This is a genomic window from Streptomyces sp. NPDC096012 (assembly GCF_040426375.1).
In the GTDB taxonomy this organism is placed as follows: domain Bacteria; phylum Actinomycetota; class Actinomycetes; order Streptomycetales; family Streptomycetaceae; genus Streptomyces.
The window spans coordinates 57,672-98,611 of sequence record NZ_JBEOTD010000016.1; the positions used below are offsets into that span (position 1 = coordinate 57,672).

The 40,940-nt window shown below is 72.3% G+C and carries 41 protein-coding genes and 3 pseudogenes; 26 read left to right on the top strand and 18 right to left on the bottom strand.

Annotation, left to right across the window (positions count from 1 at the left end; translation table 11 throughout):
* The first annotated feature begins 109 nt into the window (after window positions 1–109).
* Together fdxA and ABVB68_RS17795 are read left to right on the top strand one after the other, a co-directional pair.
* The gene (gene fdxA, locus ABVB68_RS17790) at window positions 110–430 is read left to right on the top strand and encodes a ferredoxin (protein ID WP_030746389.1); all 321 of its coding nucleotides are present in this window, start codon (window positions 110–112) and stop codon (window positions 428–430) included.
* Window positions 431–588: 158 nt separating this feature from the next.
* A complete protein-coding gene (locus ABVB68_RS17795) occupies window positions 589–1,686 on the top strand; it encodes a bifunctional succinyldiaminopimelate transaminase/glutamate-prephenate aminotransferase (RefSeq protein WP_353602021.1) in 1,098 nt (365 codons plus the stop codon).
* A gap of 129 nt (window positions 1,687–1,815) precedes the next feature.
* Here the strand turns inward: ABVB68_RS17795 and ABVB68_RS17800 are convergent, their stop codons facing one another.
* Window positions 1,816–2,298, bottom strand: coding sequence for an ATP-binding protein (locus ABVB68_RS17800; protein ID WP_353602022.1), 483 nt, complete (start codon window positions 2,296–2,298; stop codon window positions 1,816–1,818).
* A gap of 285 nt (window positions 2,299–2,583) precedes the next feature.
* The gene (locus ABVB68_RS17805) at window positions 2,584–3,576 is read right to left on the bottom strand and encodes a VldE C-terminal domain-containing protein (RefSeq protein WP_353602023.1); all 993 of its coding nucleotides are present in this window, start codon (window positions 3,574–3,576) and stop codon (window positions 2,584–2,586) included.
* Between the two features lie 95 nt (window positions 3,577–3,671).
* Between ABVB68_RS17805 and dapE the strand changes: the two genes are divergently transcribed.
* Both dapE and ABVB68_RS17815 read left to right on the top strand, forming a co-directional pair.
* Entirely contained in the window at window positions 3,672–4,751 is a 1,080-nt protein-coding gene (gene dapE / locus ABVB68_RS17810; protein WP_353602024.1) for a succinyl-diaminopimelate desuccinylase, read from the top strand.
* A gap of 171 nt (window positions 4,752–4,922) precedes the next feature.
* Window positions 4,923–5,681, top strand: a complete 759-nt coding sequence (locus ABVB68_RS17815; RefSeq protein ID WP_353602025.1) for an LOG family protein — start codon at window positions 4,923–4,925, stop codon at window positions 5,679–5,681.
* 301 nt (window positions 5,682–5,982) lie between these two features.
* Here the strand turns inward: ABVB68_RS17815 and folP are convergent, their stop codons facing one another.
* A complete protein-coding gene (gene folP / locus ABVB68_RS17820; RefSeq protein WP_353602026.1) occupies window positions 5,983–6,843 on the bottom strand; it encodes a dihydropteroate synthase in 861 nt (286 codons plus the stop codon).
* Between the two features lie 138 nt (window positions 6,844–6,981).
* Between folP and ABVB68_RS17825 the strand changes: the two genes are divergently transcribed.
* Together ABVB68_RS17825 and ABVB68_RS17830 are read left to right on the top strand one after the other, a co-directional pair.
* Complete coding sequence (locus ABVB68_RS17825; protein WP_353602027.1) at window positions 6,982–7,338, top strand: DivIVA domain-containing protein; 357 nt, start codon at window positions 6,982–6,984, stop codon at window positions 7,336–7,338.
* On the top strand, window positions 7,335–7,922 hold the full coding sequence (locus ABVB68_RS17830) for a DNA-3-methyladenine glycosylase I (protein ID WP_353602028.1): 588 nt from the start codon (window positions 7,335–7,337) through the stop codon (window positions 7,920–7,922). Before ABVB68_RS17825 ends, ABVB68_RS17830 begins: the two co-directional genes overlap by 4 nt.
* Window positions 7,923–8,110: 188 nt before the next feature.
* Here ABVB68_RS17830 and chcB read toward each other — a convergent pair whose 3' ends face one another.
* A complete protein-coding gene (gene chcB / locus ABVB68_RS17835; protein WP_353602029.1) occupies window positions 8,111–8,914 on the bottom strand; it encodes a 2-cyclohexenylcarbonyl CoA isomerase in 804 nt (267 codons plus the stop codon).
* 372 nt (window positions 8,915–9,286) lie between these two features.
* Here chcB and ABVB68_RS17840 point away from each other — a divergent pair, with 372 nt between their 5' ends.
* Complete coding sequence (locus ABVB68_RS17840; RefSeq protein WP_018544333.1) at window positions 9,287–9,454, top strand: DUF3117 domain-containing protein; 168 nt, start codon at window positions 9,287–9,289, stop codon at window positions 9,452–9,454.
* 174 nt (window positions 9,455–9,628) lie between these two features.
* On the opposite strand, the gene ABVB68_RS17845 is transcribed toward ABVB68_RS17840, so the two are convergent.
* The gene (locus ABVB68_RS17845; RefSeq protein WP_353602030.1) at window positions 9,629–10,435 is read right to left on the bottom strand and encodes an O-methyltransferase; all 807 of its coding nucleotides are present in this window, start codon (window positions 10,433–10,435) and stop codon (window positions 9,629–9,631) included.
* Window positions 10,436–10,561: 126 nt separating this feature from the next.
* On the opposite strand from ABVB68_RS17845, the gene sigE reads away from it, so the two are divergent.
* From sigE to ABVB68_RS17875, 6 genes are all read left to right on the top strand, one after another.
* Window positions 10,562–11,269, top strand: a complete 708-nt coding sequence (sigE, locus tag ABVB68_RS17850; RefSeq protein WP_353602031.1) for an RNA polymerase sigma factor SigE — start codon at window positions 10,562–10,564, stop codon at window positions 11,267–11,269.
* Complete coding sequence (locus ABVB68_RS17855; RefSeq protein ID WP_353602032.1) at window positions 11,266–12,297, top strand: anti-sigma factor family protein; 1,032 nt, start codon at window positions 11,266–11,268, stop codon at window positions 12,295–12,297. The genes sigE and ABVB68_RS17855 overlap by 4 nt, the downstream gene beginning before the upstream one ends.
* A 134-nt stretch (window positions 12,298–12,431) precedes the next feature.
* Window positions 12,432–14,168 (top strand): S1C family serine protease, encoded by a 1,737-nt coding sequence (locus ABVB68_RS17860; protein ID WP_353602033.1) that lies wholly within the window; start codon window positions 12,432–12,434, stop codon window positions 14,166–14,168.
* Between the two features lie 83 nt (window positions 14,169–14,251).
* A complete protein-coding gene (locus ABVB68_RS17865; RefSeq protein WP_353602034.1) occupies window positions 14,252–14,689 on the top strand; it encodes a sec-independent translocase in 438 nt (145 codons plus the stop codon).
* Between the two features lie 237 nt (window positions 14,690–14,926).
* Window positions 14,927–15,592, top strand: coding sequence for a hypothetical protein (locus ABVB68_RS17870; RefSeq protein WP_353602035.1), 666 nt, complete (start codon window positions 14,927–14,929; stop codon window positions 15,590–15,592).
* Window positions 15,593–16,102: 510 nt separating this feature from the next.
* Window positions 16,103–16,315 (top strand): hypothetical protein, encoded by a 213-nt coding sequence (locus tag ABVB68_RS17875; protein WP_353602036.1) that lies wholly within the window; start codon window positions 16,103–16,105, stop codon window positions 16,313–16,315.
* A gap of 739 nt (window positions 16,316–17,054) precedes the next feature.
* Here the strand turns inward: ABVB68_RS17875 and ABVB68_RS17880 are convergent.
* From ABVB68_RS17880 to ABVB68_RS17890, 3 genes are read right to left on the bottom strand one after another with little or no spacing between them, the layout of a single operon-like run.
* The gene (locus tag ABVB68_RS17880; protein ID WP_353602037.1) at window positions 17,055–18,188 is read right to left on the bottom strand and encodes an Mrp/NBP35 family ATP-binding protein; all 1,134 of its coding nucleotides are present in this window, start codon (window positions 18,186–18,188) and stop codon (window positions 17,055–17,057) included.
* Between the two features lie 43 nt (window positions 18,189–18,231).
* Complete coding sequence (locus ABVB68_RS17885; RefSeq protein ID WP_353602038.1) at window positions 18,232–18,831, bottom strand: DUF1003 domain-containing protein; 600 nt, start codon at window positions 18,829–18,831, stop codon at window positions 18,232–18,234.
* Window positions 18,821–20,116, bottom strand: coding sequence for a magnesium transporter MgtE N-terminal domain-containing protein (locus ABVB68_RS17890; protein WP_353602039.1), 1,296 nt, complete (start codon window positions 20,114–20,116; stop codon window positions 18,821–18,823). Before ABVB68_RS17890 ends, ABVB68_RS17885 begins: the two co-directional genes overlap by 11 nt.
* Window positions 20,117–20,329: 213 nt before the next feature.
* On the opposite strand from ABVB68_RS17890, the gene ABVB68_RS17895 reads away from it, so the two are divergent.
* Window positions 20,330–21,073, top strand: a complete 744-nt coding sequence (locus ABVB68_RS17895) for a hypothetical protein (protein ID WP_353602040.1) — start codon at window positions 20,330–20,332, stop codon at window positions 21,071–21,073.
* A 103-nt stretch (window positions 21,074–21,176) separates the two neighbouring features.
* Here the strand turns inward: ABVB68_RS17895 and ABVB68_RS17900 are convergent, their stop codons facing one another.
* The gene (locus ABVB68_RS17900; protein ID WP_353602041.1) at window positions 21,177–21,689 is read right to left on the bottom strand and encodes a hypothetical protein; all 513 of its coding nucleotides are present in this window, start codon (window positions 21,687–21,689) and stop codon (window positions 21,177–21,179) included.
* 23 nt (window positions 21,690–21,712) lie between these two features.
* Window positions 21,713–22,837, bottom strand: coding sequence for a magnesium and cobalt transport protein CorA (locus ABVB68_RS17905; protein WP_353602042.1), 1,125 nt, complete (start codon window positions 22,835–22,837; stop codon window positions 21,713–21,715).
* Window positions 22,838–23,295: 458 nt separating this feature from the next.
* Here ABVB68_RS17905 and ABVB68_RS17910 point away from each other — a divergent pair, with 458 nt between their 5' ends.
* On the top strand, window positions 23,296–23,880 hold the full coding sequence (locus tag ABVB68_RS17910) for a suppressor of fused domain protein (RefSeq protein ID WP_353602043.1): 585 nt from the start codon (window positions 23,296–23,298) through the stop codon (window positions 23,878–23,880).
* Window positions 23,881–23,939: 59 nt separating this feature from the next.
* Here ABVB68_RS17910 and ABVB68_RS17915 read toward each other — a convergent pair whose 3' ends face one another.
* Entirely contained in the window at window positions 23,940–25,163 is a 1,224-nt protein-coding gene (locus ABVB68_RS17915) for an MFS transporter (RefSeq protein WP_353602044.1), read from the bottom strand.
* A gap of 158 nt (window positions 25,164–25,321) precedes the next feature.
* Here ABVB68_RS17915 and ABVB68_RS17920 point away from each other — a divergent pair, with 158 nt between their 5' ends.
* The 3 genes from ABVB68_RS17920 (at window position 25,322) to ABVB68_RS17930 (ending at window position 27,873) form a co-directional block, all read left to right on the top strand.
* The gene (locus tag ABVB68_RS17920; protein WP_353602045.1) at window positions 25,322–25,963 is read left to right on the top strand and encodes a DUF6758 family protein; all 642 of its coding nucleotides are present in this window, start codon (window positions 25,322–25,324) and stop codon (window positions 25,961–25,963) included.
* A gap of 307 nt (window positions 25,964–26,270) precedes the next feature.
* On the top strand, window positions 26,271–27,128 hold the full coding sequence (locus ABVB68_RS17925) for a PHP domain-containing protein (protein WP_353602046.1): 858 nt from the start codon (window positions 26,271–26,273) through the stop codon (window positions 27,126–27,128).
* A gap of 139 nt (window positions 27,129–27,267) precedes the next feature.
* Complete coding sequence (locus tag ABVB68_RS17930) at window positions 27,268–27,873, top strand: MarC family protein (protein WP_353602047.1); 606 nt, start codon at window positions 27,268–27,270, stop codon at window positions 27,871–27,873.
* A 45-nt stretch (window positions 27,874–27,918) separates the two neighbouring features.
* Here the strand turns inward: ABVB68_RS17930 and ABVB68_RS17935 are convergent, their stop codons facing one another.
* Window positions 27,919–28,071 (bottom strand): DUF8834 family protein, encoded by a 153-nt coding sequence (locus tag ABVB68_RS17935; RefSeq protein ID WP_330337947.1) that lies wholly within the window; start codon window positions 28,069–28,071, stop codon window positions 27,919–27,921.
* A 209-nt stretch (window positions 28,072–28,280) separates the two neighbouring features.
* Between ABVB68_RS17935 and ABVB68_RS17940 the strand changes: the two genes are divergently transcribed.
* Window positions 28,281–29,186: an NYN domain-containing protein gene (locus ABVB68_RS17940; RefSeq protein ID WP_353602099.1), complete on the top strand. Its 906-nt coding sequence runs from the start codon at window positions 28,281–28,283 to the stop codon at window positions 29,184–29,186.
* A gap of 273 nt (window positions 29,187–29,459) precedes the next feature.
* Here ABVB68_RS17940 and ABVB68_RS17945 read toward each other — a convergent pair whose 3' ends face one another.
* On the bottom strand, window positions 29,460–30,341 hold the full coding sequence (locus tag ABVB68_RS17945) for an alpha/beta fold hydrolase (RefSeq protein WP_353602048.1): 882 nt from the start codon (window positions 30,339–30,341) through the stop codon (window positions 29,460–29,462).
* Between the two features lie 437 nt (window positions 30,342–30,778).
* Complete coding sequence (locus ABVB68_RS17950) at window positions 30,779–33,247, bottom strand: DEAD/DEAH box helicase (RefSeq protein WP_353602049.1); 2,469 nt, start codon at window positions 33,245–33,247, stop codon at window positions 30,779–30,781.
* 504 nt (window positions 33,248–33,751) lie between these two features.
* Between ABVB68_RS17950 and ABVB68_RS17955 the strand changes: the two genes are divergently transcribed.
* Window positions 33,752–34,498, top strand: a complete 747-nt coding sequence (locus ABVB68_RS17955) for a ferritin-like fold-containing protein (RefSeq protein WP_353602050.1) — start codon at window positions 33,752–33,754, stop codon at window positions 34,496–34,498.
* Between the two features lie 339 nt (window positions 34,499–34,837).
* Here ABVB68_RS17955 and ABVB68_RS17960 read toward each other — a convergent pair whose 3' ends face one another.
* From ABVB68_RS17960 to ABVB68_RS17975, 4 genes are all read right to left on the bottom strand, one after another.
* Entirely contained in the window at window positions 34,838–35,107 is a 270-nt protein-coding gene (locus ABVB68_RS17960; protein WP_353602051.1) for a hypothetical protein, read from the bottom strand.
* A 173-nt stretch (window positions 35,108–35,280) separates the two neighbouring features.
* Window positions 35,281–35,508, bottom strand: coding sequence for a DUF3107 domain-containing protein (locus tag ABVB68_RS17965; RefSeq protein WP_353602052.1), 228 nt, complete (start codon window positions 35,506–35,508; stop codon window positions 35,281–35,283).
* A gap of 134 nt (window positions 35,509–35,642) precedes the next feature.
* Window positions 35,643–36,284, bottom strand: a complete 642-nt coding sequence (locus ABVB68_RS17970; protein ID WP_353602053.1) for a TetR/AcrR family transcriptional regulator — start codon at window positions 36,282–36,284, stop codon at window positions 35,643–35,645.
* Between the two features lie 166 nt (window positions 36,285–36,450).
* Complete coding sequence (locus ABVB68_RS17975) at window positions 36,451–36,696, bottom strand: hypothetical protein (RefSeq protein ID WP_353602054.1); 246 nt, start codon at window positions 36,694–36,696, stop codon at window positions 36,451–36,453.
* A gap of 386 nt (window positions 36,697–37,082) precedes the next feature.
* On the opposite strand from ABVB68_RS17975, the gene ABVB68_RS17980 reads away from it, so the two are divergent.
* The 6 genes and pseudogenes from ABVB68_RS17980 to ABVB68_RS36950 all read left to right on the top strand — a co-directional run.
* Complete coding sequence (locus ABVB68_RS17980; RefSeq protein WP_353602055.1) at window positions 37,083–38,138, top strand: alpha/beta fold hydrolase; 1,056 nt, start codon at window positions 37,083–37,085, stop codon at window positions 38,136–38,138.
* Window positions 38,139–38,145: 7 nt separating this feature from the next.
* Window positions 38,146–39,690 carry a DUF3152 domain-containing protein gene (locus ABVB68_RS17985; RefSeq protein WP_353602056.1) on the top strand — a complete coding sequence of 515 codons (1,545 nt, stop codon included), beginning with the start codon at window positions 38,146–38,148 and terminating at the stop codon, window positions 39,688–39,690.
* 49 nt (window positions 39,691–39,739) lie between these two features.
* A complete protein-coding gene (locus ABVB68_RS17990) occupies window positions 39,740–39,835 on the top strand; it encodes an Ms4533A family Cys-rich leader peptide (RefSeq protein ID WP_353602057.1) in 96 nt (31 codons plus the stop codon).
* A gap of 177 nt (window positions 39,836–40,012) precedes the next feature.
* Window positions 40,013–40,295: pseudogene (locus ABVB68_RS17995) on the top strand (ABC transporter substrate-binding protein); the annotation flags it as partial.
* Window positions 40,276–40,350 (top strand): annotated as a pseudogene (locus ABVB68_RS36945) (hypothetical protein); the annotation flags it as partial. The pseudogenes ABVB68_RS17995 and ABVB68_RS36945, both read left to right, overlap by 20 nt.
* Window positions 40,351–40,436: 86 nt before the next feature.
* Window positions 40,437–40,754 (top strand): annotated as a pseudogene (locus ABVB68_RS36950) (ABC transporter ATP-binding protein); the annotation flags it as partial.
* Between the last annotated feature and the right edge of the window lie 186 nt (window positions 40,755–40,940).

Below are 40,940 nucleotides of genomic sequence, written 5' to 3' on the forward strand. Positions count from 1 at the left end.
CTCCGGAACGGAGATACTAGGGGCGGGCATCGACGACGCCGCGCTCCCGCGCGCCAGGCGGCGGAGCCTGAGGAGGCCCGCCGGCGCCCTATCGAGGAGGAACGACAGCGTGACCTACGTCATCGCGCAGCCTTGTGTCGACGTCAAGGACAAGGCGTGCATCGAGGAGTGCCCGGTCGACTGCATCTACGAGGGCCAGCGGTCCTTGTACATCCACCCGGACGAATGCGTCGACTGTGGTGCCTGTGAGCCGGTCTGCCCGGTCGAGGCGATCTTCTACGAGGACGACACTCCGGAGGAGTGGAAGGACTACTACAAGGCGAACGTCGAGTTCTTCGACGAGCTGGGCTCTCCCGGCGGCGCCAGCAAGCTGGGGCTGATCGAGCGCGACCACCCCTTCGTCGCCGCGCTGCCGCCGCAGGGCGAGTGACCGTTTAAGCGCCAAGCGGCCCGCTTCCCCCGGTCACCGGCTCGACCCCGGACCGGGGGGACGCCACCGCCGCCTCGGTCCCGTACGGCCTGATCGCCCGATCGCCGCCGTACGGGACCGAGGCGTTTGCCGCATCAGACGAAAGTGAGCCACAGACCGTGTCCACAGTCTCGAACCGCCTGCCCGCCTTCCCCTGGGACAAGCTGGACCCGTACAAGAAGACCGCCGCGGCCCACCCCGACGGCATCGTCGACCTCTCCGTCGGCACCCCGGTCGACCCGGTCCCCGAGCTGATCCAGAAGGCCCTCGTCGACGCGGCCGACTCCCCGGGCTATCCGACCGTGTGGGGTACGCCGGCCCTGCGTGACGCGATCACCGGCTGGCTGGAGCGCCGTCTGGGCGCCCGGGACGTCACCCACCGCCATGTCCTGCCGGTCGTCGGCTCCAAGGAACTGGTGGCCTGGCTGCCGACCCAGCTCGGCCTCGGCCCGGGCGACAAGGTGGCCTACCCGCGCCTGGCCTACCCGACCTACGAGGTCGGCGCCCGCCTGGCCCGGGCGGAGTACGAGGTCTACGACGACCCGCGCGACCTGGACCCGGCCGGTCTGAAGCTCCTGTGGCTCAACTCCCCGTCCAACCCCACCGGACAGGTCCTGTCCAAGGAGGACCTGACCGCGATCGTCGCCTGGGCCCGCGAGCACGGCGTGCTGCTCGTCTCCGACGAGTGCTACCTCGAACTGGGCTGGGAGGCCGACCCGGTCTCGGTCCTGCACCCGGACGTCAACGGCGGCTCCTACGACGGCATCGTCGCCGTCCACTCGCTCTCCAAGCGCTCCAACCTGGCGGGCTACCGCGCGGCCTTCGTCGCCGGTGACCCGGCCGTCCTGGGCCCCCTGCTGGAGATCCGCAAGCACGGCGGCATGATGACCTCCGCGCCGACGCAGGCGGCCGTCGTGGCGGCCCTCGGCGACGACGAGCACGTCCACGTCCAGCGGGAGCGCTACGCGGCCCGCCGCGACCTGCTCCGGACGGCCCTGCTCGGCCACGGCTTCCGCATCGAGCACAGCGAGGCCAGCCTCTACCTGTGGGCCACCCGCGGCGAGTCCTGCTGGGACACGGTCGGCCACCTGGCCGGCCTCGGCATCCTGGTGGCTCCCGGGGACTTCTACGGCGAGGCGGGCGAGCGGTTCGTACGCGTGGCGCTGACGGCCACGGACGAACGGATCCGGGCGGCGGTGGCCCGCCTGTCGGCCTGAACCGTCGACGGCCGCGGTGACGGCCGTGGAGGCAGTGGTGGTCGTGGCCGGCGGCACGGCGGCGGTCGCGCAGGCGAACGGGGCCCGGGGAAGTCCCCGGGCCCCGTTCGCCGTCAGGCCGAGCCGGCCTCAGCCGCCCAGCGGAAGACCCTGCGTGGGCAGGGACGAGGTGGGCAGGGACGAGGTGGGCAGGGACGAGGTGGGCAGTCCGCCCTTGGTGAGGGCGTCCGTCGGCAGGCCGCCCTTCGTCGCGGTCGACGCGGTGTCCCCCAGAACACCGCCGGCGGCCCCGGCCGCGTCCCCTGCGGCCTTCTGCGCCACGGGCGCCGTCTTCTTCACGGCACCGCCGCCGGTCTTGCCGGCGGCCGGCACCGCCTGCTTGACCGCCTTGCTGCCCGCGTCACCCGCGAGCGAGGTGGTGTGCTGCGCGGCACCGTCGACGGTGTTGCCGACGTTGGCTCCGTCCAGGGCGGTCAGACCGCCCAGCTCGGGGGTGGCCGCCGGCAGATTCGTGGCCGCACCGGCGGAGCCGGCCGCACCGACCCCGGCTGCCGCTCCCGCTGCGACGAGCAGCGCGGCACGGGCGATCCGGCGGGTCAGGGGGAGGGACATGATGCTCCATTCGACGGGAGAAAACGATGTGTGTCCGGGCTCGTGTCCGGGCTCGGACGCCGTGACTACCGCTCGAAGCCCGCGAAGGTTGCGGACGCCTCAGGTAAAGAATGGATAACGCATCGCATTATCAGGTGTGGATAAAAACGGGCAAAGAACGTCCGCGGGTCGCCCCGCAGAATCCTTACGGCCCTTGATTTCCAAGGGATCCCGGAACCGGCGGGCGGTTCGCCCGGACGAGCGGGCGAACTCCGGCCGCACAACCCGTCGGAGTGAGGGCCCGTACTACTGTCCGGTCACGATCCGGACGGCCTGTGCGGAGCTCTGCGCACCGCCGGCCCCGTCGGAACGCACCGTCCGCCACTGGTCGCTCGTACCGCCGACGCTCCACTCCCGGCCCGCGTACGACACCCGCTCGATGTGCAGCGCCGAGGAGTTGGCCACCGCCCACTGCGCCAGCTGCCAGCCCCGCTCCCGTTCCGGACGCCCGGCCGCGTCCGGCTTCGCGCTCCCGGACACCGCAACGGTCACCGTCCGCCCGTGCGCGGTCGCGGTCACGCTCGGCGAGGGAGACGGCGACGGCACGGGCGCACCGCCCACCTCCGCACCGGTCTCCTGCAGCGCGTCCCGCCCGAAGTCGCGCACCAGCGCGTCCCGTACCGCCTGCGGACCGGTCGCCGGGGCGGCGTGCCGCGGACGTCCGTCACAGGTCAGCGTGGCCGCCGCGTACCCGGTCAGGGCCGCCGCCAGCAGCGTGGCGTCCGGCTCGTGCTTGGCGTACGCCTCCGGGTAGCCGCTGCGCTGCACCCGCTGCGCGGCCACCGTGAGCGGCAGGTCCGGGTAGTCCGGCACCTTGGCCAGGTGCGCGTAGAACATGCCCGCCGCGTACGCCGGGTCCATGATCTGCCGCTCGGTGCCCCAGCCCTGCGAGGGCCGCTGCTGGAACAGGCCCAGCGAGTCCCGGTCGCCGTGCTCGATGTTGAGCAGGCCCGACTCCTGCAGGGAGGTGGCGAGCGCGATGGCGACGGCCCGCCGGGGCATCCCGCGTCCCGTGCCGACGGCGGCGATCGTCGCCGCGTTCTCCGCCTGCTCCGGCGTGAACTCGTACGACGATCCGTGGCCCGAGGCCGGGACCACCTTGCAGCCGCGCGCTCCGCCGCCTCCGGTGACGTACTGCACCACGAGGTAGGCGGCCACGCCGCACAGGACCAACAGGGCCGCGGCGAAACGGATGAGGCGGCCGCGGCGCTTGGGACGGGTGGGGGACGGCTCTGACACGCGTACAAGGTACTGGAGCCGGCCGCGGGGCTCACGAGGGGTACGCGCAGCGCCGCGGCCATGGCCCCGCCGGGGGCCGCGCTAGGGTCGTGAGCATGGCCGACACCTCGCTTGACCTCACGCTCGACGCCGCCGCGCTCACCGCGCGGCTCGTGGACTTCCCCTCCGAGAGCGGCACCGAGAAGCCGCTCGCGGACGCGATCGAGACCGCCCTGCGCGCCCTGCCGCACCTGACGGTCGACCGCCACGGCAACAACGTGATCGCCCGCACCAACCTGGGCCGCTCCGAGCGTGTGATCCTGGCCGGCCACATCGACACCGTCCCGATCGCCGGCAACGTGCCCTCCCGCCTCGACGAGGACGGCGTGCTGTGGGGCTGCGGCACCTGCGACATGAAGTCCGGCGTGGCGGTGCAGCTGCGCATCGCGGCCACGGTCCCGGCCCCCAACCGCGACCTGACGTTCGTCTTCTACGACAACGAGGAGGTCGCCGCCGAGCTGAACGGCCTCAAGCACGTCGCCGAGACGCACCCGGACTGGCTGGCGGGCGACTTCGCGATCCTGCTGGAGCCGTCCGACGGCGAGGTCGAGGGCGGCTGCCAGGGCACCCTGCGGGTGCTGCTGCGGACCAAGGGGGAGCGGGCGCACTCCGCACGCGGCTGGATGGGCTCCAACGCCATCCACGCGGCGGCCCCCGTGCTGGCCCGGCTGGCCTCCTACGAACCCCGCTACCCGGTGATCGACGGCCTGGAGTACCGCGAGGGACTGAACGCGGTGCGCATCGGGGGCGGGGTCGCGGGCAACGTCATCCCCGACGAGTGCGTGGTCACGGTCAATTTCCGCTACGCCCCCGACCGCACGGAGGAGGAGGCGATCGCGCACGTCCGCGAGGTGTTCGCGGACTGCGGGGTCGAGGAGTTCGTCATCGACGACCACAGCGGCGCCGCGCTGCCCGGCCTCTCCCACCCGGCCGCGGCGGCCTTCATCGAGGCGGTGGGCGGCACCCCGCGGCCCAAGTTCGGCTGGACCGACGTCTCCCGCTTCTCCGCGCTCGGCATTCCGGCGGTCAACTACGGCCCGGGCAACCCGCACTTGGCGCACAAGCGGGACGAGCGCGTGGCGACCGGGAAGATCCTCACCGGCGAGGAGCGGCTGCGCGACTGGCTCACCGCCTAGGTCCGGTCTGACAATGCGCGTCGTCGCCCGAAGCGCGGCAGACGCGAAGTGTCAGACCGGGCCCAGGGCTGTGCCGGGCGCCGCTGCGCGCCGGACATGCCGACGTCCCCCCTCCGTAACCCGCGTAGATCTAGGCTGAGGTGGAACTACCGGCAAGCGGAGGGAGCGCACATGGCTACCGGAAACCCCGAGGGGAAGAAGCAGCCGCCGGACGAGCAGCGGCTCGGGCCGGTCCTCCGGCGGCGGTCCCAGGTGACGCCCAGCACGACCGACCAGCGGCTGCTGGACGAGCGGGCGCCCTCGGACTGGGTCCACACCGACCCCTGGCGGGTCCTGCGCATCCAGTCCGAGTTCATCGAGGGCTTCGGCACGCTCGCCGAACTCCCGCCCGCGATCAGCGTGTTCGGTTCGGCGCGTACGCCGGTGGACTCGCCCGAGTACGAGGCGGGCGTGCGGCTCGGCCGGGGGCTGGTGGAGGCCGGCTTCGCGGTGATCACCGGTGGCGGCCCGGGCGCGATGGAGGCGGCCAACAAGGGTGCGTCCGAGGCGGGCGGCACCTCGGTGGGGCTCGGCATCGAACTGCCCTTCGAGCAGGGGCTGAACCCGTACGTCGACATCGGGCTGAACTTCCGCTACTTCTTCGTCCGCAAGATGATGTTCGTGAAGTACGCGCAGGGATTCGTGGTCCTGCCGGGCGGCCTCGGCACCCTCGACGAATTCTTCGAGGCGCTGACCCTGGTCCAGACCCAGAAGGTCACCCGCTTCCCGATCGTCCTCTTCGGCACCGAGTACTGGGGCGGTCTGGTGGACTGGATCAAGAACACCCTGATCGCGCAGGGCAAGGCGGCGGAGAAGGACCTGCTGCTCTTCCACCTGACGGACGAGGTGGAGGAAGCGGTGGCCCTGGTCTCCAAGGAGGCGGGCCGCTGACGCGCGGCCGCTGAGCGCCTCGGCCGGGCTGCCCGCGGCCTCCGGGGGCCTCGGCCGAGCTGCCCGCGGCCCCCGGAGCCGCCCGCAGCCCCTTGCGGGCTCCGCCCCGACCCCCGGCCCCTCGCGGGCTCCGCCCCGACCCCCGGCCCCTCACGGGCTCCGCCCCGACCCCCGGCCCCTCACGGGCTCCGCCCCGACCCCCGGCCCCTCACGGGCTCCGCCCCGACCCCCGGCCCTCTCGGCCGAGGGAGACGGGTGGGTGCCGTGGGCGAGGACGGGGGTGCGGGCAGAGCCCCCTGGGTCAGGCCAGGCCGCGGCGGGCCACCGCGGGGGCCCGGTGCCCGGCGATCGACGCCACCATCTCCAGGACCTGCCGGGTCTCGGCCACCTCGTGGACCCGGTACACCTGCGCCCCGAGCCACGCCGACACCGCCGTCGTCGCGAGCGTGCCGATCAGCCGCTCCTTCACCGGCCGGTCCAGGGATTCGCCGACGAAGTCCTTGTTGGACAGGGACACCAGCACCGGCCAGCCCGTGGCGACCATCTCGTCCAGGCGCCGTGTCGCCTCCAGACTGTGCCGCGTGTTCTTCCCGAAGTCGTGCCCGGGATCGATCAGCACGGACCGGCGCGGCACGCCCAGCGCCACCGCCCGCTCGGCCAGTCCCACGGTCACGTCCAGGATGTCGGCCACCACGTCGTCGTAGGTGATCCGGTGCGGCCGGGTCCGCGGCCGTACGCCACCCGCGTGCGTGCAGACCAGCCCCACCCCGTAGCGCGCCGCGACCTCGGCGAGACCCGGATCGACCCCGCCCCAGGCGTCGTTCAGCAGATCCGCGCCCGCCTCGCACACCGCCTCGCCGACCTCGGCCCGCCAGGTGTCCACGCTGATGACCACATCGGGGAAGCGGCGCCGTACCTCGGCCACGAAGCCGACCGTGCGCCGCGCCTCCTCCTCGGCCGTGACCTCCTCGCCGGGGCCGGCCTTCACCCCGCCGATGTCGATGATCGCGGCGCCCTCGGCCACCGCCTGCTCCACGCGCGCGAGGGCCGGCTCGTCGCGGAAGGTGGCCCCCTGGTCGTAGAAGGAGTCCGGCGTCCGGTTCACGATCGCCATGATCACCGGCTCGTGGGGCCCGAATTCCCGCCTGCCCAGCCTGAGCATCCGCTGTGACCTCTCGTAGTACGTCCCGCAGTGCAGCCGCCTGTGACCCTAACTGTCAGATTCGCATGGCACGATCGGACCCTGACAGATTCAGCGTCCGGGCGCAGCGTCCGGTACCGAGCGTGGGGACCCCTGGCGATGGTGATGTTCTTGTTCCTTGTCGTCGCGCTGGCCGTCGTGGTCGCCGCGGTGACACTCGCCGTGGTCGGCGGCGGTGAGAGCGGCCCGCTGCCCGAGGTGGCGCCGGAGCGGCTGCGGGACCCGCTGCCCGAGGACCGGCCGGTGGACCGGGCGGACCTCGAGAGCCTGCGCTTCCCGGTCGCCCCGCGCGGCTACCGCATGGCGGACGTCGACGACGCGCTCGGCCGGGTCGCCGCCGAACTCGCCGAGCGCGACGCACGGATCGCCGACCTGGAGTCCGCGCTGGCCGGGGCCAGGGCCGCCGCCGCCGCACCCGCCCGCCAGGAGAAGCCCGGCCCGGAGGACCAGCGATGACCACCGGGACCGCGCTCGCCGGACCGGACGGCGCCCTGCGCTGCCCCTGGGCCCTGTCGACCGACGACTACGTGTCGTACCACGACGAGGAGTGGGGGCGCCCGATCCACGGCGACGACGCCCTCTTCGAGCGGATCAGCCTGGAGGCCTTCCAGTCGGGTCTGTCCTGGATCACGATCCTGCGCCGCCGCCCGGGTTTCCGCGCGGCCTTCGCCGGCTTCCGCATCGAGAAGGTCGCCGCCTTCACCGACGAGGACCGCGAGCGCCTGCTGGCCGACCCCGGGATCATCCGCAACCGCGCCAAGATCGACGCCACCCTGGCCAACGCGCGGGTGCTCGCCGGCTGGCCGGAGGGCGAGCTGGACGGGCTGATCTGGTCCCACGCCCCCGATCCGGCGCGCCGGGCCGCCCCGAAGACCCTCGCGGACGTCCCGGCCGTCACCCCGGAGTCGACGGCCCTGTCCAAGGACCTGAAGAAGCACGGCCTGAGATTCGTGGGCCCGACGACGGCGTACGCCCTGATGCAGGCGTGCGGACTGGTGGACGACCACCTGGAGACCTGCATGGCGAGAGGCGCCCGGTAGGAGGGCGCACCGGGCGGCGCCGGATGCGACGCGTCCGCTCCCGCCGGCCCTCGCGGGTCGCCTCGGTCGTCCGCTCCCGGCCGCCCTGCCCTCGCGGGGTCGCCTCGGTCGCCCGTTCTCGCCTGTCCGCTCCCGCCGGTCCGCCCTCGCGGGGTCGCCTCGCCCGTCCGCTCGCCCCGCGGGTGCCGCTACCGGCCCAGGTACCTCGGCTTCTCCTTGTTCACGAACGCCTGCACCGCGATCGCATGGTCCTCGGACCGCCCCGCCCGCGTCTGCAGCTCGTCCTCCTTCTCCAGCGTCTCGTCGAGGGAGTGCGACAGGCCGTAGGCCACCGCCTCCTTGATCGCCGCGTACGCCACCGTCGGCCCCTCGGCCAGTGCCCGGGCCACCTTCTCGGCCTCGGCCCGCAGCTCGGCCGCCGGCACGACCCGGTTGGCGATGCCCAGCTCCAGCGCGTCCTGGGCGCTGATGGTGCGCGGGAACAGCAGCAGGTCGGCGGCGCGGCTCGGGCCGATCACCCGGGGCAGGGTCCAGGAGATGCCGGAGTCGGCGGTCAGGGCCACGCCCGCGAACGACGTGTTGAAGGAGGCGCTGTCGGCCACGATGCGGTGATCGGCGGCGAGCGCGAAGCCGAGGCCGGCACCGGCCGCGACCCCGTTCACCGCGGCGACCACCGGCTTCGGCGCCCCGGCGAGGGCCCGCACGATCGGGTTGTAGTGCTCCTTGACCGTGCTCATGGTCTGCCCGGACCCGGTCTCCCGGTCACTGGCGAGCAGCCCGATGTGCTCCTTGAGGTCCTGGCCCACGCAGAAGGCCCGGTCCCCGGCGGCGGTCAGCAGGATCGCCCGTACGGCCGTGTCCGCGGCAGCGGATTCCGCCGCCTCCCGGAGGGCGACCTTGGTCGCGATGTTCAGCGCGTTCATCGCCTCGGGGCGGTTCAGCGTGATCGTCGCGAGCCCGTCGCTCACCTCGTAGAGCACGGTGTCGGCCATGGCGCATCCCCTCCGGTGTCACGGCTGGTGACGTACCGGTCGGTACGCCCCTGTCAGGGGACAGCATGGCGGAGATCGACGCCCAGGGGCCGGACCGGACGTGTGACCTGCGTCAAAGAAAACGGGAGCGGAGTCGGGCGGTGGAGGTCCGTGTGGTGGCGCAGTATCGCAGCCGGCTCCCCGAATTGAGTGGTTTTGCTCGGGTGCGTTGCCCAAGCGATGCCGACTGATGTTGGTCATCGGGTCCCGCGATGCGGGATAATGGCTTGGAAGCAATGTGTTCGATGCCGGTGACGTGTGTCCGCTCCGGGCGGCGAGGCCCTCCCTGGGCCGTCGGCAGACGATGAGCTGGTTTCAGGAAGGGGAACGAGCATGGCGGCCATGAAGCCGCGGACGGGTGATGGCCCGCTCGAGGTGACCAAGGAGGGGCGGGGCATCGTCATGCGCGTTCCGCTCGAAGGCGGCGGTCGACTCGTCGTCGAGCTGACCCCTGACGAGGCCGAGGCGCTTGGCGACGCCCTGAAGAAGGTCGTCGTCTGATCGTCCCAACGATCCCGTCCTCGTGACTGCCCCGGCACCGCACGCGGTGCCGGGGCAGTCACGTCGGAAGCCGCGTGCGGCCGCGGCGAAGGGCTCGTGCGGCCGCGTTCGATGGCTTGCGTGGCCGCGTTCGAGGGCTCGGCGGCCGTGCCGGAAGGTTCGCCGGGGCCGCGGTCACCGTTTGACGGCGCACAGCAGGCCGTCGCCCACCGGCAGCAGCGACGGCACCAGCTCCTGGCTCTCGCGCACCGTGCGCAGCAGCTCCCGCAGCCGCAGCACCTCCGTGGGCTGCGGACCGGAGTCGACCGTACGGCCGCCCGCCAGGACCCCCTCGAAGACCACCAGGCCGCCCGGCCGCAGCAGGCGCAACGATTCGGCGAGGTAGTCGAGGTACTCCAGCCGGTCCCCGTCGCAGAACACCAGGTCGTAGCCCGCGTCCGCGAGCCGGGGCAGCACGTCCAGGGCGCCGCCGGGGATGAACCGGGCCCGGTTGCTGGCGAAACCGCAGGCGCGGAAGGCCTGCCGGGCGAACTGCTGGTGCTCCGGCTCCGGGTCGACCGTGGTCAGCACGCCGTCCGGGCGCATGCCGTGCAGCAGATGGATTCCGGACACTCCGCAGCCGGTACCGATCTCGGCGACCGCCTTCGCGTCCACGGAGGCGGCGAGCAGTCGCAGCGCGGCGCCCGTGCCGGGCGACACCGAGCGCAGCCCTGCGTCGCGGGCCCGGTCACGGGCCCAGCGCAGCGCTTCGTCCTCGGCGACAAAGGCGTCGGCGAACGCCCAGCTCGTCTGCCGGTTGGCGGTAATGACCCTCTCCTGTCCCCGTGGTTGCCTGGGCGTGACTGTATCCGTTGCCGTCGGGAACCCGCAGATGAGCCCGGGCGTTAAAAGGGGTGAGCGGGTGGCCCGGGACGCGACGGGGGGTAAGAGGTGCATGACGACGCCGAGCAACTGCTGACGCAGCCGTATGAGCCGTATCACCGTGTATCAAATTCTCGTAAAACCGCTTATCCGGAGCTAACGGGCGGGATGGCTATGGTAGGGGCTCCACTGGACACCACCAGAGCCGACAGGGGAGGTGCGGCCGCACCCGAGGATCGGGGTGGAGTGCTGCGGCGCTTCCTCGGATCGGCGGGCAGGCCGAAATCCGTGACCGACACCGCTGCTGACAGCCACGCCGCCGCCGCAGGCGCCGCCCAGACCGCGACCTTCTCCACCGACGCGGACGGGCAGGCGTGGACTCCGCCCACGTGGGACGAGATCGTCAGCACACACAGCGCCCGGGTCTACCGCCTGGCGTACCGCCTGACGGGCAACCAGCACGACGCCGAGGACCTCACCCAGGAGGTGTTCGTCCGTGTCTTCCGCTCCCTGTCGACGTACTCGCCGGGCACCTTCGAGGGCTGGCTGCACCGCATCACCACGAACCTCTTCCTGGACATGGTCCGGCGCAAGCAGCGCATCCGTTTCGACGCCCTCGGCGAGGACGCGGCCGAGCGCCTGCCCAGCCGTGAGCCCACCCCGCAGCAGCTGTTCAACGACGCCCACTTCGACGCGGACGTCCAGCAGGCCCTCGACACGCTCGCGCCGGAGTTCCGCGCCGCCGTCGTCCTGTGCGACATCGAGGGACTGTCGTACGAGGAGATCGCCGCGACCCTGGGCGTGAAGCTCGGCACGGTCCGCTCCCGTATCCACCGCGGCCGCTCCCAGCTCCGCAAGGCCCTCGCGCACCGCTCCCCGGAGGCCCGCGCGGCCGAGCGGCGGTCCTTCATGACCCGTGTCCCCGCTCTGGGGGGAGGGGGCGCGACCGCGTGAGTGGATCCCGACCGAAACCTGCCGAGAAGGCGCTTCTCGCAGAGCAGCATCTGGGAGACCGGCTCTCCGCCCTGGTGGACGGAGAGCTGGGTCATGAGACGCGTGAGCGCGTCCTGGCGCACCTGGCCACCTGCGCCCGCTGCAAGGCGGAGGCGGAGGCCCAGCGCGCCCTGAAGAACGTCTTCGCCGAGGCCGCCCCGCCGCCGCCCTCCGAGAGCTTCCTGGCCCGTCTCCAGGGCCTCCCCGGCGGAGGCGACCTGGACGGCGACGGCACGCCGCCGCCCGAGGGCGGCTTCCCCGGCCGCGAACCGGACGCCGGGACCACCGGCGTCTTCGGAGTCAGGCGCGGCGAGCGCTTCGCGTTCGGGTACGTCCCCGCCCGTCCGCACCACGCCGCCCCCGCACCCCTCCCCGAGGAGCGCGGTTTCCGCATCCATCCCGTCGGCCGCCCGGACGACGGCCGCTCCGCCTCGCGCGGACTGCGGTTCGCGTTCGTCGCGGCCGGCGCGGTGTCGCTCGCCGCGGTCGCCCTCGGCGGCATGACCACGGCGATCCCCGGCGACCTGACCGGCGAGGCCCGCGGCTCCGGCGGCGGCAGCAACGTGATCCCGGCGCGCACCGCGGGCACCGGCACGGGCGCTGGTGCCGGGGCGGTCGCGCCGGACACCCAGCGCCGGCGCCCGGTGGGCCCGCTGCTCGCCTCGGGCGTCTCGGGCGGGACACCGCTCGGCCAGACGCCGGTGGCACCGACCTCGCTGTCCGCACCGCTGCTGCCCGGAGCGCCGGCCGCCGACGCCGTCCGGGCCCGGGACGCGTTCATGCGGGGCCTGACGGCGCCGGTCACGGCCGGCGCGGCCGCCCTGTCCCCGCTCATACGTCCGCTGGGCCAGTCGGTGGCCCTCCCGCTCGTCGACCGGTCCGCGTTCCTCGGGCTCACCGGTTCCGGCCTGCTGTCCGCCCCTGTCCCCGACACCACCGCCGCTCCCACGGCGTCCTCCCTGCCGCGCCGCCCGGCAGTGGCCCCCTGACCGGTCGCTTCGCCACCGGCCGGGAACCTGGTTGAATCCGGTGAGGGCCGTGCCCGCGGCGATGCCCCGGGTGCCAAGTCGACGTTCCGCGGCCGCCGCCCGAGCGCGCGGCCGTGGCCAGCCGTGGGGAGAGCATGAACGAGGGGAACGGTGTCCCGCCGCAGCGGGATCCGGAGCGAGCGGCAGGAGCCGGAGCCGCCGGAACCGGAGCCGCCGGAGCCGGAGCCGCCGGAACCGGAGCCGCTGGAACCGGGGGAGCGGCAGGGGCCGGAGCCGCTGGAACCGGGGGAGCGGCAGGGGCCGAGGTCGGGGACACCGCTTGGACGGCCCCCGTCGAGCGGCCGAAGCCGTTGCACGACCCCGACCCCTACAGCACCCCGCCGTACGGCGAACCCGGCCCCTGGGCACCCGCTCCGCCCGTGCAGCACCCGGCGGCCACCCCGGCACAGGGCACCCCCGTGCCCGTCCTCGGAGCGACCGCCCCGGTGTCCCCCGCCCCCGGGCCCGATACGGCGCCCCCCATGCTCGGGACGCACACCTCTACGCCCGCCCCGGAATCCCTCACCCCCACCCTCGGAACGCCCACCCCCGCCCCCGAGCCGCCCGCCCCGCTCCGCGCCCCCGTGCCAGGCCTCTCCGGGCCGGCGGAAGGCGGCGGCGCGGGAGAGCGTCGTTATGACCCCTGGGGCGGGGCGCACGCGTTCGGCTACGGGCCGCTGCAGCAGACCGGGGCCGCCGTGCCCACGCAGGAGCGGCGCGGCGGACGGGCGAAGCGGCTGGCGCTGGTGTGGACCGTGCTGGTCGCGGTCGTCTCCGCGGGCATCGGTGGAGCCGTGGGAGCGTACGTGGAGCGCACCGGACTGGGCGACGACGTGCGCCTGCCCCAGGCCGGAGGCGTGCCGGCCGGCCGGGCGCCGGACAGCGTGGCCGGGATCGCCGCCCGCGCCCTGCCCAGCGTCGTCACCCTGCACGTCAGCGGGGCCGAGGAGGCCGGCACCGGCACCGGCTTCGTGCTGGACGGCCAGGGGCACATCCTCACCAACAACCACGTCGTCGAGCCCGCCGGGTCGGGCGGCCGGATAACCGTGACCTTCAGCAGCGGGGAGACCGTCAAGGCCGAGGTCGTCGGCCGGGACAGCGGATACGACCTCGCCGTCGTCCAGGTGCACGGCGTCCACGGACTCACCCCGCTGCCCCTCGGCAACTCCGACGACGTCGAGGTCGGCGACCCCGTCGTCGCCATCGGCGCCCCCTTCGACCTGGCCAACACGGTCACCTCGGGGATCATCAGCGCCAAGGAGCGGCCCATCACGGCCGGCGGCGAGAAGGGCGACGGCAGCGACGTCAGCTACGTCGACGCGCTGCAGACCGACGCGCCCATCAACCCGGGTAACTCCGGCGGGCCCCTCCTCGACTCCCGGGCCGAGGTCATCGGCATCAACTCCGCGATCCGCTCCGCCGGCAGCGGTTCCGAGCCGAAGGGCGGCCAGTCCGGTTCCATCGGCCTCGGCTTCGCCATACCCGTCAACCAGGCCAAGCGCGTGGCCGAGGAACTGATCAACGACGGCCACGCCACCCATCCCGTCATCGGCGTCACCCTCGACATGGGCTACACCGGCGACGGAGCCCGCATCGACAGCAGGAGCGCGGGCGGTGGCCCCGCCGTCACCGAGGGCGGCCCCGGCGCACGGGCCGGGCTCGAGGCGGGCGACGTCATCACCGAGGTCGACTCGGAGCGCGTCCACAGCGGCGAGGAGCTGATCGTCAAGATCCGCGCCCACCGGCCCGGCGACCGGCTGCGGCTGTCCGTCGAACGCGACGGCGCCGAGCGGAGGGTCTCACTCGTGCTGGGCGCCTCGGCGCACAACTGACAGAAGTCTCACCTTGGGGCGGTACCGGTCGGACCGATACGCCGGGTACCGTTGAGCGACCGAGGACTCGCGAGGAGCGTCAGGTGTTCAATGACATAGGACCACTGGAGCTGGTGACGATCGTCGTGCTCGCCGTGCTCGTGTTCGGTCCGGACAAGCTCCCGAAGGTCATCCAGGACGTGACGCGGACGATCCGGAAGATCCGCGAGTTCTCCGAGAGCGCCAAGCAGGACATCCGCCAGGAACTGGGCCCGGAATTCAAGGACTTCGAGTTCGAGGACCTCAACCCCAAGGCGTTCATCCGCAAGCAGCTGGACAACGACGACCTGGGGCTGAAGGAGATCCGCAACGGCTTCGACCTGAAGAAGGAGATGGCCGAGGTCACCGACGCGGTCAACAGCCGTGACACGGACACGTCGGGTCCTTCTCCCGCTGCCGCCGGCCGCATCGACATGACCAAGCAGCCCGAGGACGGCCCCGGCCAGGACGACCGGCCGCCCTTCGACGCGGACGCCACCTAGGCATCGCCTTCCCCGACACGCGCACGCGCACGCAGGACGCGCACGTGACGCACGTCATAACGCACGCCGGTCGCACACGGCCTGAACAGGCCGTTCGCGCGACCCACGCATCCAGCGCCTGCCCAGCCGCTCCCGGCGGTGTGGATATGCTGCCGAGTTGTTGTGCGGACCGGACGAGTACGCCCGAAGGGGGGCGGGCCGCCCCGGTCCGACGAGAGCGAGGAGGCGTCCGGGCAGATGGAGACGACGAGTCGGGTGGGCGCGCAGCCGCCGGCCGCGGAGGGCGGACAGCAGCTCCCCTCCGCCCGGCGTACGGTCGACGGTTACCTGCAGGCGCCCTTCCCGTGGTACGGCCTCGACGAGGCCTTCACGGGGCCGCGCTGGCTGATGCAGGTCGGTACCGCGGCGGACGGCGCCGTCGAGCACGGTTCGATCGGGCACGGCGACGAGCCCTCGGTACGCGCCGACGCCGGCTCCGCCGGTGAGCCGCGGGAGAAGTTCGCGGTGGTGGTCACCGTCGCCGCGCAGCCGTCGCGCCGGAGCGCGGACGGTACGGGGCTGCTGGAGGCGACGTCGGTCGCCTCGGCCGCATGGCTGGCCGGTGTGGGGCTGCTGTCCTTCACCTGGCCCCACCAGATGGACCACAGCCTGCGGGACGACTGGCTGGACCAGCAGACGGAGACGGCGTGGGCGCTGGCCGACGATCTCGAGGGGGCGGAGTGGTCCAGGCTCTCGCTCCCGGTGGACGGGGTCGCCATGCCGTTCCACTACCGGGAGTCCGAGTTCGGCTGGGTACTGGCCGGCACCACCGGGGCGGGCGTCCACCTGGGCGCGTACGGCCGGGGAATGAGCGCGTACGGACTGGGATTCGCGGTGGTGAAGGACGTCGCCGCGTACGCGTGAAGCCGGGCATGCGTGAAGCCGGGCATGCGTGAAGCCGGGCATGCGTGAGGTCGCGTACGCGTGAAGTCGCGCAGGCCTGAAGTTGCGTACGCATGACGAAAGGGGCGCCGTTGTCTTCGGCGCCCCTTCTTCGTCCGGTCGTACCGCTTGTCCGCCCGGTCGTACCGCTCAGAACTTGTTCGTCTGCAAAAACAGCAGGTCAGAGACCTTCCAGGTCATCCGGGGCCGTGATCGGGCCGTCAGAGTGGGAAGCCTCGGTGAAGAGGGCGTGGGCTCCCATCCCGCACACCATCGACCCAGGCAGAGCCGAGCAGACGCGGCCCCTGGCGTCCAGTCGTTCGTACAGTGGCGCGCTCCACCTGGACGCCAGGAACCACGCCTGCTCCACGGTGTGTGGGTCGACGGCGTACGGGATGGGAGCAGGGGAGGGTGGTGGGTGGCAAGAAGCCAGCAGGTCCATGCCACACTCAGCTGGCCCGTTTCGCGGGCGTACCTGACTCGGGAGTACGCATGGAACCGCGCTTTAGGAGATTCGGCGACCGTCTGATGACCTGCATCGCCCTGGCTTGGTTCGGCTACCAGGCCCTATATGGCGAGGGGATGCTGCGGATCGTTTCCGCCCTCCTGTTCGTGATTGGCGTGGTGACGACCGCGGGCGCCATCCTTGACCGCATCCGTCCTCGCCCGAAGCGGCGCCGGTCCCGTGAGCAGGACGCTGGTTGAAATGACCGTGCCGCCACTTGCCGTCCTGGATGAGCCGCTTACGGGGCCGTGATCACTCACGCGAAAGCAGGAACCATGCCCCGCAAGCCTCGCCGTAGCGAGTCGTTTCAGCAGTTCCTCGCCTCGATGGAACCATCTGATCCGCCCGAACAATGGGGGTCCGTTGTCGAGACTGGTGTGATCGACGAGCACGCCGGAGCTCGGTGGCAGTTGAAGCGTGGTCCTCTGGACGTTCGGGTGGCTCGGCGATTGGCCGCCTCGGCATCGTTGATGGCCGTTGGGCACGGGGCGAGTACGAGGTTGCAAGATGTCCCCGTTGACCAGCGCGCCGAGACCTGGACGCGTGCAGAGGAGCGCTTCGAAGGTCCGGGAGGGGCCATCAAAGGCCCGGATTGGCCGCTTGAGCCGGTGTATCACGCGTACGAGTTTGAGTCGGACGACGGCCGTTCGATGTTGCTCCTGGATGAGACTTGCTAAACCTGTACAGCAGCGAGGTACAGCAACCGCTGCACCGCAGACGACGAGCAGTGGCCTTACCTGGCTGTCAGGCCAGCGCAACGACCGTCAGCGACTGTCCCGCCCATAGTTTGCATGGAGGAGCACGCCGCGGATCCCGCTCGGGCCGTCCCTGGACCGTGCGGGGGCGCTCAACGACAACCAATGCTGACAAACGTCGACGGCTCCGTCCCTGGTCAGAAAGCTGACCAGGGACGGAGCCGCAGATCGCAGGCGTGCGGTGTCAGAACTTGTTCTTCGGCGTGATCCCCAGCGACAGACCGGACAGCCCGCGCTGACGGCCGCCCAGCTTTCCGGCGATCGCCCGCAGCGCGGAGCCCGCCGGGGAGTCCGGGTCGGTCAGGACCACCGGCTTGCCCTCGTCGCCGCCCTCGCGCAGGCGCACGTCGATCGGGATGGAGCCGAGGACGGGGACGGACGCTCCGGTCGTGCGTGTCAGGCCGTCGGCGACCCTCTGACCGCCGCCCGTGCCGAAGACGTCGACCATCTCGCCGCAGTGCGGGCACGGCAGCCCGGACATGTTCTCGACCACGCCGACGATCTTCTGGTGGGTCTGGACCGCGATGGAGCCCGCGCGCTCGGCCACCTCCGCCGCCGCCTGCTGCGGGGTCGTCACGACCAGGATCTCGGCGTTCGGGACCAGCTGGGCCACGGAGATCGCGATGTCGCCGGTGCCGGGCGGCAGGTCCAGGAGCAGGACGTCCAGGTCACCCCAGTACACGTCGGCGAGGAACTGCTGCAGCGCCCGGTGCAGCATCGGGCCGCGCCACACCACCGGGGCGTTGCCCGGGGTGAACATGCCGATGGAGATGACCTTCACGCCGTTCGCCGACGGCGGCATGATCATGTTCTCGACCTGGGTGGGCCGGCCGTCGGCGCCCAGCATGCGCGGCACCGAGTGGCCGTAGATGTCGGCGTCCACGACACCGACCTTCAGGCCGTCGGCGGCCATCGCCGCGGCCAGGTTCACGGTCACCGAGGACTTGCCGACGCCGCCCTTGCCGGAGGCGACCGCGTAGACCCGGGTGAGGCTGCCCGGCTTGGCGAACGGGATCTCGCGCTCGGCCTGGCCGCCGCGCAGGGCGTTCGCCAGCTCCTTGCGCTGCTCGTCGCTCATCACGTCGAGGACGACGTCGACACGGGTGACGCCCTCGACCCGGGAGACCGCGTCCGTGACACGCTGGGTGATCGTGTCGCGCATGGGACAGCCGGAGACCGTCAGGTACACGGCGACCGCGACGGCCCCGTCCGCGCCGATCTCCACCGATTTGACCATGCCGAGTTCGGTGATCGGGCGGTTGATCTCGGGGTCGTTCACCGTCGCCAGTGCCTCGCGCACCGCGTCTTCCGTAGCCATAAGGACGATGGTACGGGGCGCCGAGGGGCGTCGGGGTAGCCACTCAGCGGTCTTCTGCGTCACGTCCCGGCGGCCGTTCCGTCCGCTCTGCCTGGAATACGACGTGCCCGTCGTGCCGCCGTCGCTCCTCCAGTTCCTTGACCACGTCCTGCAGCTCGGAGCGGATCCAGTCGCGGGTGGCCACCTCGCCCAGGCCCATGCGCAGCGCGGCGATCTCCCGGGTCAGGTACTCGGTGTCGGCGATGGACCGCTCGTTCTGCTTGCGGTCCTGCTCCAGGTTGACCCGGTCGCGGTCGTCCTGCCTGTTCTGCGCGAGCAGGATCAGCGGGGCCGCGTACGAGGCCTGCAGGGACAGCATCAGGGTCAGGAAGATGAACGGGTAGGAGTCGAAGCGCAGATGGCCGGGTGCGGCGACGTTCCACACCACCCACGCGATGATGACGACCGTCATCCAGACGATGAAGCGTCCCGTGCCCAGGAACCGGGCGATCTTCTCCGACAGCCGGCCGAAGGCCTCCGGGTCCCACTCGGGCAGGATCCGGCGCCGGGGCGGGCGCGGCTGGTCCAGGCGGGCACGGTGCCGGGAGGTGGCCGTGGCGCCCGCCGGGACGCGCTCGCGGGTGCTCTCGCGCTCAGGAGCCATGTGCGGCCGCCTCCTCTCCTTGGCCCTCGTCCAGATGGAACTCCGTCTCCCGCCAGTCGTCGGGCAGCATGTGGTCCAGTACGTCGTCCACGGTGACCGCGCCGAGCAGCGCCCCGGACTCGTCGACCACGGGCGCGGCGACCATGTCGTACGTGGCGAAGAACCCGGCGATGACGGGCAGCGCGTCGTCGGGGGCCAGGGGTTGCAGATCGTCGTCGACGAGCGAGCTGACCAGGTTGTACGGCGGGTCGCGCAGCAGCCGCTGGAAGTGCACGGTGCCCAGGTACTTGCCGGTCGGGGTCTCGTCGGGCGCCCGGCAGACGTAGACCTGGGCGGCGAGCGCGGGGGAGAGGTCCGGGTTGCGGATCCGGGCGAGCGCGTCGGCGACGGTGGCGTCCGGACGCAGCACGATCGGCTCGGTGGTCATCAGACCGCCCGCCGTGTGCTCCTCGTACGACATCAGGCGCCGCATCTCGGCCGCGTCGGCGGGCTGCATCAGGCTCAGCAGCCGCTCCTTGTCCTCCTCGGGCAGTTCGGAGAGCAGGTCGGCCGCGTCGTCGGGGTCCATGGCCTCCAGGACGTCCGCCGCGCGCTCCTCCTTCAGCTTGCCGAGGATCTCGATCTGGTCGTCCTCCGGCAGCTCCTCCAGCACGTCGGCGAGCCGGTCGTCGTCGAGGGCGGCCGCGACCTCGGCGCGCCGCTTGGGGGAGAGGTGGTGCAGGACGTTGGCGAGGTCGGCCGGGTGCAGCTGCTCGAAGGTGGCGAGCAGGCTCTCGGCGCCCTGCCCGTGCTCCTCCAGGGAGAACCCGGTGACGGCCGACCACTCCACGGTCAGCGTCTCGCCCTTGGCCCGCCGGAAGGCGCCGCCCTTCCTCCCCTTGCGGACGAAGACGCGGTCGACCTCCCAGTCCCGCCGCGCGGGCAGCTGCTGCACGGACAGGTCGAGGACCGTGACCTCCTCGCCGGTCTCCACCAGGGTCACCCGCCGGTCCAGCAGCTCACCGAAGACCAGCCGCTCGGTCGGCCGCTGCTCGAAGCGGCGCACGTTGAGCACCCCGGTGGTGATGACCTGGCCGGACTCGATGCCGGTCACCCGGGTCATGGGCAGGAAGATGCGGCGCCGGGTGGACAGTTCGACGACCAGCCCGAGGACGCGCGGGGGCCGTCGCCCGACGCGCAGCATGACGACCAGGTCGCGGACGCGGCCCACCTGGTCGCCGGCCGGATCGAAGACGGGGACCCCGGCGAGGTGCGAGACGAAGATCCGGGGGACGCCGGCTGCCATGGCTGTGCTTCCTTTGCCTGGGGATCGCTGGGGGAAGGGTGTGCGGTGCGAGGGGTTTGCTCGTGTTTGCCTGCTCGGGTGCGCTTCAGGCTAGCCCTTACCGGTCGGATACGCCCTGGTGGGGAGTCCGGACGGACTGGCTCCGCCGGGTGGGCGGGGCACCGGTACGCTGCGGTACGCCGCTCAGGAACCGTCAGAAAGGCAGCTCCATCCGTGACTGCGATCTTCCAGGGCCGTACCCGCCGGACCGCGCTGGTGACCGCGACCTGCGCACTGGCCGTCACGGGAGCGATGCTGCTCGCGGCGTGCGGCGGCGACGGCGATCCGGACGCGGGGACGAACGGGGTGGGCAAGCTGCCCGCCGGGAAGATCCAGTCGCGGACCCGGGCGGCGGCGGAAGCGGCACCGGCGGTACGGCTGTCCGGGACCGTGGTCACCAGCGGCCGCACGTACCGGCTGGACATGCAGCTGAAGGCCGGCGGCGGCAGCGGGTCGGTGACCTCGCAGGGGGTCACCTTCAAGCTGTTGCGGGTCGGACGGCAGCTGTACCTCAAGGCCGACGCGGACTTCTGGAACCACGCCGACGGCAGCGACGGCGCCACGGGCAAGCTGGACGGCAAGTACGTGAAGGTGCCGCAAGGGGATCCCGCGTACAAGAAGTTCAGCGGTTTCACGGACAAGGCGGTCCTCCTCGACGGTCTGCTGACGCTGCACGGCACGCTGGCGACGGACGGCCACCACGATCAGTCGGGTACCCGCACGATCCGCATCACCGGCGACAAGGGCTCCGGCGGCACCCTGGACGTCTCCCTGGAGGGCGAGCCGTATCCGCTGCGCCTGGTGCGCGCCGGCGACGCGGGCACCCTCGGTTTCTCGGACTGGGGGAAGGACTTCACCGTGACGGCGCCGGCCGGCTCCGCGACCGTGGACTACGGCAAGCAGCTGCCGACGTCATGACGGACGCCCGGGCGGCTCCGGTGACCGGCACCCGGCCATCGCGCCGGCCGGTCCCGGCGTTCGCCTCCGGCGGGCCCGGCGCCGCGCTCCTCGGCGGGGTGGGTCATCTCCTGCGGCGCCGGGCCAGCAGTCTGGGCAGGCCCGCCGGGACCGGCTCGCGGGTCGTCGCCGGGGACGCCACCGGCCGCTCCGCCAGGCTGCCGGAGGGCAACGGCTCGACGGCGCCGGTCGGCACCAGGCGGAGTACCCGGCACTCCCGGGCCCAGCGGGCCGGCATCTCCTCGCCGTCCGGGGCGTTCAGCCGCTTGCCCTTCAGCTCGGCGACGGCCGTCTCCCACTGCGCCGACCCGGAGGCCGGCTCGGACACGGTCGCCCGGAACGTCACCAGCCGGCCGCCCTTGTCCTTGCTGCGCACGGTCACCTCGGCGGCGCCGCCGTCCACGAGCGCCGGCAGCGGCTGCTCACCGGGCCCGTCGCCGACCAGGCACACGGCGCCCTCGTGCCACACGTGCCACAGGGCACGCGCCTCGGAGGCACCGGCGCCCCTGACCCAGATGAGGCCGGACTTCTTGACGGCCTCCTCGATGAGGGCCCGGTCGAGCAGCTCGCTTGTCATGTGCCCAGCCTATCGAGGCCGGCTCACAGCCAGCCGTTGCGCTTCAGTGTGCGGTGGATGCTCAGACACAGGACCACCGTGACCCCCATGATCACCGGGTAGCCGTACTTCCAGTGCAGCTCGGGCATGTTGTCGAAGTTCATGCCGTACACCCCGCACACCATCGTCGGCACGGCGATGATGGCCGCCCAGGCGGTGATCTTGCGCATGTCCTCGTTCTGCGCGACGGACGCCTGTGCCAGGTTCGCCTGGAGAATGGAGTTGAGCAGTTCGTCGAAGCCCATGACCTGCTCCTGGACCCGGGCGAGGTGGTCGGCCACGTCCCGGAAGTACTTCTGGATGTCCGGGTCGATCAGCCGCATCGGCCGCTCGCTCAGCAGCTGCATGGGCCGCAGCAGCGGAGCGACCGCCCTCTTGAACTCCAGCACCTCACGCTTGAGCTGGTAGATCCGCGCCGAGTCCACACCACGCGAGACGCCACCCTTGCGGCCCGGCGAGAACACCTCGGTCTCCACCTCGTCGATGTCGTCCTGCACCGCGTCGGCGACCGCGATGTAGCCGTCCACCACATGGTCGGCGATGGCGTGCAGGACCGCCGAGGGGCCCTTGGCGAGCAGCTCGGGGTCGTCCTGCAGGCGGTGCCGCAGCGCACGCAGCGAGCCCTGGCCGCCGTGCCGCACGGTGATGAAGAAGTCCCGGCCGGTGAAGCACATGACCTCACCGGTCTCCACGACCTCGCTGTTGGCGGTGAGCCGGTCGTGCTCCACGTAGTGGATGGTCTTGAAGACGGTGAACAGCGAATCGTCGTAGCGCTCCAGCTTCGGCCGCTGGTGCGCCTGCACCGCGTCCTCGACGGCCAGCGGGTGCAGCCCGAACTCGCTCGCGATTCCGGCGAATTCCGCCTCGGTCGGCTCGTGCAGGCCGATCCAGACGAAACCGCCGTCGCGGCGCACCAGCCGCATCGCCTCGTGCGGGGTCAGCGGCTTCCCGTGCTCCACGCGGGCCCCGTCGCGGTAGACCGCGCAGTCGACGACGGCCGAGGGCGTCGCCGGGTCGCGCGTGGTGTCGTACGAGGCGCCGGTGTCCTTGCGCAGCGAGACGCGGGACGACGGGCGGACCACGGCGCGCAGGTCGCGGATCATCGACATGGGCAGGCTCCTTCGCGGGCGGGCAGCGAAAGCGCGCGGCAACGGGTGGAACTACCCGGAATGGGGACGTCCTGACTGCGGATGTTTGGTACGTCCACAAAGCGGGGAGCACCGCATCGTCGCGGTGGCGACTTCGCTACTGATGCAGAACTGATGGAGATCAGGCAGATCAGGCAGAGCGAGACGAAGTGCTCTTCCGAACGACGAAGCGAACGTGAGGGCGGCAGCCAGCCGGAAACGACATCAGCAGCCGGAAGAGCGAGTGGTACTACCAGGTCGACTTCGATCCATGACAGCCCCACCTCCTCCGGCCGGTCCCTCGTAAGGGAGTGTCGTCGGCGCCGGGACTCGATAGCGACGCTTCTGCGTGCTGCCCCGAACCACCGGCTCAGAGTACCAGCCGCCCTTACTGTCAAGGCGCCGCTTTGCCCGCAGCTGACGAGTTCTATGCTCACCGCATGGTTGATGTTCTTCCTCTGGTCGAGGCTCGGTTGAACACCGCGCTGGGCGAACCGGACGCGCGCGCCGCGGTCACCTTCCTCGGCACGGACCGCATCGAGGTGCTCCGCTTCCGGCAGGAGGACGTCGTCCGGTACGCCACCCTCGGCATGTCCGGCCACCCCATGGCGGACCCCACGGCGGTGCTCGCCGACCCGGTCGCGGGGCCGCGCGCCGAGCTGGTCCTGTCCGTCCGCGCGGGCGTCGCCGACACCGACAAGGTGCTCCGCCCGCTCGCCGTCCTCGCCGCGTCGCCCCAGGTGGAGGGTCTGGTGGTGACGCCCGGCGCCTCGCTGGACGTCGGTGGGCCGCTGTGGCCCGGCGCCCCCTTCACCTCGGTCCTGGTGGGCGAGCCCGGCGGGCTGGTGGAGGATCTCGAGCTGGACGCCCCGCTGGACCCCGTGCGGTTCCTGCCGCTGCTGCCCATGACCCCGAACGAGGCCGCCTGGAAACGGGTGCACGGCGCCCAGGCCCTCCAGGAGCGCTGGCTGGCGAACGGGACGGACCTGCGGGATCCCACCCGCGGCTCCGTCCCGCTCGACTGAACCGGCGGTCACCGGCGAAGCCGAAGTGACCGATCTCACCAACACCCGGCCAGCAAGGGTCAGTTGGCGAAGACCGTGATTCCGTCCTCGGCGGCGTGCGCCGTCCGGAGCTCCTCGGCCTCGCGGGTGAGCGCCCCGCGCCGTACGGCCACCACCACCGCGCCCAGCACGGCGGTGACCGCCGCGACCACGAACGGGATGTGGGTGTCGGTCCACTCCTCGATCTTCGGCGCGAAGTACGGCGCCGCGGCGGCGGCGAACCAGCGGACGAAGTTGTACCCCGCGCTCGCCACCGGGCGTGGTGCGTCCGAGACGCCGAGGGCCAGCTCGGTGTACACGGTGTTGTTCACGCCGATGAAGGCGCCGGACAGGATCGTGCAGACGACGGCCGCGGTGTGGTCGCCGTAGCCGAGCACGAGGACGTCCACGGCCAGCAGCACCAGTGAGCCGCCGAGCACCTTCAGCGAGCCGAACCGCGCCTGCAGGCGCGGGGCCACGATCACCGAGAAGACGGCGAGCAGCAGACCCCAGGCGAAGAACACCGCGCCCGAGCGGTACGGCGTCATGTTCAGCACGAACGGGGTGAACGCCAGCACGGTGAAGAACGTGTAGTTGTAGAAGAACGCCGAGGCCGCGGCCGAGGCCAGACCACCGTGGCCGAGCGCCCTGAGCGGGTCCAGGATCGAGGTCTTCCGCGCGGGCCTGGGCTGTTCCTTGAGGAACGCCGTGATGCAGAGGAAGCCGACCGCCATCAGGGTGGCCGTGCCGAAGAAGGGGTAGCGCCAGCTCTCGTTGCCGAGGATCGCGCCGAGCAGCGGGCCGCAGGCCATGCCGAGGCCGAGCGCGGACTCGTACAGCAGGATCGCCGCCGCGCTGCCGCCGGCCGCGGCGCCGACGATCACGGCGAGGGCGGTGGAGACGAACAGCGCGTTGCCCAGACCCCAGCCGGCCCGGAACCCGACCAGCTCAGCGACCGAGCCGGACGTGCCGGCCAGGCCCGCGAAGACGACCACCAGGGCGAGGCCGAGCAGCAGGGTCTTGCGGCCGCCGATGCGGCTGGAGGCGAAGCCGGTCAGCAGCATGGCGACCGCGGTGATCAGGAAGTACGAGGTGAAGAGCAGGGACACCTGGCCGGCGGTGGCGTGCAGGCCCTGCGCGATGGACGGCAGGATCGGGTCGACGAGGCCGATGCCCATGAAGGCGACGACGCAGGCGCCGGCCGTGGCCCAGACCGCCTTGGGCTGTCGCAGGATGCCGCCGGCTCCCGCGTCGAGGGGGTCCATGTGCTTCTCCCATCCCGGCAAAGTAGTTGGTTTATACATACAGTAAGTTAGCTCAGCTAATTAATGCAAACTGCATCTAGTTTCGGCTGGTCAGGTGTTCCCCCCGGACGGGTGATCGTCCTTGACGTGGCGCGGCAGGGGTAGGACCGTGGAGCCCTATGAGGGGCGAACCCAGTTGCCCGAGGTGCGGTGGCCGGGTCAGGGCTCCCGGTCTCTTCGCCGATACGTGGCAGTGCGACGTGCACGGGACGGTGTATCCGCTGCAGCCCGTGATCCCGCCCAGCGTCGAGGCGCTCGGCGTGGTCGTGCAGCGCACGCAGGTGCCCGTGTGGATGCCGTGGCCGCTGCCGGTGGGGTGGCTGTTCACGGGCGTGGCCTACGCGGGCGACGACCGGAGCGGCGGCCGCGCGACCGCCGTCGCCTGTTCGGGACCCGGTCCGCTCGGCGGCCCGGGCGAGCTGATCCTGATCGCCGAGGAACTCGGTGTCGGACTCGGCGCGCGGTACGCGGGCATCGACGGCCCGGACCCGGGGTCGTACATGAACGTCGAGAAGCCGCCGCAGGCCAAGGTCCTGGCCGCCGGCCGCCCGACCCCGCTCTGGCACGTCTACCGCGTCCCCGACGACCGCGCCGTCTTCGCCGGCGAGGCGCTCGGGATGTGGCTGTGGGCGGTGATGTGGCCCGAGCAGGCCGGTCTGCTCATGTACGACGAACTGGTGCTGACGGACCTGCGGGACGCGGGCGCGGAACTGGACCTGGTCCCCTGCGGGGCACTGTCCCCACGGCTGCTCCGGCCTTAGCGGCAGCGGGTGCCGGTGCGGCGTGGCTGCGGGTGCGGTTGCCGGTGCGGCCGTGGTTGCGGGTGCTGCCGCCACGCCCGCTCCGGCCGTGCCGTGGTGCCTGCGGGGCGAGGGGTGCCGTCCGGGCCGGGGTCGGGGGTGGCCGTCCAGGCGCCGCCGCGCATCGCGGGCGTCGGGGCTCTGGTCCACGGGGGGAGCGTGGGCGTGCCCGTAGGGGGCGCTCGCCGGTTGCGGGTGTGACAGGACGGGCCGGAAACCCGGCTATCCTTAGGTGTCCCCTTCCGTAGCGCCCCTGTCTGGAGTCACCGTGCGCATCGATCTGCACTGTCACTCCACGGCCTCCGACGGCACGGACACCCCCGCCGAGCTGGTGCGCAACGCCGCCGCTGCCGGACTGGACGTCGTCGCGCTGACCGACCACGACACCACCCGCGGCTACGCCGAGGCCGTCGCCGCGCTGCCGGCGGGGCTCACCCTGGTCACCGGCGCCGAGCTGTCGTGCCGCTTCGACGGCGTCTCCATGCACATGCTGGCCTACCTCTTCGACCCCGCGGAGCCCGCCCTGCTCGCCGAGCGCGAGCTGGTCCGGGACGACCGGGTGCCGCGGGCGCAGGCCATGGTCGCCAAGCTGAACGCGCTGGGTGTGCCGGTCACCTGGGAGCAGGTCGAGCGGATCGCCGCCGGCGGCTCCGTGGGGCGCCCGCACGTCGCCTCCGCGCTGGTGGAGCTGGGCGTCGTACCGACGGTGGGCGACGCGTTCACGGAGGAGTGGCTGGCCGACGGCGGGCGCGCCTACGTGGAGAAGCACGAGACCGACCCGTTCGAGGCGATCCGGCTGGTCAAGGGCGCGGGCGGAGTGACCGTCTTCGCGCACCCGGCAGCGGCCAAGCGCGGCCGCACGGTCCCCGAGTCCGCGATCGCCGAGATGGCCGCGGCGGGTCTCGACGGCATCGAGGTCGACCACATGGACCACGACCCGGACGCCCGGGCCCGGCTGCGCGGCCTGGCGAAGGAGCTGGGGCTGCTGGTCACGGGGTCCTCGGACTACCACGGCAGCCGCAAGACCGTGGAACTGGGCGCGTACACGACCGACCCCGAGGTGTACGGCGAGATCACGCGGCGGTCGACCGGCGCGTTCCCCGTTCCGGGGGCCGGTGGAGTCTGAGGGCCGGACCCCGGCGTCCTCCGGCTGACCGGCTCACCCCGCTCCTTCCCCCACCCTTCCTTCCGCACGTCCGCCGTGCGCCCGTGCCCGCTCCGCCGGGCGGCCGGCGCCGGCGGTGGCTCCGTCCTGCAAGGCTCACATGTTCGACATCGCCGTCTTCGGCTCTCTGTTCCTGACCCTCTTCGTCATCATGGATCCCCCGGGGATCACCCCGATCTTCCTCGCCCTGACCGCCGGACGTCCGGCCAAGGTGCAGAAGCGGATGGCCTTCCAGGCCGTCTGCGTGGCGGGCGGGGTCATCGCCGTCTTCGGTGTCCTGGGTCATCAGATCCTGGACTACCTGCACGTCTCCGTTCCGGCGCTGATGATCGCGGGCGGACTGCTGCTCCTGCTGATCGCGCTGGACCTGCTCACCGGCAAGACCGACGAGCCGCAGCAGACCAAGGACGTGAACGTGGCCCTCGTGCCGCTGGGCATGCCGCTGCTGGCGGGGCCCGGCGCCATCGTCTCCGTGATCCTGGCCGTGCAGAAGGCGGGAAGTGTCGCCACGCAGGTCTCGGTGTGGTCCGCGATCCTCGCGATCCACGTCGTGCTGTGGCTGGTGATGCGCTACTCGCTGCTGATCATCCGGGTCATCAAGGACGGCGGTGTCGTCCTGGTGACGCGGCTCGCGGGCATGATGCTCTCCGCGATCGCCGTGCAGCAGATCATCAACGGGGTCACTCAGGTGATCCGGGGGAGCTGAGCACGTCGTCTCGGCTCCCCCGGAAAGCTTGAGTGCCGAATCCCGCTACGAGGCCGGGGTCTCGGCCGGGCGGATCCACAGGCGCTGTCCGATGGCGGCGGCCTGCTGAACGATCCGATTGACGGAGGCGGCGTCCACGACAGTGCTGTCCACGGTGGTGCCGTCGACCTCGTCGAGACGCATGATTTCGAAGCGCATGGGCTTCTCCCTTCGTCTGGTCATCCTCCTGCGGAGAACTACTGGTGGTGCACCGGATGTGTATCCCGTGTCGTACGTAGTCAACGCGCTGCATGTTACGAACATTCCCTACGCTAAAGAAATTTTTCGAACGGCTAATTACTGACCGGTAAGCGGCGTCTGCCGGACTGACCGGGAGCGGTTGTGTTCGCACTGTGACCAACGGGACAATGGAGCCGATGAACGACGACCTGGCCCACCTCGGCGCCCACATCGACCGTACGAACGAGCTGCTGGAACGCATGCTCGCCGAGGTGGCGAAGACGCCCTCGACCCACGCGATCTTCGTGGACGCGGGCTACCTCTACGCAGCCGCGGGCCGGCTGGTCGCCGGTACCGAGGACCGCCGGGCCTTCGATCTCGACGCCGAGGGTCTGATCGACGCGCTCATCGACAAGGCCCGCTCGATCTTCGCGGACAGCCGGCTGCTGCGCGTCTACTGGTACGACGGCGCCCGCCGCCGCATCCACACCGCCGAGCAGCAGTCCATCGCGGAACTCCCCGACGTCAAGGTCCGCCTCGGCAACCTCAACGCCAACAACCAGCAGAAGGGCGTCGACTCCCTCATCCGCTCCGACCTGGAGTCCCTCGCCCGGCACCGCGCGATCAGCGACGCGGCCCTGCTCGGCGGTGACGAGGACCTGGTCTCGGCGGTCGAGGCGGCCCAGGGGTACGGCGCCCGCGTCCACCTCTGGGGCATCGAGGCCCCCGAGGGCCGCAACCAGGCCGAGCCGCTGCTGTGGGAGGTCGACAGCCAGCGCACCTTCGACCTGGAGTTCTTCAAGCCCTACGTCAGCCGGCGCACGGCCGCCGCCTACGAGGCCACCGCCGGCACCCGCCCCGGCCGCGACGACGTCCGCTTCGTCGGCGCCCAGATCGCGGCGAAGTGGCTGGCCTCCCGGGGCCGCGACGCACTGGTCGAACTGCTCCCCGGCCACCCCTACCTGCCCGGTTCCGTCGACCAGGACCTGCTGGTCGAGGCCGAGGGCCTGCTCCAGTACTCGCTGCGCGGCCAGGCCGACCTGCGCCGCGCCCTCAGGGACGGCTTCTGGGACCACCTGCAGGCGCAGTACTAGGAGAGAAGGGCTGCCCGCGAGAGCGGTCCCGAGGGGAACGGGCGGCTCGCGGGTCCGGCGCCACGGAGGAAGCGGCGGCGCGCGGGTCCGGCGCCTTGGAGGACGCGGCGGCTCGCGGGTCCTGCGGTGGTGTGGACGGGCGGGTCGCGGGCGCGGTGCCGGGGCGGAGAGGGCGGGCGCGGGCGCGGTGCCGAGGTGGGGCGGGATGCCGTGCCGAGATGGCGGGGGCGGGTCGCGGGCGCGGTGCGGGGTGTGCCCGGTGGCCCCGGCCGGTTACGTCGTTGCCGCGCCGTCGTCCCAGAACTCGGCGAGCGCGCGGGCCGTGGCGAGCGGGCGGTCGGTGTTGGGGGAGTGCTCGGCACCGTCGACGACCGTACGCCGTGCCCGCAGCCGGAGTGCCATGTCGTCGAGCAGGGGCAGCGGCCAGGTGTCGTCCAGGGACCCCGACAGGACGTGGAACGGCAGTGGTACGGCGGCCAGTTCGGTGATCCGGTCCGGTTCCGTGCACAACTGGCGTCCGGTGGCCAGGAGCTGGGCGGGCTTGGTGCGCAGCCAGCGGCGTCGCAGATCGTCCCGGGGGTCGAGGCCGCCGTCGAGCGAGGGCGTATCCGTCTCCTCGGGCGTCTCCATCGCCTGGATCGCGTCCCACACGTCGGCCATGCTCATCACGGCGAGCGCGTCCCGCAGCAACTTCACCCGCTCCCGCTGGGACGCCGAGATCTGCGCCGGGCCGGAGGACATCAGGGTGAGCGACCGGAAGGGCGCGTGGTCGATCAGCACCGCCGCTCGCGAGATCTGGCCGCCGAGTGAGTGCCCCAGCAGATGCACCGGCTCTCCCACCGCCTCCGCCTGCGCGAGCACGTCCAGCGCCAACTCCTCCTGTGCGTAGGCGGATTCGTCGTCCTGGGGGCCGTCCGACTCGTACTGTCCCCGCCCGTCCACGGCCACGGTCCGGTATCCGCGCGCCGCGAGCGGCAGGTGCAGCGGGTTGAAGTCCTCCTTGCTCCCGGTGAACCCGGGCAGCAGCAGCGCCACGCCCCTGGGCTCGACACCGGCGGCCACGGGAGCGTCGACGACGGCGAACGCACCCCGCGCCGTACGCAAGGAGTACGCACGGGTGCCGGGAGGCGGGGCGAAGGTGGCGGGCCTGCTCATGGGGAAGAGGTTATCGGGGGCGGCGGGAGGGGGCCGCGTGAGACCGACGAGAGAGCCGGCGCCGGGTGTGGGGGTGGGACGCCGGGCGTGGGCGTGGGGGCGTTGGGGGGACGGGTCGGGAGAGGGGGCCGGTACGTGGGTGGGACGTCCGCCGCAGGTGTGCGGGCGTGCTGGTGCGGCGCAGGGTGTGGGGTGCGCGAGTGCGCGAAACACCGGTGGTCCGGGTGTGCGGGAAGTGGACCGTGAAATGCCGGTGGTCCGGGTGTGCGGGAAGTGGACCGCGAAATGCCGGTGGTCCGGGTGTGCGGGAAGTGGACCGCGAAATGCCGGTGGTCCGGGTGTGCGGGAAGTGGACCGCGAAACGCCGGTGGCCCGGTTCACGGGAAGTGAACCGGGCCACCGGCGTGTGAGGGTGCCGCCCCTGCGGGGCCGCGGGATCAGGCCTCGGGGGCCTCCACGGCCGCCGCGGTCTTCCGCGTACGGCGACGGGGCTGGACCTCCGGCTCCTCGGTGGCCTGCGCCGGAATCTCCGGAGCGGCCGCCTCGGCGACGGCCTTTCGCGTCCGCCGCGCCTTCGGAGCGGTGGGCTCGGCTCCGTCGACCGCTTCCACCGCGGCTGCGGTGGCCTTGCGGGTGCGGCGGGGCTTGGCCGCGGGAGCGGCTTCGGCCTGGGGTGCGTCGGCTTCCGGGGTGGCCGCGGCCGTCTTGCGGGTGCGGCGGGGCTTGGCCTCGGTGGCCTCGGCGGTGTCCACCGCGGTCTCGGCGGCCGCGGCGGTCTTCCGTGTCCGCCGCGCCTTCGGAGCGGTGGGCTCGGCTCCGTCGACCGCTTCCACCGCGGCTGCGGTGGCCGTGGTGGCCTTGCGGGTGCGGCGGGGCTTGGCCTCGGTGGCCTCCGCGGTGTCCACCGCGGCCTCGGCGGCCGCGGCGGTCTTGCGTGTGCGGCGGGGCTTGGCCTCGGTCGCTTCGGCGGTGTCCACCGCGGCTGCGGCGGTCTTGCGGGTGCGGCGGGGCTTGGTCACCGGGGTGGTGTCCTCCGCGAGCGTGGCCGGGGCCTCGATCGCGGGGGTCTCGATGACCGGGGCCTCGGTCGCCGTGGCGGGCTCCGCTGCCTTGCGGGTGCGGCGGCGCGGCTTGGCCTCGGTGGCCTCCGCCGTGTCCACCGTGTCCACAGCGGCCGGAGCTGCGGCGGGCGCCGGCTCGGTCACCGGGACGTCGGCCACCGCGATCTCCGCGGCCGCGTCCGTGGCCGGGCGCTCCGCGGACTTGCGGGTACGGCGGCGACGCGGCTTCTCCGAGGCCTCCGGCGCTGCCGGGCCCTCGACCGCGTCCACCGTCTCGACGGCAGCCTCGGCGGCCTCGGCGGTCACGGGCGACGCGGCGGCCGGCACGACCTCCGCCGGGGCTCCGCCGCGCATACGGCGACGGCGGCGCGGGGTACGCGTTGCCTGCGACTCCTCGGTGCCGGACTCGACCGCCGGTGCCGGCGTCGTCGTAGCGGCGGTGGCGGTGACGGCGGCGGCGTCGTCGAGCGGGGCGCCGTTGCGTGTGCGGCGACGACGGCGCGGCGTGTGGGCCGCGCGCTCGCCGTCACCGGACTCGGCACGGCCGGCGCGGTCACCGCGGTTCGAGCGGTCGCCCCGGTTCGAGCGGTCACCTCGGTCGGAGCGGTCGCCCCGGTCGGTACGGCCGCCTCGACCGCGCGCACCGCGGCCACCGGTCTCGCCCAGGTCCTCCAGCTCCTCCGCGTCCAGACCGGCACGGGTCCGCTCCGAGCGCGGCAGCGTGCCCTTGGTGCCCGCGGGGATACCGAGGTCCGAGAACAGGTGCGGGGAGCTCGAGTACGTCTCCACCGGGTCGTTGAAGTCCAGCTCCAGCGCCTTGTTGATCAGCTGCCAGCGCGGGATGTCGTCCCAGTCGACGAACGTGATCGCCGTACCCTTGGCGCCCGCGCGGCCGGTACGGCCGACCCGGTGCAGGTACGTCTTCTCGTCCTCGGGGGACTGGTAGTTGATGACGTGGGTCACGCCCTCGACGTCGATGCCGCGCGCGGCGACGTCGGTGCAGACGAGGACGTCGACCTTGCCGTTGCGGAAGGCGCGCAGCGCCTGCTCGCGGGCGCCCTGGCCGAGGTCGCCGTGGACCGCGCCGGAGGCGAAGCCGCGACGCTCGAGCTGCTCGGCGATGTCGGCGGCCGTGCGCTTGGTCCGGCAGAAGATCATCGCCAGTCCGCGGCCCTCGGCCTGCAGGATGCGGGAGACCATCTCCGGCTTGTCCATGTTGTGCGCGCGGTAGACGAACTGCTTGATGTTCGCGACCGTGACGCCCTCGTCGTCCGGCGCGGTGGCGCGGATGTGCGTGGGCCGGGACATGTAGCGGCGGGCGAGGCCGATGACCGCGCCCGGCATGGTGGCCGAGAACAGCATGGTCTGCCGCTTGGCCGGCAGCATGTTGATGATCTTCTCGACGTCGGGCAGGAAGCCCAGGTCGAGCATCTCGTCGGCCTCGTCGAGGACCAGGCACTTGACGTGCTTCAGGTCCAGCTTCTTCTGGCCCGCGAGGTCCAGCAGCCGGCCCGGGGTGCCGACGACCACGTCGACGCCCTTCTTCAGGGCCTCGACCTGGGGCTCGTAGGCCCGGCCGCCGTAGATCGCCAGCACGCGCACGTTGCGGGCCTTGCCGGCCGTCAGCAGGTCGTTGGTGACCTGCGTGCACAGCTCGCGCGTGGGCACGACGACGAGCGCCTGCGGGGCGTCGGTGAGAGCCTCCGGGGCGGCGCGTCCGGCCTCGACGTCGGCGGGGACGGTGACGCGCTCCAGGAGCGGGAGACCGAAGCCCAGCGTCTTGCCGGTGCCGGTCTTGGCCTGGCCGATGACGTCCGTGCCGGAAAGGGCGACGGGGAGCGTCATCTCCTGGATGGGGAAGGGGTTGATGATGCCGACGGCTTCCAGGGCCTCGGCCGTCTCGGGAAGGATTCCGAGATCTCGAAACGTCGTAGTCAGGGTTATGCCTCTTCTGTGTGGCGCGGTGCGAGGCGAGCGCGGGGGTCTTTGACAGACCGTGCCGGGGACGTCGGCTGCCATACGGGCGAACCACTCGGGCCGGCCGTAAAGCACGGGACCTCTGCCGACGCTCTAGCGCTCGTACCGCTGAGGGTGTCCCTCCGGTCGTCGTACGGAATGAATCGCACGATCGGGAGGGCTGTCGGGTCGGAGCCGATCGGGCCACCGACCGGGCATCCTCATGCGTGCGCCCCGTCGAAACACGTCGAACACCGTCGACGCACTCAGCAGGCGCATTACCACCATACCCCGGAATCGCGCACATGTGATGGCCGAATCGGTCACGTAGTCGTGGTCACAGTGGTTGACCAGGGGCTTCCGAGGGGCGGCGAGCGGGCTATTGTGCGCCTCATGACTAGCTCTGACAAGCCTGAGAACGCGTCCGCCGCTCCCGCCGAACCGACCGGTGTCGCCGCCCAGGACTGGGCGCGGGCGTCCGCCGAACCGCAGTACCGCGCCGCGGTCGTGGATTTGCTCGGAGCGCTCGCGTACGGAGAGCTGGCCGCGTTCGAGCGCCTGGCGGAGGACGCCAAGCTGGCGCCCACCCTCGGGGACAAGGCCGAGCTGGCGAAGATGGCCTCGGCGGAGTTCCACCACTTCGAACGGCTGCGGGACCGGCTGACCGAGATCGGCGAGGAGCCGACGGCCGCCATGGACCCCTTCGTCGCCGCGCTGGACGGCTTCCACCGGCAGACGGCGCCCTCCGACTGGCTGGAGGGCCTGGTCAAGGCGTACGTCGGCGACTCGATCGCGAGCGACTTCTACCGGGAGGTGGCCGCACGTCTGGACGCCGACACCCGTGAACTGGTGCTCGCCGTGCTCGACGACACGGGGCACGCCGAATTCGCGGTGGAGAAGGTGCGGGCGGCGATCGACGCCGACCCGCGCGTGGGCGGCCGGCTGGCGCTGTGGGCACGGCGGCTGATGGGCGAGGCGCTGTCGCAGTCCCAGCGGGTCGTGGCCGACCGGGACGCGCTGTCCACGATGCTCGTGGGCGGGGTCGCCGACGGGTTCGACCTCGCGGAGGTCGGCAGGATGTTCTCGCGGATCACGGAGGCGCACACCAAGCGGATGGCTGCGCTGGGCCTGGCCGCGTAGCGGTCCGCCGGGGTCCGGGGGCGCGCGCCGGGGCGGCTGGCGCGGAGTGCCGAGTGCGGGGCGTCGTGCGGGCGCGTGGTGCTTGCCCGCGCAGTCCCCGCGCCGCTTCGGTGCGCAGTTCCCCCTGCACCGGTTCGCAGTCCCCGCGCCGCTTCGGTGCGCAGCCCCCCCCGTGCCGCTCCGGTTCGCAGTCCCCGCGCGCCTTCGGTGCGCAGGCCCCGCGCCCCCTTCGGTGCGTTCTCCGCGCCCCTTCGGGCGGCTGGGCCGGCGACGTCTTCAGGACGACTTTCCCCGCGCCCTCTCCGGCCGGTGTTCTCCGCGGCCCGTCAGGGGGTGCGTCTACGCCGTCGCTGATCGGCGGAGGCGGCGGCGGGCGGGGCGCAGGAGCAGGGAGAGGGAGGCCGTGGAGACGATCGCGGCGCCCAGGATGCTCGGCAGGGCACTGCCCGGGCCCAGGGCGCTGTGGGTGACGAAGTCGCCGAACAGGGCTCCGGCGAGGCCCGTGGAGTACACCAGCGGGCGGGCCGGCAACCGGTCCGGCAGACGGTGGGCCGCAGCCCACGCCAGCACGAGACCGAGCACAGCGGCGCCGAGTACTTCCAGGATCATCGCGAGGTCCCTCCCACGGCTGGTCTTCCGGCCTTGTCGGTCGTAGCCCGTCATACCCGTGACCTGCGGATTGCAATCATCCGCTGTGGAGGAGTTGTGCTCCGTCCGTGCCTGGTCCGCACGCGGAAGGGCCCGGCGGCACGCGGCCGCCGGGCCCTTCTGACGACTTCGGCCTACAGCGTGCCGAAACCCACCTTGCGCACGGTCGGCTCGCCGATCTCCACGTACGCCAGGCGTTCCGTCGGCACCAGGACCTTGCGGCCCTTCTCGTCCTGGAGGCTCAGCAGCTGCGTCTTGCCGGACAGTGCATCGGACACCAGACGCTCGACCTCCTCGACGCTCTGACCGCTCTCCAGAACGATCTCGCGGGGCGCGTGCTGCACGCCGATCTTGACCTCCACGGCTATGTCCCTCCGACGGTCAGTGATGTGCGCGATCTTCCGCGCCGTACGCAGCACACATTAGCCCGGCGAGGGGACGCGCACGCCGTGGGCCGGAACGCCGTCAGCGAACAGCGCCCGGCAACGCACGGCCGTCAGTGGTGTTCGATGCCGTGCAACGGGAAACCGGCGATGCCCCGCCATGCCAGCGAGGCCAGCAGCTGCACCGCCTGATCACGCGGGACGCTGCGGTCGCTGTGCAGCCAGGAGCGGGCCACGACCTGGGCCAGGCCGCCGAGGCCCGAGGCGAGCAGCATCGACTCCGCGCGGGAGAGGCCCGTGTCCTCGGCGATGACGTCGCAGATCGCCTCGGCGCACTCGGTGGTGACCTTGTCGACGCGCTCGCGCACCGCCGGCTCGTTCGTCAGGTCCGACTCGAAGACCAGCCGGAAGGCGCCGCCGTCGTCCTCGACGTACGCGAAGTAGGCGTCCATCGTCGCCCGCACGCGCTGCTTGTTGTCGGTCGTCGAGGCGAGCGCGCTGCGCACCGACTGGATCAGTGCCTCGCAGTGCTGGTCCAGCAGGGCGAGGTAGAGGTCGAGCTTGCCGGGAAAGTGCTGGTAGAGCACCGGCTTGCTGACCCCGGCCCGCTCGGCGATGTCGTCCATCGCCGCCGCGTGGTAGCCCTGAGCGACGAAGACCTCCTGGGCGGCTCCCAGCAGCTGGTTCCGTCGGGCTCGGCGTGGCAGGCGCGTGCCACGCGGGCGTGCTGCCTCTGTCTGCTCGATGGCTGTCACGCCGCCTCCCAATGTCGTCCACGTGCGGTGTCGACCGCGGGGCCATCGTACTTTTCGGTAACCGTGCTGTGCGCGGTGCGAGCGCAGAATTTCACGTACCGGACGGCCGCGAAAGCCGCGGAGCGGTCCCCTCGGTCCCGGCCGCGGCCGGGACCGAGCCGCGAGGTCAGAGGTAGTCGTCGTCGTCCACCGAGACGACACGTGCCTGTTCGACCAGGTCGGCGATGTTCGCGCGGGCCGGGTCCAGCTCCGTCAGGGGGTCGTCCTTGACGGGTGCGATCTCGGTGTGCTGCTCGGCGGCGTCCGCCTCGGGGGCCTCGACGTCGATCTCCTGGACCGCGTCGTCGGCCTCCAGGTCCTCGACCACGTCGGGGTCCTCGACCGCGTCGGGGTCGATGGGGTCATAGGCCATGGTGGGGCTCCCTTCCTACGAACGTCCCTGAAGCAGCAGGGGCCACACGCGGGTGCCCTCTGCACGAGCCTAGGAGACGGCTGATCCGGACGCCATGCCATTCGCCCGTCCGCTGTCCGGTTCACCAGTCGCCCGCGGTTCACACGCCGTCCGGCCCACTTGGCGCATTCGATCCGCACCTCGCCGGTGCGCGCGATCGCTCCACGCGCCGCCGGGTACGCGCGTTCGCCCCCACACGCCGCCGGGTGTCCGTCCTCACGCCGCGCGGGTGGGCGTGCGTGTCCGTCCTCGCGTCGCGAGGGTGGGCGCGTGTGTCTGTGGCATATGGAACGCCTGTGACGGCGAACACACGAATCCGGACGTGATCACCTCGTAACATTGGCCGCATGTCTTCGACCGAATCACCGTCCGTCTCGGCCGCCAGTGTGCTTCCCAGGGTGGCGCCCGTCCGGGTCGGTGAGGGCGAGCGGCTGCGGTCCGTCGGCCTGCCGGGAGCCACCCTGTCGATCCGTTCCCGGCCTCCCGCGCGCGAGGGCCTGCCGGCCGCGCTGTACGTCCACGGGCTCGGCGGTTCCTCGCAGAACTGGTCGCTGCTGATGGCCGAACTGGACGGTGTGGTCGACGGCGAGGCCGTCGACCTGCCCGGCTTCGGCGACTCCCCGCCACCGGACGACGGCGACTACTCCATCACCGGGCACGCGCGCGCGGTGATCCGCTTCCTCGACGCGTCCGACCGCGGCCCGGTCCACCTCTTCGGCAACTCGCTCGGCGGCGCGGTCGCCACGCGCGTGGCCGCCGTACGTCCCGACCTCGTCCGCACGCTCACACTCGTCTCGCCCGCACTGCCCGAACTGCGCATCCAGCGCACGGCGGTGCCGACGGGCCTGCTCGGTGTGCCCGGTGTCGCCGCCCTGTTCAACCGGTTCACCCAGGGGTGGACGGCCGAGCAGCGGGTGCGCGGGGTCACGGCGCTCTGCTACGGCGATCCCGGGCGGGTGTCGCCGGAGGCGTTCGAGCACGCCGTCGAGGAGCTGGAACGGCGGCAGCAGCTGCCGTACTTCTGGGACGCGATGACGCGTTCCGCGCGCGGGATCGTCAACGCCTACACACTCGGCGGCCAGCACGGGCTGTGGCGCCAGGCGGAACGCGTCCTCGCGCCGACCCTGCTGATCTACGGCGGCCGCGACCAGCTGGTCGGCTTCCGCATGGCCCGCAAGGCCGCCCGCGCCTTCCGCGACTCCCGGCTGCTGACCCTGCCGGACGCCGGACACGTGGCGATGATGGAGTACCCGGACGTGGTCGCCGGAGCGGTCAGGGAACTCCTCGCCGAGGGGGGCGGTTCGAGTGGGCGGGCCGGGGCCGGACGTGCGCCGGGCGGCTACGCGGGCCCGGGCCCGCGCGGCGCCGCCGCGGACGCCACTGCCACGGGCGCGGGGAGCTGAGGGGCGGGTGGGACGTCACAGCCGTCGCGGACCGGCTCCCAGGGACGACTCCGCGGACATAGCCGCACGGCAGGCCCGGCAGCGGGGCGCGAGCTCCGGCGACCGCCGGGACGCACCGGGCCAGGAGGGTGCGCGGCCGACCGCGCCGCCGCACCCGGAGGACGCCAGCCGGGATGCTCCGAGAGGTCCGCGGAGTCCGGGTGTCTCCGGTGTTCCGGCCGCTCCGGGCACGTCGCGAGGGGCGTACCCGGGTGTGCCGAGGCTTCCGGACGGCACGCCCGCTCGTGGCGTGCCGCGTTTCCCGGACGGCACGCCCGCGCACGGTGTGCAGCGTTTCCCGGACGGCACACCCGCGCACGGTCTGCCCCGTCTTCCCGACGGCGGTGCCGCCCGTGGTGGGCACCCCGAGCAGCGGGAAGCGGGCGGTGGCTGGGGGGCGTTCGGCGGGCCGGCCGGCGGTGGTGCGGGGACCGGTGTGACGCTGCCCCGGCAGCGGCAGGCGGGACCGGACGGTGGCCCCGGGCAGCGCCCCGGCCCCCGGCAGGAGTATCTGGAGGCCTTCGGGGGCGCGGGCGGCGGGCACGAGAAGGCCGAGAGCGCCGATGAGACCGAGGGCAGCGGGAACGCCCCGGACGGCGAGGGCGCGGGAGTCTTCGCACCCCGTTCGGGGCAGGGTCGCCGTACCGGTCAGGCGCCGGACTCCGACCGGCAGGACGCCGCTCTCGCCGCGGACGGCGCCGGCATCCCCGCGCAGCGCGGAGTCGGCAAGGGGCGGGCCTTCGCCGGAATCGCGGCGGCGGCCGTCACCACCGTGCTCGCCGTGATCGTCGCCGGGCAGGTGGCCGACGGCCGGGAGGGCGACGCCGTGCAGGCGCAGTCCGACCCCGACGGCGGTCGGGCCGATGCGCGCGCACCCGGAGAGGCACCCTCCGGCTCGCCGAGCGCGGTGGCGCTGACGTACGAGCAGAAGATGGGCAAGAGGTATCCGCTCGGCGCCGAGTTGAAGGGCTCCGGGAAGTTCGACGCCGTGCCCGGTTTCGACAAGGCCCCGGGGCAGGGACAGAAGTACCGGTACCGGGTGGACGTCGAGCAGGGGCTGCGGCTGGACGGCGCGCTGTTCGCCGAGGCCGTGCAGAAGACCCTGAACGACGACCGCAGCTGGAGCCACGCCGGCGCCCGCACCTTCGAGCGCATCTCCTCCGGCAAGCCCGACTTCGTGATCACGCTGGCCAGCCCGGGGACCACCGCCGAGTGGTGCGCCAAGTCCGGCCTGGACACCACGGAGGACAACGTCTCCTGCGACTCGGCCGCCACCGCGCGCGTGATGATCAACGCCTACCGATGGGCTCAGGGCAGCAGGACCTACGGGGACAAGATCCATTCGTACCGGCAGATGCTCATCAACCACGAGGTCGGTCACCGGCTCGGGCACGGCCACGTGTCGTGCCAGAAGGACGGTGAGCTCGCCCCGGTCATGCAGCAGCAGACCAAGTTCCTCGACCACGACGGAATCCACTGCCTGCCCAACCCGTGGCCCTATCCCCGGAGTTGACGGGCGCAGCTCATGTCACATTGACGCGAGTTCGTTCATATTTCTGCGCATGTGGTCCCGTCATACCGCCTCCGACAGCGCCGCCATCGAGATGGCGCTCATCGGCGTGACCGCGATCTGCGTGGCCGACATCCACTGTCGCTGACGCCGCCTTCCCGGCGTACGCGTTGCGACCTTCTTCCCTTTTCGTCCGTGGTCCTGCCATGGATGCTTCGACGACCCGACGCCGGGGCCGACGTCTGTCCGCAGCCGTCTCACTGCTCGTCCGCATGTCTCACTTTTCGAGAAACCCTCGATCAGTTCCCGAGAGGTCGTCATTCCGATGCGTCAATCGTCCGCCACAGCGCGCCGCGTGGCAGCGGCATCCGTCAGCCTGGTCCTGGCAGCGGGCGCAGCCGCCTGCGGTCCGAAGGACAACGACGCCCAAGGGGTCCGGCGGCGACTCCACACCCCGTAAGGGCGGCACGCTCAGGGTGCTGAACTCCGAGCCGCAGACCGATTTCGACCCGGCGCGCCTCTACACCTCCGGCGGAGGGAACGTCCCCTCGCACCGCACGCGCGCGTGCCGTCGAGGTGCTGGAGAGGGTGGGAATCGCGGACGCCGAACGGCGCTCCCGGTCCCGCCCGCACGAGTTCAGCGGCGGCATGCGCCAGCGCGCCTTCATCGCCATGGCCCTCGCCCGCGAACCGGAACTGCTGATCGCCGACGAGCCGACCACGGCCCTGGACGTCACCGTCCAGGCCCAGATCCTCGACGCGACGAGCCCGTCTCCGCGCTCGACGTCACCACGCAGGCCCGCGTCGTCGCCCTGCTCGGCGAACTCCAGCGGGAACTCGGCCTCGCGCTGGTCTTCATCGCCCACGACCTCGCCGTCGTCCGCCAGGTCAGCGACCGGGTCGCGGCGATGCGCCGGGGCCGGCTCGTGGAGCACGGGCCGGCCGACGAGGTGTACGACAGCCCGCGCGAGGCGTACACCAGGCAACTCCTGGCCGCCGTGCCGGCGCTCGACCCGGAGTCGGCGGCGCGGCGGCGCGCGGCCCGGAGTGAACCCGCCGTGGCGTGACGTTGCGCGGCCGGATGACCACTGTCTGAACTCTTAGCGCGACGGAACGCCGTCCGCACGCGAAAGTTACGACCGTTCACCCCTTTTGGTGGGGGGGGTGGGGAACCGGCCGCGCCCCCCCCCCCAGTACGCCGGAAGTAGGGCCCCGGCGGGGCCCCGCGGCAAACGGGGGGAGCCCCAACGGAG

Bases quoted from the DNA above. Each gene is read 5' to 3' on its own strand.
- ABVB68_RS17800 (WP_353602022.1), bottom strand. From the start codon at position 2,298: ATGTCCCTCCCCCTGACCCGCCGGATCGCCCGTGCCGCGCTGCTCGTC.
- dapE (WP_353602024.1), top strand. From the start codon at position 3,672: ATGGCCGACACCTCGCTTGACCTCACGCTCGACGCCGCCGCGCTCACC.
- ABVB68_RS17815 (WP_353602025.1), top strand. From the start codon at position 4,923: ATGGCTACCGGAAACCCCGAGGGGAAGAAGCAGCCGCCGGACGAGCAG.
- folP (WP_353602026.1), bottom strand. From the start codon at position 6,843: ATGCTCAGGCTGGGCAGGCGGGAATTCGGGCCCCACGAGCCGGTGATC.
- ABVB68_RS17825 (WP_353602027.1), top strand. From the start codon at position 6,982: ATGGTGATGTTCTTGTTCCTTGTCGTCGCGCTGGCCGTCGTGGTCGCC.
- ABVB68_RS17830 (WP_353602028.1), top strand. From the start codon at position 7,335: ATGACCACCGGGACCGCGCTCGCCGGACCGGACGGCGCCCTGCGCTGC.
- chcB (WP_353602029.1), bottom strand. From the start codon at position 8,914: ATGGCCGACACCGTGCTCTACGAGGTGAGCGACGGGCTCGCGACGATC.
- ABVB68_RS17840 (WP_018544333.1), top strand. From the start codon at position 9,287: ATGGCGGCCATGAAGCCGCGGACGGGTGATGGCCCGCTCGAGGTGACC.
- ABVB68_RS17860 (WP_353602033.1), top strand. From the start codon at position 12,432: ATGAACGAGGGGAACGGTGTCCCGCCGCAGCGGGATCCGGAGCGAGCG.
- ABVB68_RS17870 (WP_353602035.1), top strand. From the start codon at position 14,927: ATGGAGACGACGAGTCGGGTGGGCGCGCAGCCGCCGGCCGCGGAGGGC.
- ABVB68_RS17875 (WP_353602036.1), top strand. From the start codon at position 16,103: ATGGAACCGCGCTTTAGGAGATTCGGCGACCGTCTGATGACCTGCATC.
- ABVB68_RS17880 (WP_353602037.1), bottom strand. From the start codon at position 18,188: ATGGCTACGGAAGACGCGGTGCGCGAGGCACTGGCGACGGTGAACGAC.
- ABVB68_RS17885 (WP_353602038.1), bottom strand. From the start codon at position 18,831: ATGGCTCCTGAGCGCGAGAGCACCCGCGAGCGCGTCCCGGCGGGCGCC.
- ABVB68_RS17890 (WP_353602039.1), bottom strand. From the start codon at position 20,116: ATGGCAGCCGGCGTCCCCCGGATCTTCGTCTCGCACCTCGCCGGGGTC.
- ABVB68_RS17900 (WP_353602041.1), bottom strand. From the start codon at position 21,689: ATGACAAGCGAGCTGCTCGACCGGGCCCTCATCGAGGAGGCCGTCAAG.
- ABVB68_RS17905 (WP_353602042.1), bottom strand. From the start codon at position 22,837: ATGTCGATGATCCGCGACCTGCGCGCCGTGGTCCGCCCGTCGTCCCGC.
- ABVB68_RS17910 (WP_353602043.1), top strand. From the start codon at position 23,296: ATGGTTGATGTTCTTCCTCTGGTCGAGGCTCGGTTGAACACCGCGCTG.
- ABVB68_RS17915 (WP_353602044.1), bottom strand. From the start codon at position 25,163: ATGGACCCCCTCGACGCGGGAGCCGGCGGCATCCTGCGACAGCCCAAG.
- ABVB68_RS17920 (WP_353602045.1), top strand. From the start codon at position 25,322: ATGAGGGGCGAACCCAGTTGCCCGAGGTGCGGTGGCCGGGTCAGGGCT.
- ABVB68_RS17930 (WP_353602047.1), top strand. From the start codon at position 27,268: ATGTTCGACATCGCCGTCTTCGGCTCTCTGTTCCTGACCCTCTTCGTC.
- ABVB68_RS17935 (WP_330337947.1), bottom strand. From the start codon at position 28,071: ATGCGCTTCGAAATCATGCGTCTCGACGAGGTCGACGGCACCACCGTG.
- ABVB68_RS17940 (WP_353602099.1), top strand. From the start codon at position 28,281: ATGGAGCCGATGAACGACGACCTGGCCCACCTCGGCGCCCACATCGAC.
- ABVB68_RS17945 (WP_353602048.1), bottom strand. From the start codon at position 30,341: ATGAGCAGGCCCGCCACCTTCGCCCCGCCTCCCGGCACCCGTGCGTAC.
- ABVB68_RS17950 (WP_353602049.1), bottom strand. From the start codon at position 33,247: ATGACGCTCCCCGTCGCCCTTTCCGGCACGGACGTCATCGGCCAGGCC.
- ABVB68_RS17955 (WP_353602050.1), top strand. From the start codon at position 33,752: ATGACTAGCTCTGACAAGCCTGAGAACGCGTCCGCCGCTCCCGCCGAA.
- ABVB68_RS17960 (WP_353602051.1), bottom strand. From the start codon at position 35,107: ATGATCCTGGAAGTACTCGGCGCCGCTGTGCTCGGTCTCGTGCTGGCG.
- ABVB68_RS17975 (WP_353602054.1), bottom strand. From the start codon at position 36,696: ATGGCCTATGACCCCATCGACCCCGACGCGGTCGAGGACCCCGACGTG.
- ABVB68_RS17980 (WP_353602055.1), top strand. From the start codon at position 37,083: ATGTCTTCGACCGAATCACCGTCCGTCTCGGCCGCCAGTGTGCTTCCC.
- ABVB68_RS17990 (WP_353602057.1), top strand. From the start codon at position 39,740: ATGTGGTCCCGTCATACCGCCTCCGACAGCGCCGCCATCGAGATGGCG.